The 57,377-nt window shown below is 71.0% G+C and carries 48 protein-coding genes, 1 tRNA gene and 1 rRNA gene (1 of these 50 running past the window's edge); 18 read left to right on the top strand and 32 right to left on the bottom strand.

The window, feature by feature from the left end; all coding sequences use genetic code 11:
- The 5 genes from ACIBL4_RS35675 to miaA all read right to left on the bottom strand — a co-directional run.
- Positions 1 to 1,348, bottom strand: the 5' portion of a protein-coding gene (locus ACIBL4_RS35675) for a M1 family metallopeptidase (protein ID WP_399415952.1). The gene continues 185 nt to the left of window position 1, outside the view; only the first 1,348 of its 1,533 coding nucleotides appear in the window; the start codon lies at positions 1,346 to 1,348; the stop codon falls past the left edge of the window.
- 477 nt (positions 1,349 to 1,825) lie between these two features.
- Positions 1,826 to 4,021, bottom strand: a complete 2,196-nt coding sequence (locus ACIBL4_RS35670; RefSeq protein ID WP_399415951.1) for a RelA/SpoT family protein — start codon at positions 4,019 to 4,021, stop codon at positions 1,826 to 1,828.
- Positions 4,022 to 4,338: 317 nt separating this feature from the next.
- Entirely contained in the window at positions 4,339 to 5,211 is an 873-nt protein-coding gene (dapF, locus tag ACIBL4_RS35665; RefSeq protein WP_399415950.1) for a diaminopimelate epimerase, read from the bottom strand.
- A gap of 131 nt (positions 5,212 to 5,342) precedes the next feature.
- On the bottom strand, positions 5,343 to 5,909 hold the full coding sequence (locus tag ACIBL4_RS35660) for a hypothetical protein (protein WP_399415949.1): 567 nt from the start codon (positions 5,907 to 5,909) through the stop codon (positions 5,343 to 5,345).
- Between the two features lie 108 nt (positions 5,910 to 6,017).
- A complete protein-coding gene (miaA, locus tag ACIBL4_RS35655) occupies positions 6,018 to 6,956 on the bottom strand; it encodes a tRNA (adenosine(37)-N6)-dimethylallyltransferase MiaA (protein ID WP_399415948.1) in 939 nt (312 codons plus the stop codon).
- Between the two features lie 182 nt (positions 6,957 to 7,138).
- On the opposite strand from miaA, the gene ACIBL4_RS35650 reads away from it, so the two are divergent.
- Both ACIBL4_RS35650 and ACIBL4_RS35645 read left to right on the top strand, forming a co-directional pair.
- Complete coding sequence (locus ACIBL4_RS35650) at positions 7,139 to 7,411, top strand: hypothetical protein (protein ID WP_399415947.1); 273 nt, start codon at positions 7,139 to 7,141, stop codon at positions 7,409 to 7,411.
- A 26-nt stretch (positions 7,412 to 7,437) separates the two neighbouring features.
- Positions 7,438 to 7,848 carry an antitoxin gene (locus ACIBL4_RS35645; protein WP_399415946.1) on the top strand — a complete coding sequence of 137 codons (411 nt, stop codon included), beginning with the start codon at positions 7,438 to 7,440 and terminating at the stop codon, positions 7,846 to 7,848.
- Positions 7,849 to 7,985: 137 nt separating this feature from the next.
- Here the strand turns inward: ACIBL4_RS35645 and ACIBL4_RS35640 are convergent, their stop codons facing one another.
- The 4 genes from ACIBL4_RS35640 to ACIBL4_RS35625 form a co-directional block, all read right to left on the bottom strand.
- Entirely contained in the window at positions 7,986 to 8,699 is a 714-nt protein-coding gene (locus ACIBL4_RS35640) for a class III extradiol dioxygenase subunit B-like domain-containing protein (RefSeq protein ID WP_399415945.1), read from the bottom strand.
- 81 nt (positions 8,700 to 8,780) lie between these two features.
- Entirely contained in the window at positions 8,781 to 10,304 is a 1,524-nt protein-coding gene (miaB, locus tag ACIBL4_RS35635) for a tRNA (N6-isopentenyl adenosine(37)-C2)-methylthiotransferase MiaB (RefSeq protein WP_399415944.1), read from the bottom strand.
- Between the two features lie 63 nt (positions 10,305 to 10,367).
- On the bottom strand, positions 10,368 to 11,021 hold the full coding sequence (locus tag ACIBL4_RS35630) for a response regulator (RefSeq protein ID WP_399415943.1): 654 nt from the start codon (positions 11,019 to 11,021) through the stop codon (positions 10,368 to 10,370).
- Positions 11,021 to 11,986, bottom strand: coding sequence for a sensor histidine kinase (locus ACIBL4_RS35625; protein WP_399415941.1), 966 nt, complete (start codon positions 11,984 to 11,986; stop codon positions 11,021 to 11,023). Before ACIBL4_RS35625 ends, ACIBL4_RS35630 begins: the two co-directional genes overlap by 1 nt.
- Before the next feature lie 198 nt (positions 11,987 to 12,184).
- Here ACIBL4_RS35625 and ACIBL4_RS35620 point away from each other — a divergent pair, with 198 nt between their 5' ends.
- Positions 12,185 to 12,670, top strand: coding sequence for a TrkA C-terminal domain-containing protein (locus ACIBL4_RS35620; protein ID WP_355855355.1), 486 nt, complete (start codon positions 12,185 to 12,187; stop codon positions 12,668 to 12,670).
- 4 nt (positions 12,671 to 12,674) lie between these two features.
- Positions 12,675 to 13,895 (top strand): cation:proton antiporter, encoded by a 1,221-nt coding sequence (locus ACIBL4_RS35615; RefSeq protein WP_399415938.1) that lies wholly within the window; start codon positions 12,675 to 12,677, stop codon positions 13,893 to 13,895.
- Between the two features lie 59 nt (positions 13,896 to 13,954).
- Here ACIBL4_RS35615 and ACIBL4_RS35610 read toward each other — a convergent pair whose 3' ends face one another.
- Positions 13,955 to 14,362 (bottom strand): MazG nucleotide pyrophosphohydrolase domain-containing protein, encoded by a 408-nt coding sequence (locus ACIBL4_RS35610; RefSeq protein WP_399415937.1) that lies wholly within the window; start codon positions 14,360 to 14,362, stop codon positions 13,955 to 13,957.
- 98 nt (positions 14,363 to 14,460) lie between these two features.
- Here ACIBL4_RS35610 and ACIBL4_RS35605 point away from each other — a divergent pair, with 98 nt between their 5' ends.
- Positions 14,461 to 15,462, top strand: coding sequence for a TAXI family TRAP transporter solute-binding subunit (locus ACIBL4_RS35605; protein ID WP_399415936.1), 1,002 nt, complete (start codon positions 14,461 to 14,463; stop codon positions 15,460 to 15,462).
- A 27-nt stretch (positions 15,463 to 15,489) separates the two neighbouring features.
- Here ACIBL4_RS35605 and ACIBL4_RS35600 read toward each other — a convergent pair whose 3' ends face one another.
- Together ACIBL4_RS35600 and ACIBL4_RS35595 are read right to left on the bottom strand one after the other, a co-directional pair.
- Positions 15,490 to 16,893, bottom strand: a complete 1,404-nt coding sequence (locus tag ACIBL4_RS35600) for an ATP-binding protein (RefSeq protein ID WP_399415935.1) — start codon at positions 16,891 to 16,893, stop codon at positions 15,490 to 15,492.
- 9 nt (positions 16,894 to 16,902) lie between these two features.
- Complete coding sequence (locus ACIBL4_RS35595) at positions 16,903 to 17,589, bottom strand: response regulator transcription factor (RefSeq protein WP_399415933.1); 687 nt, start codon at positions 17,587 to 17,589, stop codon at positions 16,903 to 16,905.
- A gap of 290 nt (positions 17,590 to 17,879) precedes the next feature.
- On the opposite strand from ACIBL4_RS35595, the gene ACIBL4_RS35590 reads away from it, so the two are divergent.
- The 8 genes from ACIBL4_RS35590 to ACIBL4_RS35555 all read left to right on the top strand — a co-directional run bounded on the left by ACIBL4_RS35590 (position 17,880) and on the right by ACIBL4_RS35555 (position 24,523).
- Complete coding sequence (locus tag ACIBL4_RS35590; protein WP_356923564.1) at positions 17,880 to 18,656, top strand: amino acid ABC transporter ATP-binding protein; 777 nt, start codon at positions 17,880 to 17,882, stop codon at positions 18,654 to 18,656.
- Between the two features lie 75 nt (positions 18,657 to 18,731).
- Positions 18,732 to 19,574: a glutamate ABC transporter substrate-binding protein gene (locus tag ACIBL4_RS35585; protein WP_399415932.1), complete on the top strand. Its 843-nt coding sequence runs from the start codon at positions 18,732 to 18,734 to the stop codon at positions 19,572 to 19,574.
- Positions 19,575 to 19,706: 132 nt separating this feature from the next.
- Complete coding sequence (locus ACIBL4_RS35580; protein WP_399415931.1) at positions 19,707 to 20,381, top strand: amino acid ABC transporter permease; 675 nt, start codon at positions 19,707 to 19,709, stop codon at positions 20,379 to 20,381.
- The gene (locus ACIBL4_RS35575; protein ID WP_399415930.1) at positions 20,378 to 21,286 is read left to right on the top strand and encodes an amino acid ABC transporter permease; all 909 of its coding nucleotides are present in this window, start codon (positions 20,378 to 20,380) and stop codon (positions 21,284 to 21,286) included. Before ACIBL4_RS35580 ends, ACIBL4_RS35575 begins: the two co-directional genes overlap by 4 nt.
- A gap of 280 nt (positions 21,287 to 21,566) precedes the next feature.
- Positions 21,567 to 23,174 (top strand): FAD-dependent monooxygenase, encoded by a 1,608-nt coding sequence (locus ACIBL4_RS35570; RefSeq protein ID WP_399415929.1) that lies wholly within the window; start codon positions 21,567 to 21,569, stop codon positions 23,172 to 23,174.
- Between the two features lie 18 nt (positions 23,175 to 23,192).
- A complete protein-coding gene (locus tag ACIBL4_RS35565; protein ID WP_354748667.1) occupies positions 23,193 to 23,354 on the top strand; it encodes a putative leader peptide in 162 nt (53 codons plus the stop codon).
- Between the two features lie 99 nt (positions 23,355 to 23,453).
- Positions 23,454 to 24,074, top strand: a complete 621-nt coding sequence (locus ACIBL4_RS35560; RefSeq protein WP_399415928.1) for a cysteine dioxygenase — start codon at positions 23,454 to 23,456, stop codon at positions 24,072 to 24,074.
- Positions 24,075 to 24,091: 17 nt separating this feature from the next.
- Entirely contained in the window at positions 24,092 to 24,523 is a 432-nt protein-coding gene (locus ACIBL4_RS35555) for a rhodanese-like domain-containing protein (RefSeq protein WP_399416048.1), read from the top strand.
- Positions 24,524 to 24,572: 49 nt separating this feature from the next.
- Here the strand turns inward: ACIBL4_RS35555 and recX are convergent, their stop codons facing one another.
- From recX to ACIBL4_RS35535, 4 genes are all read right to left on the bottom strand, one after another.
- Positions 24,573 to 25,412, bottom strand: a complete 840-nt coding sequence (gene recX / locus ACIBL4_RS35550) for a recombination regulator RecX (RefSeq protein WP_399415927.1) — start codon at positions 25,410 to 25,412, stop codon at positions 24,573 to 24,575.
- A gap of 3 nt (positions 25,413 to 25,415) precedes the next feature.
- Entirely contained in the window at positions 25,416 to 26,540 is a 1,125-nt protein-coding gene (gene recA / locus ACIBL4_RS35545; protein WP_399415926.1) for a recombinase RecA, read from the bottom strand.
- A gap of 228 nt (positions 26,541 to 26,768) precedes the next feature.
- Complete coding sequence (locus ACIBL4_RS35540) at positions 26,769 to 28,130, bottom strand: AI-2E family transporter (protein ID WP_399415925.1); 1,362 nt, start codon at positions 28,128 to 28,130, stop codon at positions 26,769 to 26,771.
- 84 nt (positions 28,131 to 28,214) lie between these two features.
- Complete coding sequence (locus tag ACIBL4_RS35535) at positions 28,215 to 28,409, bottom strand: DUF3046 domain-containing protein (RefSeq protein ID WP_399415924.1); 195 nt, start codon at positions 28,407 to 28,409, stop codon at positions 28,215 to 28,217.
- An 80-nt stretch (positions 28,410 to 28,489) separates the two neighbouring features.
- On the opposite strand from ACIBL4_RS35535, the gene ACIBL4_RS35530 reads away from it, so the two are divergent.
- The gene (locus tag ACIBL4_RS35530) at positions 28,490 to 29,434 is read left to right on the top strand and encodes a hypothetical protein (protein WP_399415923.1); all 945 of its coding nucleotides are present in this window, start codon (positions 28,490 to 28,492) and stop codon (positions 29,432 to 29,434) included.
- On the opposite strand, the gene ACIBL4_RS35525 is transcribed toward ACIBL4_RS35530, so the two are convergent.
- From ACIBL4_RS35525 to ACIBL4_RS35515, 3 genes are read right to left on the bottom strand one after another with little or no spacing between them, the layout of a single operon-like run.
- Complete coding sequence (locus ACIBL4_RS35525) at positions 29,435 to 29,743, bottom strand: AzlD domain-containing protein (protein WP_399415922.1); 309 nt, start codon at positions 29,741 to 29,743, stop codon at positions 29,435 to 29,437.
- A complete protein-coding gene (locus ACIBL4_RS35520) occupies positions 29,740 to 30,474 on the bottom strand; it encodes an AzlC family ABC transporter permease (protein ID WP_399415921.1) in 735 nt (244 codons plus the stop codon). Before ACIBL4_RS35520 ends, ACIBL4_RS35525 begins: the two co-directional genes overlap by 4 nt.
- Positions 30,475 to 30,497: 23 nt before the next feature.
- Positions 30,498 to 31,328 carry an AraC family transcriptional regulator gene (locus ACIBL4_RS35515; protein ID WP_399415919.1) on the bottom strand — a complete coding sequence of 277 codons (831 nt, stop codon included), beginning with the start codon at positions 31,326 to 31,328 and terminating at the stop codon, positions 30,498 to 30,500.
- 92 nt (positions 31,329 to 31,420) lie between these two features.
- Between ACIBL4_RS35515 and ACIBL4_RS35510 the strand changes: the two genes are divergently transcribed.
- Genes ACIBL4_RS35510 through ACIBL4_RS35500 form a run of 3 tightly spaced genes read left to right on the top strand, consistent with a single transcriptional unit; the run spans position 31,421 to position 38,039 of the window.
- A complete protein-coding gene (locus tag ACIBL4_RS35510; RefSeq protein WP_399415918.1) occupies positions 31,421 to 36,382 on the top strand; it encodes an ATP-dependent helicase in 4,962 nt (1,653 codons plus the stop codon).
- A 29-nt stretch (positions 36,383 to 36,411) separates the two neighbouring features.
- Complete coding sequence (locus tag ACIBL4_RS35505; protein ID WP_399415917.1) at positions 36,412 to 37,242, top strand: Fpg/Nei family DNA glycosylase; 831 nt, start codon at positions 36,412 to 36,414, stop codon at positions 37,240 to 37,242.
- 32 nt (positions 37,243 to 37,274) lie between these two features.
- Entirely contained in the window at positions 37,275 to 38,039 is a 765-nt protein-coding gene (locus tag ACIBL4_RS35500) for an SDR family NAD(P)-dependent oxidoreductase (protein WP_399415916.1), read from the top strand.
- A 76-nt stretch (positions 38,040 to 38,115) separates the two neighbouring features.
- Here the strand turns inward: ACIBL4_RS35500 and ACIBL4_RS35495 are convergent, their stop codons facing one another.
- From ACIBL4_RS35495 to ACIBL4_RS35450, 10 genes are all read right to left on the bottom strand, one after another.
- A complete protein-coding gene (locus tag ACIBL4_RS35495) occupies positions 38,116 to 38,373 on the bottom strand; it encodes a hypothetical protein (protein WP_399415915.1) in 258 nt (85 codons plus the stop codon).
- 175 nt (positions 38,374 to 38,548) lie between these two features.
- The gene (locus ACIBL4_RS35490) at positions 38,549 to 39,019 is read right to left on the bottom strand and encodes a Dps family protein (protein ID WP_399415914.1); all 471 of its coding nucleotides are present in this window, start codon (positions 39,017 to 39,019) and stop codon (positions 38,549 to 38,551) included.
- Between the two features lie 222 nt (positions 39,020 to 39,241).
- Entirely contained in the window at positions 39,242 to 39,622 is a 381-nt protein-coding gene (locus ACIBL4_RS35485; RefSeq protein WP_020276318.1) for a helix-turn-helix domain-containing protein, read from the bottom strand.
- Positions 39,623 to 39,731: 109 nt separating this feature from the next.
- Positions 39,732 to 40,277, bottom strand: a complete 546-nt coding sequence (locus ACIBL4_RS35480) for a CinA family protein (RefSeq protein WP_399415913.1) — start codon at positions 40,275 to 40,277, stop codon at positions 39,732 to 39,734.
- Complete coding sequence (pgsA, locus tag ACIBL4_RS35475) at positions 40,274 to 41,170, bottom strand: CDP-diacylglycerol--glycerol-3-phosphate 3-phosphatidyltransferase (RefSeq protein WP_399415912.1); 897 nt, start codon at positions 41,168 to 41,170, stop codon at positions 40,274 to 40,276. The genes ACIBL4_RS35480 and pgsA overlap by 4 nt, the downstream gene beginning before the upstream one ends.
- A complete protein-coding gene (gene rimO, locus ACIBL4_RS35470) occupies positions 41,167 to 42,648 on the bottom strand; it encodes a 30S ribosomal protein S12 methylthiotransferase RimO (RefSeq protein WP_399415911.1) in 1,482 nt (493 codons plus the stop codon). The genes pgsA and rimO overlap by 4 nt, the downstream gene beginning before the upstream one ends.
- 93 nt (positions 42,649 to 42,741) lie before the next feature.
- A complete protein-coding gene (locus ACIBL4_RS35465; protein WP_399415910.1) occupies positions 42,742 to 43,596 on the bottom strand; it encodes a helix-turn-helix domain-containing protein in 855 nt (284 codons plus the stop codon).
- Between the two features lie 263 nt (positions 43,597 to 43,859).
- Positions 43,860 to 46,604 (bottom strand): DNA translocase FtsK, encoded by a 2,745-nt coding sequence (locus ACIBL4_RS35460; RefSeq protein ID WP_399415909.1) that lies wholly within the window; start codon positions 46,602 to 46,604, stop codon positions 43,860 to 43,862.
- 127 nt (positions 46,605 to 46,731) lie between these two features.
- Positions 46,732 to 47,412, bottom strand: a complete 681-nt coding sequence (locus tag ACIBL4_RS35455; protein WP_059418393.1) for a two-component system response regulator — start codon at positions 47,410 to 47,412, stop codon at positions 46,732 to 46,734.
- Between the two features lie 307 nt (positions 47,413 to 47,719).
- Entirely contained in the window at positions 47,720 to 53,191 is a 5,472-nt protein-coding gene (locus ACIBL4_RS35450) for a HAMP domain-containing protein (RefSeq protein ID WP_399415908.1), read from the bottom strand.
- A 377-nt stretch (positions 53,192 to 53,568) separates the two neighbouring features.
- On the opposite strand from ACIBL4_RS35450, the gene ACIBL4_RS35445 reads away from it, so the two are divergent.
- Positions 53,569 to 56,322, top strand: a complete 2,754-nt coding sequence (locus tag ACIBL4_RS35445; RefSeq protein WP_399415907.1) for a SpoIIE family protein phosphatase — start codon at positions 53,569 to 53,571, stop codon at positions 56,320 to 56,322.
- 42 nt (positions 56,323 to 56,364) lie between these two features.
- On the opposite strand, the gene ACIBL4_RS35440 is transcribed toward ACIBL4_RS35445, so the two are convergent.
- From ACIBL4_RS35440 to rrf, 3 genes are all read right to left on the bottom strand, one after another.
- A tRNA-Thr gene (locus ACIBL4_RS35440) sits at positions 56,365 to 56,440 on the bottom strand.
- A gap of 74 nt (positions 56,441 to 56,514) precedes the next feature.
- Positions 56,515 to 57,177, bottom strand: coding sequence for a DegT/DnrJ/EryC1/StrS family aminotransferase (locus tag ACIBL4_RS35435; protein ID WP_399416047.1), 663 nt, complete (start codon positions 57,175 to 57,177; stop codon positions 56,515 to 56,517).
- A 114-nt stretch (positions 57,178 to 57,291) separates the two neighbouring features.
- A 5S ribosomal RNA gene (rrf, locus tag ACIBL4_RS35430) occupies positions 57,292 to 57,377 on the bottom strand; the annotation flags it as partial.

Raw genomic sequence — 57,377 nt, 5'->3', positions numbered from 1 at the left:
CGGTGTCGTCCCGGTACCGGTCGGCCCAGGCGCGTTCCAGGCGTTCGAAGGCCGGGCGGCCGATCTCCTCGCGCAGGGCGTACAGCACGAGCGCGGCGCCGTCGTAGACGTTGGGCCGGAAGATGCTGGTCTTGCGGCCCGGCTCGGGGGCCTTCGGAGCGGCGGGTGGTCCGCCGGAGGCGCGCCAGCTGTCGGAGGCGCCGTACGCGGCCTTCATACGCTCCCGCATCGGCTTGCCGGCCTGCTCCTCGGCGTACAGCGCCTCGTACCAGGTGGCGTGTCCCTCGTTGAGCCACAGGTCGGACCAGGTGCGGGGGCCGACGCTGTTGCCGAACCACTGGTGGGCCAGCTCGTGGACCATGATCGACTCGAGGTACCACGCGGGGTAGACGGACCCGGTGAACAGCTCCCGCTCGAAGAGGGAGAGCGTCTGGGTCTCCAGTTCGAAGCCGGTGGAGACGTCGGCCATGAGCAGGCCGTACGTCTCGAAGGGGTAGCGGCCGACCTTGCTCTCCATCCAGGCGATCTGCTTCGGGGTCTTCTCCAGCCAGGGTTCGAGCGCCTTGCGGTGCTTGGCGGGGACGACGTCCCGTACGGGCAGCCCGTGCGGGCCGGCGCGGTGCAGCACGGTGGAGCGGCCGATGGAGACCTGGGTGAGCTCGGTGGCCATGGGGTGCTGGGTGCGGTACGTCCAGGTGGTCGACCCGCCGGACCGGTCCACTCCGGCGGGCAGCCCGTTGGCGACGGCCGTGTGACCGTCGGGTGCGGTGACCCGGATGGTGAACATCGCCTTGTCGGAGGGGTGGTCGTTGCACGGGAACACCAGGTGCGCGGCGTCGGCCTGGTTGGCCATGGCGAGGCCGTCCGCGGTACGCAGCCAGCCGCCCTGACGCCCTTCGGCGGGCACGGGGTCGCTGGTGTGCCACACGGTGATCCGCATCCAGTTGCCGTCCGACACGGAGTGCTCGGGTGTGATCACCAGGTCCTCACCGGCGGTGCTGAAGGTGGCGGGCTCGCCGTCGACCTCGACGGAGTGGACCGTGCCGTGGGCGAAGTCCAGGTTGACGCGGTCCAGGTCTGCGGTGGTCCAGGCGTCGATGGTGGTCACGGCCCGCAGCGGTTCGCTGTTGCTGCCGGGATAGGTGAAGGAGAGGTCGTACGACGCGACGTCGTAGCCGGGGTTGCCCAGGTACGGGAAGAGGCGGTCGCCGACGCCGAGCGGGACGACGGGGGCGCTCGCGGCGACGAGGCAGACGGAGACGGCCGAGGCGAGCAGCGCCGCGGACATCCGCCGACGACAGGATCCGGAACGGGGGCGGGTGCGAATGCGGTGGGGGGTGAGGCGCATGCCTCACGGCTACCAGCGCGCGCGTGCGCGGCGCGGACGACGCGCGTCCGTCCCACCCGAACCGGGGACCGGGGCCTGCGCCGGGTGCCGCCCCAGGCCGGACGGCCGCCGCCCGGCGGGCTCAGCCGACCCCGCAACCGGTGGCCGCCGCCCAGTCGGCTCAGCCAGCCCCGCAACCGGTGGCCGCCGCCCAGTCGGCTCAGCCAGCCCCGCAACCGGTGGCCGCCGCCCAGTCGGCTCAGCCGACCCCGCAACCGGTGGCCGCCGCCCAGTCGGCTCAGCCAGCCCCGCAACCGGTGGCCGCCGCCCAGTCGGGCTCAGCCAGCCCCGCAACCGGTGGCCGCCGCCCAGTCGGGCTCAGCCGACCCCGCAACCGGTGGCCGCCGCCCAGTCGGGCTCAACCGGCCCCGCAACCGGTGGCCGCCGCCCAGTCGGGCTGCCGACCCGTATCCGGCCGGTGCCCGGCGCCGTGCGGGCTCAGCCGCCCTGCGTCTGGGGCTGGGCGCGGGTGACGTCGTAGACCCCGGCCACATTGCGCATCGCGCGCATGAGGGCGGGCAGGTGGGCCGCGTCCGGGAGCTGCACCGTGTACGTGTGACGGACCTGCTGCTGGGTCGGGGGTTCGACGGTCGCGGAGACGATCTCGGCGCCTTCGAGGGCCATGGCCTCCGTGAGGTCCGCGAGCAGATGGGGACGGACGAACGATTCGGCGACCAGCGTGACCCGGCACTCGGTGGCCTCACCCCAGCGCACGCCGACCTCCGCGCGCCCCGCGTCCTTCATACGCGCCACCGCGGCGCACTCGACGCGATGGACGGTGACCGCTCCCCCGCGTACGGCGAAGCCGGTGATCTCGTCGGGTCGTACGGGCGTGCAGCAGCCGGCGAGCCGGACGGTCGCGCCGGGCCGGTCGGTGAGGACGTTACCGCCGGCCGGGCGCACGGCCGCCTGCTCGGGCGCCGGCCCGGCCGGATCCGGCGCGTCGGCGGTCGCGGGCCGGACAGCCGCGCCGCGCTCCTCGGCCTGCCGGTCCTCCCGGGCCTCGGTCTGCTGGGCCTCGGCCTGCGCGGGGTGGGCCGCCAGCCAGCGCTGGATGGCGATCCGGGCCGCGGGCGTGTGCGCGTGCTCCAGCCACTCCCGGGAGGGCTCGGACGCCGGGTCCTGCCCCATGAGGAGCTGGACGGTGTCACCGTCCTTCAGGACGGTGCTCAGCGTCGCCAGACGGCCGTTGACGCGTGCGCCGATGCACGCGTGCGCGTCCTCGCCGTACTGCGCGTACGCGGCGTCCACACAGGTCGCCCCCTCGGGCAGGCCGATCGTGCCGCCGTCGGGCCGGAAGACCGTGATCTCGCGGTCCTGGGCGAGGTCCTCGCGCAGGGTCGACCAGAAGTGGTCCGGGTCGGGTGCCGCCTCCTGCCAGTCGAGGAGCCGGGAGAGCCAGCCGGGGCGGGTGGGGTCGACGCGCTCGCCGTCGGCCGGGTCGTCGGGGGCCGGTGCGTACGGGTTGCCGAGCGCGACGACGCCGGCCTCGGCGACCTTGTGCATCTGGTGCGTGCGGATGAGGACTTCGACGACCTGGCCGTCCTCGCGGGCGACGGCCGTGTGCAGCGACTGGTACAGGTTGAACTTCGGTACGGCGATGAAGTCCTTGAACTCCGAGACGACCGGCGTCATGCAGGTGTGGAGTTCACCCAGCACTCCGTAGCAGTCGGCGTCCTCGTTCACCAGCACCAGCAGGCGGCCGAAGTCGGAGCCGCGGAGACGGCCGCGCTTGCGGGAGACCCGGTGCACGGAGACGAAGTGGCGGGGCCGGATGAGGACTTCGGCCGGGATGTCCGCCTCGCGCAGCACCGTGCGCACCTCGTCGGCGACCTCGGCGAGCGGGTCGTCCGCGCGGGCGGCGTTGCGGACGATCAACTCCCTTGTGTGCTCGTACTCCTCGGGGCGCAGGATCGCGAAGACGAGGTCTTCCAGTTCGGTCTTGAGCGCCTGGACGCCGAGCCGTTCGGCGAGCGGGATCAGCACGTCACGTGTCACCTTGGCGATGCGCTCCTGTTTCTCGGGGCGCATGACGCCGAGGGTGCGCATGTTGTGCAGCCGGTCGGCGAGTTTGATCGACATGACGCGGACGTCGTTGCCGGTCGCGACGAGCATCTTGCGGAAGGTCTCGGGCTCGGCGGCGGCGCCGTAGTCGACCTTCTCCAGTTTGGTGACGCCGTCGACGAGGTAGCGGACCTCCTCGCCGAACTGCTCGCCGACCTGGTCGAGCGTGACGTCCGTGTCCTCGACGGTGTCGTGGAGCAGGGACGCGGTCAACGTCGTGGTCTCGGCGCCGAGTTCGGCGAGGATCAGGGTCACGGCGAGCGGGTGCGTGATGTACGGCTCGCCGCTCTTGCGCATCTGGCCGCGGTGCGAGGACTCGGCCAGGACGTAGGCGCGGCGCAGGGGTTCGAGGTCCGCGTCGGGGTGGTGGGCGCGGTGCGCGTCGACGACGTGGCTGATGGCGTCGGGCAGCCGGCCACGGGCGGCGGGGCCGAGCAGCGCGGCGCGGCCGAGACGGCGCAGGTCGATCCGGGGGCGCGACTTTCTGCGCGGGGCTGTCGGCGTCACGGGCCCTGACACCGCGCCCGGCATCGGGCCTGGGGTCACGGAATTCGTGGCCTCCGCACTCATGGGCACCTCCGGCTGCATGGACCGGCGGACGGGGTGCCCCAGGGCGGACACGGCTCAGGGGGTGGCTTCGGTCCCCCGTCCGGGCCGGTGCTTGATGCTACCGAGCCCACCACGCGTGACTGACCGCCTCTCGCCGAGCGTGAAACTGATCACCCATTCGAGGGATGAATGTGAGGTTTGCACCCCGGTACGTCGTGGCCTTACGGTTTCGTTCCCGCCAAGTGGCCGGTTCTTTACGACTGTTTCGGGTCGTGCGGCCGACATCGGGCAGTAATTTCCGGACGGACGGACGGACGGACCGGCCGGCCGCGCCCGCTTCACGCGCGCGTGGCGCGCGCCAGCCACTCCGCGTCGATCTCGCCCTCGGCCACGATCACCGCAGGGCCCGTCATCTCGATCTCGCCGTCGGGCCGCTCGGTGATCACCAGGGTGCCTCCGGGCACGTCCACGGTGTACGTCGCCGGGGTGCCGGTGGCCGTCGGGTCGGCGCCGTCGCGGCGAGCGGCGGCCACGGCGACCGCGCACGCGCCCGTGCCGCAGGAACGGGTCTCGCCGGCACCGCGCTCGTGCACGCGCAGCGCGACGTGCCCGGGGCCGCGGTCGACCACGAACTCGACGTTCACGCCGTCCGGATATGCGGCGGCCGGGCTGAAGGGCGGCGGCGAGAGCAGGTCACCGGCGTGGGACAGGTCGTCCACGAAGGCGACCGCGTGCGGGTTGCCCATGTTGACGTTCCGCGCGGGCCAGCTGCGCTCGCCGACGCTCACCGTGACGTCGCCCTCGGGGAGCAGCGCCTTGCCCATGCCCACGGTGACGTCGCCGTCCTTGGCGATGTGTACGGTCTTCACGCCCCCGCGTGTGGCGACGGCGAGGTCCCCTTCGGCGACATGTCCGGCGCGCTGGAGGTAGCGCGCGAACACCCGCACGCCGTTGCCGCACATCTCCGCGATCGAGCCGTCCCCGTTGCGGTAGTCCATGAACCACTCCGCCTCGGGTGCCATGGCCTTCGCCTCGGGATGCGCCGCGGATCGCACCACGTGCAGCAGTCCGTCACCGCCGATGCCCGCGCGGCGGTCGCAGAGGACGGCGACGGCGGCCGGGGGCAGGTCGATGGCGTTCTCGGGGTCCGGCACGATCACGAAGTCGTTCTCGGTGCCGTGGCCCTTGAGGAAGGGGATCCGCGTGCTCATTCCTCGATCGTACGGGGTGTTCCGCGGTGAGGGCCGGGCGGATTCGTCGTGGGTGTGCGGGTGCTTCGCGGTGTGCGGGTGCGTCGTGGCTTGTCGCGCAGTTCCCCGCGCACCTAGAGGGGCGTTGCGTGCTAGCGGAGTCTTGCTACTCGCCAGACCGCCAGTACGACCACCGCTGCCACCATCACCGCGTACGCGAGGACGACCCGCCAGTCCGGTCTGCGGTCCGAGCCCTTGGCCGGCAGGCCGGGCAGGGTGTAGCCCACGCGGCGGGCGGCCATCATGCCCCAGCCGGCCGCGCACGAGCAGATCAGCAGCCCGAGCATGGCGATCACGGCCCCGCTGTCACCGAAGTCGAAGGCGAGCGGGAACGCGAACATCAGGGAGCCGAGCGCGGCCAGGCTCACGATGGGCGCGAGCTGCCAGATGCGCAGCCTGCGCTGCGGGCGCAGCTCGACCTCGACCTCGCCCGCGAACATCTCCTCGGGCTCGGGGCCGTCGTCCGTCACACCCTGCGTCTCGTCGGGACCGTCGGAGCTGAGACGGTCCGACTCCTGCTCCGGTCCGTTCCCGTGCTCCGGTCCGTTCCCGTGCTCCGGTCCGTCCCGGTGCCCCGGGTCATCCCGGCGCTCGGGTTCATCCCGGTCGGCGGTGATGTGATCGGTGCCTTGTGCGGTGTCGCGAGGGCCGGCCTCCATCGCCACGCGCCCTCCCAACTAGGACTCAACTCGGTCGATCGAAGCTCGATGATGGCACGCCACCGCAGGCCCGGATGACGGCCTGGGCGTCCCGATGCCATGACGTGATCAGGCTGTAACCGGTCGTTCGATCAAAGACAGCGCGAGCTGCGGAAGTTCCGTGCGATCGGCCGCGGCCCCACTCAACCAGTGCACCCGGGGATCGCGCCTGAACCATGAATCCTGACGGCGCGCGAAGCGCTTGGTGGCACGTACGGTCTCGGCCCGCGCGTCCTCCAGGGTGCACTCCCCGGCGAGCGCCGCGAGCACCTGCTGGTAGCCGAGCGCGCGCGAGGCGGTACGCCCCTCGCGCAACCCTTGCGCCTCCAGTGCGCGCACCTCGTCCACGAGGCCGGCCTCCCACATCCGGTCGACCCGGCGCGCGATGCGCTCGTCCAGCTCGGGCCGGGCCACATCGACACCGATCTGGATCGTGTCGTACACGGAGTCGTGCCCGGGGAGGTTGGCGGTGAAGGGCCTGCCGGTGATCTCTATCACCTCCAGGGCCCGGACGACACGGCGGCCGTTGCTCGGCAGGATCGCCCGCGCGGCCTCGGGGTCGGCCGCGGCCAGCCGGGCGTGCAGCGCGCCCGAGCCGCGCAGCGTGAGTTCCTCCTCCAGGCGGGCGCGGACCTCGGGGTCGGTGCCCGGGAACTCCAGGTTGTCGACGGCCCCGCGCACATACAGTCCGGAGCCACCCACCAGGATCGGCCAGCGGCCCTCGGCGAGCAGGGCCTCGATCCGCTCGCGGGCCAGGCGCTGGTACTCGGCGACGGACGCCGTGACGGTCACGTCCCAGATGTCCAGGAGGTGGTGGGGTACGCCACCGCGCTCTTCGGGCGTCAGCTTGGCGGTGCCGATGTCCATCCCTCGGTAGAGCTGCATGGAGTCGGCGTTGACGACCTCACCGCCGAGACGCTGGGCCAGGAAAACGCCCAGATCGGACTTTCCGGCCGCAGTCGGTCCGACGACGGCGATGACGCGGGGGGCGGGGGGTGCACTGCTCACGGCCCCAGTCTCGCAAACCTCGAACCCTGCTCTCGAACGAGTTACGTGACGCCACGGCCGCGGGTTCGTTGCCCGTTGCGAGGTTCCTGCCGCCGGATCGCAGAGGCGGTGGCCCGGGTCGCGCAAACGGACGCACCGGGCGACGCGGGATTTCGCCCGCACGAGTAACGTATGGAGTGGATATGGGCGTTTTTGCACGACTTCTCCGGCGGTCCAAGGCCACGGGGGAGGCGGCGCCTGCCGCCGAGACTCAGGCCGACCAGGCGACGGCCGGGACCGAGGCGGAGGAAACAGCAGGGGAAGAGGCGGCGAAGGGGGCTGGCGGGGCAGCGGAAGCGGCCGAGCCGGTGGCGGAGGCGGCCGAGGTCACCGAGACCGAAGGCGTCGACATCCCCAGGCAGCAGTCCACCGACAAGGCGGCCGACAACGAGGCCGGCGAGGGCGCCCGCACCTGACCGCCCCGCGCGAGGGTAGGTGAACCATGGGTCTCCTGGACAACGTGAAGGCCAAACTGGGCCCGGCCAAGGGCAAGGTCTCAGACCTCGCACAGCGGCACGAGGACAAGATCCAGCACGGCCTCGACAAGGCCGCGCAGGTCGTCGACAAGAGGACCAAGGGCAAGTACAGCGACAAGATCCAGTCGGGCACGGGCAAGGCCAAGGGCGCCATGGAACGACTCGCGCACAAGAGCGACAGCGGGCCGGGCACGGGCGGCACGACACCGCCGCCGGGCCCGGCCGGCACTATGCCTCCGGCCATGGGCCGCACGGCACCGTCGGACACGGCCGGCACGGCGCCGCCGGACACGGGCCGCACGGCACCTCCGCGGGACGCCGGAGGCACCCCGCCGCCGGACGCACCACCGCGGGACGCACCACCGCCCACTTCCTGAGCGCACATCGACGCACCAGGTCCTGAGCACACATCGGCACACCGAAGGGCACATCGGCGCACGGCCGCGGAGCACGAGGGCTCCCGGCCGTCCGCCGTTTCGCGTGTCCCGCTGCGGTGGCTGTCCTGCCGCCGGGGCTACGACCAGGTGGCCACCAGGTATCCCACCCCGTACGGCGCGTCCTCGTACAGCAGTGATCCGCCGAGGTCCGCGCTCTCGGCCGCGCCCGCCAGGACCTGCCAGGGCGCCCGGCCGGAGGCCTTCAGCTCGCGCGCCAGCCCGGTGTCCAGGGCCGTGAGCGCGGCCATGTCCGCCGTGCCGAGTGCGCGCGCGGCCTCCGCGTCGAAGGGCGCCGCCCGTTCGTCCAGATACCCCGGGGCCTTGAGCGTCCGGCACGCGCTGGCGTCCCCCATCACCAGCAGCGCCACCCGCTCGGCCCGTGAGGCGAGGTCCCGTCCGATCCGGCCGCACCGCTCGGGCTCGAGCCGGTTCCCCACGCCGAGTCCCTCGACCGGGGCGTCGGACCACCCGGTCCGCTCCAGCAGCCATGCCGCCACCGCCAGCGAGTACGGCAGCCGTTGGTCCGCGGGCGCGCCCGCGTCCCCTCCCAGCCGTACGTCGAGATCGACGCCGAAGCCCCGGAACGAGCCCGGTGTGCCCTCCGGGTAGGCCACGGGCCCGTCACTCTCCACCGGCCCGACGACCACGAGCCGGCCGGGCCGGGCGGCGGCGAGCACGCCCAGCGCGTCCGTGCAGGCGGCCCGCGCGGCGTCCAGCTCCGGAGCGGCGCCCGCGGCGACGTCCGGCACCAGGAGGGGCGGGCAGGGGCAGACAGCGGCGGCGACAAGCATGATCGGCAGGGTAACCCAGCAGGACACAGGCCCAGTCAAGCCCAGCGCGGTCAGCTCCGCCGCGGCCGGCCGCAGCCCGGCTCAGTCGCAGCCGCAGCCGCTCGCCGCCACCGGGAGCGGCTCGGGTACGCCGATCTTGGGCAGGCCAAGGAGCACGCCGGCCGGCTGGCCCGGCTTGCCCGCCTTCTCGGCGTTGCGCTTCTCCCAGGCGTCGCCCGCGCGCGTGCGGCGCACGTCCAGCACGGGGCCCTCGGCGAGGAGGTGGTGCGGGGCGGCGTAGGTGATCTCGACCGTGACCACGTCGCCGGGGCGGACCTCCTGGTCCGGCTTGGTGAAGTGGACGAGGCGGTTGTCGGGGGCGCGGCCGGACAGGCGGTGGGTGCTGTCGTCCTTGCGGCCCTCGCCCTCGGCGACCATCAGCTCCAGCGTGCGGCCGACCTGCTTCTTGTTCTCCTCCCAGGAGATCTCCTCCTGGAGGGCGACCAGGCGCTCGTAGCGCTCCTGGACGACCTTCTTGGGGATCTGGCCGTCCATCTCGGCGGCCGGGGTGCCCGGGCGCTTGGAGTACTGGAAGGTGAAGGCCTGTGCGAAGCGGGCCTCGCGCACCACGTGCAGCGTCTGCTCGAAGTCCTCGTCGGTCTCGCCGGGGAAGCCCACGATGATGTCGGTACTGATCGCCGCGTGCGGGATGGCGGCGCGGACCTTCTCGATGATCCCCAGGTAGCGCTCCTGGCGGTAGGAGCGGCGCATGGCCTTCAGGACCGTGTCCGAGCCGGACTGGAGCGGCATGTGCAGCTGCGGCATCACGTTCGGCGTCTCGGCCATGGCGGCGATGACGTCGTCGGTGAAGTCGCGCGGGTGCGGGGAGGTGAAGCGGACGCGCTCCAGACCGTCGATCTTCCCGCAGGCGCGCAGCAGCTTGCTGAAGGCCTCGCGGTCACCGATGTCCGAGCCGTACGCGTTGACGTTCTGCCCGAGCAGCGTGATCTCGGAGACGCCCTCGGCGACCAGGGCCTCGATCTCGGCGAGGATGTCGCCGGGGCGGCGGTCCTTCTCCTTGCCGCGCAGGGCCGGGACGATGCAGAAGGTGCAGGTGTTGTTGCAGCCGACGGAGATGGAGACCCAGGCCGCGTACGCGCTCTCGCGCCGCGTCGGCAGCGTCGAGGGGAACGCCTCCAGCGACTCGGCGATCTCGACCTGCGCCTCCTCCTGCACGCGCGCGCGTTCCAGCAGGACGGGCAGCTTGCCGATGTTGTGCGTGCCGAAGACGACGTCCACCCAGGGCGCCTTCTTCACGATGGTGTCCCGGTCCTTCTGCGCGAGGCAGCCGCCGACCGCGATCTGCATGCCCGGGCGGGCGGCCTTCTTCGGCGCGAGGTGACCGAGGTTGCCGTACAGCTTGTTGTCGGCGTTCTCCCGCACGGCGCAGGTGTTGAAGACGACGACGTCGGCCTCGTCGGCGCCCTCGGGGGCGCGGACGTAGCCCGCGTCCTCCAGCAGACCGGCCAATCGCTCGGAGTCGTGGACGTTCATCTGGCACCCGTAGGTGCGTACCTCATATGTGCGCGTGCCGCCCACTGACTGGCTCCGGTCGATGCTGCTCATGGGGACAAGGGTAGGCGGTCGCCGGGAGTGGCCCGGCCGCCTGTGGACAACCCGGGCCCGGGCTCACGCCTCGATGAGACCGGCGCGGATCGCGTACCTGGTCAGCTCCAGACGGTCGCGCATGCCGAGCTTGTGGAGGAGGTTGGCGCGGTGGCGTTCGACCGTCTTGGCGCTGATGAAGAGGAGTTCGCCGATCTCCTTGGAGGTGTGGCCCTCGGCGACCAGCTTGAGGATCTCCTCCTCGCGTTCGGTGATGGCGCGTTCCGGCAGGCCGTCGCCGCGGTGCAGCCGCTCCAGGTAGGAACGGACGAGGGCCCGCTCGGCGCCCGGGTAGATGAACGGCTCGTCGCGCACGGCCGCCCGGCAGGCCTCGACCAGGTCGCGGTCGGCGACGGACTTGAGGACGTAGCCGCTGGCTCCGGCCCTGAGCGCTTCGAAGAAGTACTCCTCGTTGTCGTACATCGTCAGGATCAGGATGTGCAGGTGGGGCAGCCGGCGGGAGAGCTCGCGGGCCGCCTGGAGGCCGGTCATGCGGGGCATGGCGACGTCCAGGACGGCCAGGTCGACGGCGGTGTCCCGGGCCTTCGCTACGGCCTCGGCCCCGTCCCCGGCCTCGGCCACGACCGTCAGGTCGGGCTCGCCGTCCAGGATGAGGCGCACGCCCCGGCGTACGAGGGTGTGATCGTCGGCGAGCAGGACTCGGATCGGTGTGGACATCAGCGGGGTCCTTCGGTCACTGGTTCGCGCAAGGTCACCGGAATGCGCAGCCGTACCTCGGTGCCCCCGCCCGGCGCCGGTTCGAGGGTGAGAGCGGCCCCGATCAGCAGCGCGCGTTCGCGCATGCCCGTGATGCCGGAGCCCTCGGGGCCGTCGCCGAGGCCCGTGCCGTTGTCGCGTACGAGGAGTTCGACGCCGCCGGGGACCGGCCGGAGGCGGAGTTCGGCACGGTCGGCGCCGGCGTGCCGGGCGGTGTTGGTCAGGCCTTCCTGGGCCACTCGGTAGACGACGAGTTCAGATTCCGGGGTCAGGGCGGGGAGGTCGCCGGTGACGTGGTGGCGCACGGTCAGCCCGTGGGTCGTGAACTCGGCGGCGAGCGAGCGCAGGGCGCTGGCGAGGCCGAGTTCCTCCAGGACGCCGGGGCGTAGCCGCCGGGCGATCCGGCGGATCTCGTCCAGGCCGGCCCGGGTCGCCTCCTGCGCCTGGCCGACCTCGTCGCGCAGGTCTTCGGGCGCCCGGTCCGCGACGCGCTTGAGCTGGAGGAGGACGGCGGTCAGGGTCTGCCCGACCTCGTCGTGGAGCTCCCGGGCGATCCGGTGCCGTTCGCTCTCCTGTGCGGACAGTGCCCGGGCGGCGCCCGCGGTCCGCTCGGCCTCCAGCCGGTCGAGCATCGCGTTGTACGTCGTGATCAGCCCGGCCGTCTCCGCGCATCCTGCGACCACCGGGCGGGACCCCGGACGCAGCAGGTCCACGGTGGCCATGGCCTGGTCGAGCCGTTGCAGGGGCCCGAGGCCGAAGCGCAGCACGAGCGCGTTGCCGGCGAGCAGCACCGCCAGGCCGCCGAGCAGGACGATCGCCTCGCCCGCCAGGACGGGGGTCGACACGGTGACCGGGCCGAGCAGCAGCGCGGTGGCCACGACCAGGCCGGCCGCGTTGAGCGAGAAGATCCGCCAGAACAACGACACGTTCCTGGATCCGCTCCTTCCGGACTTCGCGTCTGACACCGCCCCCTCCACCCTCTGCGGCGAGCGGCCGCTGCGCATATCCGTGACGACACCCATGTCGTCACCGTACGGCTGGATGACAGCATGCGGACTTGACCCGTCCGTTGATCGACACCGTTCACCAGACCGACAAAAGCCAGACGAACAAGGGGAAGAAACGTGTCAGCTCCGCGCCTGAGGGCGACGCCGCTGCCGGGCATCGGGGTCCAGTACGACCTGGAGACCCGGGAACACCGCCATCTGTCGGTGGTGGCGCACCGCGACGGCACGCGCACGGTGAACGTGTACCGGGCCGACGACCCGGACTCCTGCGCGCAGTCGCTGCGGCTGACCAGTTCGGAGGCGGGGTCGCTGATCGACGCGCTGAAGCCGTCCCATCACAGCCCGAGTCTGCTGTACACGACGGATCTGGGGCTTGTCGCCGAGCGGATCGAGGTGGCCGCGACCTCGCGCTGGAACGGGCGGGTGCTGGGCGACATGCGGATGCGTACGGAGACGGGCGCGTCGGTCGTGGCGGTGCTGCGCCGGGCCGAGGCCATTCCCTCCCCCGCGCCGGACTTCCGGCTGGCGGGCGGTGACACGCTGATCGTCGTCGGTACCCGTGAGGGCGTCGACGCCGCCGCGACGATACTCGGTCGGGAGTGAGCCGGTGCACTCCGCGGTTCTGCTGATCGAGTTCGGTTCCATCATCCTCGGCCTCGGCCTGCTCGGCCGGTTCGCCGCCCGTTTCCGGCTCTCGCCGATACCGCTGTACCTGCTGGCCGGTCTGGCCTTCGGCGAGGGCGGTCTGCTGCCGCTGGGCGCGAGCGAGGAGTTCATCGCCACCGGCGCCGAGATCGGCGTCATCCTGCTGCTGTTGATGCTGGGCCTGGAGTACACGGCGAGCGATCTGGTCTCCAACCTCAAGACCCACTACCCGTCCGGTCTGGTCGACTGCGCGCTCAACGCGCTGCCGGGGGCGGCGGTGGCGCTGCTGCTCGGCTGGGGGCCGGTGGCGGCCGTCGTCCTGGCCGGTGTCACCTGGATCTCGTCGTCCGGCGTGATCGCGAAGGTGCTCGGCGATCTGGGCCGGGTCGGCAACCGGGAGACGCCGGTGATCCTCAGCGTGCTCGTGCTGGAGGATCTCGCGATGGCGGTGTATCTGCCCATCGTCACGGCGCTGGTGGCGGGAGCCGGGCTGCTGGCCGGAAGCCTGACCCTGGCGATCGCGCTGGGCGCGGCGGGCATCGTCCTGTTCGTGGCCCTGCGCTACGGCAGGGTGATCTCCCGCTTTGTCTCCAGCGACGACCCGGAGAAGCTGCTGCTGGTCGTGCTGGGTCTGACGATCCTGGTCGCGGGTGTGGCACAGCAGCTCCAGGTGTCGGCGGCGGTGGGTGCCTTCCTGGTGGGCATCGCGCTGTCGGGAGAGGTGGCGGAGGGTGCGCACACGCTTCTCAGCCCCCTGCGTGACCTGTTCGCGGCGGTCTTCTTCGTCTTCTTCGGCCTGCACACCGATCCGTCCAGCATCCCGCCCGTGCTGCTGCCCGCCCTGGGCCTGGCCCTCGTCACCGCCCTGACGAAGATCGCCACCGGCTACTGGGCGGCGCGGCGGGCCGGGATCTCCGTCAAGGGCCGCTGGCGTGCGGGCGGTGCGCTGGTGGCCCGTGGCGAGTTCTCGATCGTCATCGCCGGTCTGGCCGTCTCGGCGGGCATCGAACCGTCCCTCGGCCCCCTGGCCACGGCCTACGTCCTCATCCTGGTCGTCCTCGGCCCGCTCACGGCGCGCTACACGGAGCCCGTGGCGACCTGGTGGACCCGGCGCCGCGAGCCACGCCGGGATGCGGCGGAGACGGCGGAGACTGCGCCGCGAACGGCGGAGGCGGACGCGTAGGTGGCCGACTGAGGGGCGGCGCCGAAGGGGACAGTGGAGCCGCCGGCCCGGGCCGCGACTCAGGCCCCCGCTGCCGGTTCCCACCCCTGCCTCCGCAGCACCCCCGGCACATCCGGTGCCTCGCAGTGCTCCCCCTTGAGCACCTTGCCGTCCGCGCGGCGGGCGACGGAGCCGTCGGGACCGATCTTGGTCATGTTGGAACGGTGGATCTCGGCCAGGACCGCGTCGAGGTCGATGCCGTGGACGAGGGCGGTGCCGTACGCCACGTAGACGACGTCGGCGAGTTCGTGGGCGAGCCGGTCGAGCGGGCCCGTCACGGACACCTCGGCGACCTCCGCCGCCTCCTCAGCGAGGAGTTCGCCGCGGTGGGCGGCGAGTTCCGGGGACACCTCCGTCGGGGTACTGCGGGCGTCCAGGCCGAAGGCGAGGTGGAATTCACGGACCAGGTCAGCGGGCGAGGAGCTCATGGGGCCGACTGTAGTGGCCGCCACTGACACTCCCCTCACCCCCACCGTGTGAGCCCGCCCCTGGTCACCGGGGCATCGGGGCTGGCAGGATCTCGCGCATGTCCACGATGTTCCCCCCTGTCGGCAGGCGCCGGGCCCTCCAGGGCGGCGGCGCCGCCCTCGTGGTTCTCGGGCTGCTGCTGTGGTGGCTGCGCCCCTGGGCCGAGGAGCCTCCGGGCGGGACGATCAGGTTCAGCACGGGCACGCGCGCGGGGGTGTACTACGAGTACGGCGACCTCCTGCGCAAAGCGATCGCCAAGGACATGCCCGATCTGAAGGTACGGTTGCTGACCAGCGCCGGTTCGCAGGAGAACGTCGCGGACGTGGCGACGGGCCAGGCGGACTTCGCGATCGCCGCGGCCGACGCGGTCGCCACGTACAAGCTCGACCACGGCACGGGCGCCGACCGGCTGCGCGGGGTCGCGCGCCTGTACGACGACTACGTCCAGCTCGTCGTACCGCCGGACTCCGACATCCGCTCCGTCGCGGATCTGCGGGGCAAGCGCGTGGCCATAGGGCTGCCGAACTCGGGCGTACGGCTGATCGCGAACGGCGTGCTCAGGGCGGCCGGCATCGACCCGGAGAAGGACATCAAGCCGTCGTCGGACGGCATCGACACCGGGCCCAAACGGCTGGGACACGGGCTCGACGCGTTCTTCTGGTCCGGCGGACTGCCCACGGACGGGCTCAGCCGGCTGGCGAAGAAGTCGGCGTCGGCCTTCCGTTTCGTGCCGGTCGACGCCGGCCTCGTGGCCAAGCTGCACGACCAGGGCGGTGCCACGCGCTACTACCGCGCCACCAAGATGCCGGAGTCGGCCTACCCCACGATCCAGCGCGGCGACCCGGTCCCCACCCTGGCGGTGTCCAACCTGCTGGTCACGCGCGACGACTTGGACCCCCGGCTCACCGAGTGGCTGACCCGTACGGTGCTCGACAGCCGGGACGGCATCGGCGCGACCGTCCACTCCGCCCAGCTGGTCGACGTCCGCACGGCGATCTACACCGATCCGCTCAAGCTGCACGACGGGGCCCGGCGCTACTACCAGTCCGTCAAGCCATAGCCCGCCCTCACCTCGGCTTCGGCTTCGCTACGCCGGCCCGACCCTGGGCACCGTCACCGTCACCTTCAGCCCGTGCGGCTCGTGATGGTCGTACGTGATCGAACCGCCGCCCGCCGCGAGCAGCGCCCGTGAGATGGACAGGCCGAGGCCCGAGCCCTTGATGTTCTGGTGGCGGCTGCTGCGCCAGAAGCGGTCGCCGATGCGGGCCAGTTCCTCGTCGGTGAGGCCCGGCCCCTCGTCGGTGACGACGACGGTGGAGGTGTCGCCGTCACGCGCGACGGTCACCTCGACGGTCCGGCCCTCGGGCGTGAACTTCACCGCGTTGTCGATGATCCCGTCCAGCGCGCTGGACAGCGCCACCGGGTCGGCCCACGCGGTCGTCGGCGGGCAGTCGCCCACGAGGCGTACGCCCTTGGCCTCGGCGGTCGGGGACCAGGCCGCGACCCGCTCGGCGGCGAGCTCGCCGATGTCGGTGATCTTCAGATCGGCCTCGGTGTGCTCGGCCAGCGCCAGGTCGAGCAGATCGTCCAGGACCTGCGCGAGGCGCTTGCCCTCGGACTGGACCGAGGCGATCTCCTGGTTGCCCTCGGGCAGCTCGAAGGAGAGCAGCTCGATGCGCAGCAGCAGCGCCGCGAGCGGGTTGCGCAGTTGGTGCGAGGCGTCGGCGACGAAGGCGCGCTGTTGCTCCAGCACGTCCTCGACGTTGTCCGCCATCTCGTTGAACGACCGGGCCAGGCGCCTGAGTTCCGGCGGACCGCCGGCGGCGGCGACCCGGGACTTCAGCCGCCCCGTGGCGATGTCGTGGGTGGTGGCGTCCAGCACCCGTACGGGCTTGAGCACCCAGCCGGTCAGCCGCAGGGCGGCACCGACGGCCAGCAGCATCGCGGCGAACTCGCCCGCGCCGATGACCAGCCAGCCGTGCAGGGTGCGCGAACGCAGCTGCCCGGTGGGCGAGTCGGTGACGACGACCGCGACGACGTCACCGTCCCGGATGACCGGCGAGGCGACCACGAGGTTGCGGCGCTGCCAGGGCCACACCTGCCGCGGGTCGTGGCTGCGGCGGCTCAGCTTCGCCTCTTCGAAGGCGTCGCGCACCTCGCCCTCTTTCGGCAGGGACCACTTGGCCGGTGCGTGAGCCATGGCAGTGCCGGTGCGGTAGAAGACGCCCGAGCGGATGCCGTAGACCTCGTAGTAGCTGCGGAGCTCGCTGCTGAGGGTGGCCAGGCGCTCGTTCTCGAACGCGCTGGCGGTTCCGGTGGGCGAGTCGGTCACGAACTGGGCGAGAGCGGCGAAGCGTGCCGTGTCGTCGATGCGGTCGACGACGACCTTCTGCTGCTGGGCGCCGGCCAGGCTGACGGCGAGCGGGACGCCGAGCGCGAGCAGCACGGCCGCCATCAGGACGATCAGCAGCGGGAGCAGACGAGTGCGCACTCGGCCCCGCTATCCGGCAGGCGCGACGAGCCGGTAGCCGACTCCGCGTACGGTCTCGATGAGGGCCGGCATCCGCAGCTTGGAGCGCAGGGACGCGACGTGCACCTCCAGGGTGCGCCCGGTCCCCTCCCAGCTGGTCCGCCACACCTCACTGATGATCTGCTCCCGGCGGAACACCACCCCGGGCCGCTGCGCGAGCAGGGCCAGGAGGTCGAACTCCTTGCGCGTCAGCTGGATCACGGTCCCGTCCACGCTGACGCGGCGGGTGGGCAGTTCGATGTGCACCGGGCCGAGGCGCAGCTCGGTCTCGATGCCGCTGGAGGTGTCCTCGTGCGAGGTGCGCCGGCTGACCGCGTGGATGCGGGCGAGCAGTTCCCCGGTGTCGTACGGCTTCACCACGTAGTCGTCGGCGCCGAGATTGAGGCCGTGGATCCGGGAGCGCACGTCGGAGCGCGCGGTGACCATGATCACCGGTGTGCTGGTGCGCTTGCGGATCTTGCCACAGACCTCGTATCCGTCCTGGTCGGGCAGGCCGAGGTCGAGCAGGACGACACCGAAGCCGTCGACCTCGGGGACCAGCGCCTGAAGGGCCTCCTCGCCGCTGCGCGCGTGCGTGACGTCGAACCCGTGCCGCGCCAGGACCGCCGACAGGGCGGCGGCGACGTGGTTGTCGTCCTCGACGAGCAGCAGTCTCACCCGGGCCCCCTTCGGTTCGCTGGCCGTACGATCTATCTGTGTACAAAAACGCGTGCACGCGCGCGCGTGCACCTTGTGCAGTCACGCTGATGGATGAGGACGGCGTCAAGAGGGTTCCGGTTGCGCAGAGCTTCCGTTACCCGGCCGATATGAGCGCTGCTCATAAGTGCTACGACACGTGTCCGATTGCTATCGGATCGTGATGCTCAGATTCCCCTCAGATGTAATGACGCAGGTCGTAGAGCGTCACTACTGTCCTCCGAAACCGAGGAGGACGGAGCCTGAGAGCGATGACCGAAGTATCGGTGGCCAAGGAAGATGTGGCCGCGACCGGAGAACTGGTCGTCCTGAAGAGCGTCAACAAGCACTTCGGCGCGTTGCACGTACTCCAGGACATCGACCTGACGATCGCGCGCGGTGAAGTCGTCGTGGTCATCGGACCCTCCGGGTCCGGCAAGTCCACCCTGTGCCGCACCATCAACCGCCTGGAGACGATCGACTCCGGCACGATAGAGATCGACGGCAAGCCGCTGCCCGCCGAGGGCAAGGGGCTCGCCCGGCTGCGGGCCGACGTCGGGATGGTCTTCCAGTCCTTCAACCTCTTCGCGCACAAGACCGTGCTCGAGAACGTGATGCTCGGCCAGATCAAGGTCCGCAAGAAGGACAAGGCCGCGGCCGAGGAGCGGGCCCGTGCCCTGCTCGACCGGGTCGGCGTGGCCGCGCAGGCCGAGAAGTACCCGGCACAGCTCTCCGGCGGCCAGCAGCAGCGCGTCGCGATCGCGCGGGCGCTGGCCATGGAGCCGAAGGTCATGCTCTTCGACGAGCCGACCTCCGCGCTCGACCCCGAGATGATCAACGAGGTGCTGGAGGTCATGCAGCAGCTCGCCCGGGACGGCATGACCATGATCGTCGTCACCCATGAGATGGGTTTCGCACGATCGGCCGCAAACCGCGTGGTGTTCATGGCGGACGGCCGAATCGTCGAGGAGGCTGCGCCCGACCAGTTCTTCAGCAACCCGCGCAGCGACCGTGCCAAGGACTTCTTGTCGAAGATCCTGCATCACTGAGGCGCGCGTCGCTCCTGCGACGACCCGCGTCACCCGAAACGACGGTTTTTCTCTTCACGGCAAAGGATGTTCACCATGAAGCTCCGCAAGGTCTCCGCCGCGGCCGCCACCGCTCTCGTTCTCGCCCTGACCGCCACGGCCTGTGGTGGCGATGACGGCGGTGACTCCAACTCCGGCTCCGGCGGCGGCGACAAGATCAAGATCGGCATCAAGTACGACCAGCCCGGTCTGGGCCTGAAGGAGCCCGACGGTTCCTTCTCCGGCTTCGACGTGGACGTGGCGACGTACGTGGCCAAGGAACTGGGCTACAAGCCCGACCAGATCGAGTGGGTCGAGACCAAGAGCGCCGACCGTGAGAACGCGCTGTCCCGCGGTGACGTGAAGATGATCGCGGCCACGTACTCGATCACCGACGAGCGCAAGCAGAAGGTGGACTTCGCCGGTCCGTACCTGCTGGCCCACCAGGACCTGCTGGTGAAGGCGGACTCGGACATCAAGGAGGGCACCGACCTCAACGGCAAGAAGCTGTGCTCGGTGACCGGTTCCACCTCGGCGCAGAATGTCAAAAACGAGATCGCGCCGAAGGCTCAGCTGCAGGAGCTCGGCGGCTACTCGGAGTGCATCGCGGGCCTGCAGAGCGGCGCCCTCGACGCCGTAACTACGGACGACGCGATCCTCGCTGGCTTCGCGGCGCAGAGCCAGTACAAGGGGCAGTTCAAGCTCACCGGACTGAAGCTGAGCAACGAGAACTACGGCATCGGTGTGAAGAAGGGGGACACCGCGACCCTGAACAAGATCAACGACGCTCTGGAAAAGATGGTCAGCAGCGGCGCTTGGGACAAGGCCGTCACGGACAACTTCGGGCCGGCGAACTACAAGAACGAGAAGGCCCCGAAGATCGGCCAGATCGTCCAGTAACGCGGGACTCCGCCGACGCAGGATCCCCGCGGTCGCAGCGGGGATCCGCAGGCGCGCCGCCGCCACTCGCTTTTCCGGCGGCGGCGCGGCCCGTCCGCCACCTAAGCCACACACCCGGAAGCGCGGGAGATCGTGTTCGACTTTCTTTCTGACTATGACAACCCGACCCTGCTGGGTGCCTTCTGGGTCACGGTGCAGCTCACCGTCTTCTCGGCCGTCGGCTCCCTGATCTGGGGCACCCTACTGGCGGCCATGCGGGTCAGCCCGGTTCCGCTCATGCGCGGCTTCGGCACCGCCTATGTGAACCTGGTCCGTAACATCCCCCTCACCGTCATCATCGTCTTCACCTCGCTGGGCCTCGCCAACATCTTCGGCGTGACGATGGGCACCGAGGATCTGAAGGACAGAGCCTTCCGCCTGGCGGTCCTCGGCCTCGTCGCCTACACCGCGGCCTTCGTCTGCGAGGCGATCCGCTCCGGCATCAACACCGTGCCCGTCGGGCAGGCTGAGGCGGCACGGGCCATCGGGCTCAGCTTCAGCCAGGTCCTGAGGCTCGTCGTACTGCCGCAGGCGTTCCGCTCCGTCATCGGGCCGCTGGCCAACGTGCTCATCGCGCTGACCAAGAACACAACAGTGGCGGCCGCGATCGGTGTCGCGGAGGCCGCCCTCCTGATGAAGTCAATGATCGAGAACGAGGCGCAGACGCTGCTCATCGGCGCGATCTTCGCCTTCGGGTTCGTGGTACTCACTCTGCCCACCGGCCTGATCCTCGGCTGGCTGAGCAAGCGACTGGCGGTGAAGCGATGACGTCCATTCTCTACGACGCCCCCGGCCCGAAGGCCAAGCGGCGCAACGTGCTGTTCTCGGTGGTCTTCTTCGTCCTGCTGGCCCTGCTTCTGTGGTGGATCTGGCAGACCATGGACGAGAAGGGCCAGCTGGAGTGGGCTCTGTGGAAGCCCTTCACCACCTCCGAGGCCTGGACGACGTACCTGCTGCCGGGCCTGGCCGACACCCTGAAGGCCGCGGCCCTCTCCATGGTCATCGCTCTCCCACTGGGCGCCGTCCTCGGCATCGCACGCATGTCCGACCATCGCTGGGTGCGCATCCCGGCCGGCGCGGTGGTCGAGTTCTTCCGGGCCATCCCGGTGCTGCTGCTGATGCTGTTCGCCAACGAGTTCTACGTCCGCTCCACGGGCATCCCCAGCGATGAGCGGCCCCTGTACGCGGTCGTCACCGGACTGGTGCTCTACAACGCGTCGGTCCTCGCCGAGATCGTCCGCGCGGGCATCCTCTCCCTGCCCAAGGGGCAGTCGGAGGCGGCGATGGCGATCGGGCTGCGCAAGAGCCAGACCATGTCGAGCATTCTGCTCCCGCAGGCCGTCACCGCCATGCTGCCCGCCATCGTCAGCCAGCTCGTCGTCATCGTGAAGGACACCGCGCTGGGCGGCGTGATGCTCGGATTCACCGAGCTGCTCAACACGCGCAGCACGCTCGCGGCCAACTACGCGAACGTCATCCCCAGTTTCATCGTCGTGGCGGTCATCTTCATCATCCTGAACTTCATCCTCACCTCTTTCGCCTCCTGGCTGGAGGGCAGACTGCGCCGCAGCAAGCGCAGCACGGGAGCTGTTCTCGGTGCCGACAAGGTCGACGACGTGAACGCGGCCGAAGTGGGCGGCACCTACGGCACCGGCGCCGAGGGCAGGCTCTGACAGCCCGCCAACCGGCATGACTGTGGCCCGCCGGATTTCCGGCGGGCCACAGTCATGCCGAGCCCTGAGCCATCCGGCTCCGGCCAACGCTGACACCCCATCACGTGACGAGCGTGTCGCCCGGCTACCCTTGGTGTGACGCATGATCGCCACCGGCCGCCGGTCACTTGACGCAAGCACCGGCAATGGGTTGCATACGTTCTGTGATCGTGCACCCTGCTCCAATTTCCTGTTCACCTACGTCTCCCAGGACATCACCACGGGCAGGGGGCGCCGCGCCGTGGACCCGGTGATCATCGTCGGAGCGGGGCCCGTCGGGCTCACGCTCGCCCTGGCACTGGCGCGTCAGGACGTGCCGTGCGTCGTCCTCGACGAGGGACCGGGCAAGGACGAACCCCGTGCGGCGCGCACCGTCGTCCTGCGCGAGGACACCGCCGCTCTGGTGGAACGGCTGACCGGCGTGCCCCTGTCCCGGGCCGGTGCCCACTGGGCCGGATGGCGGTCGATGCGGCGCAAGCAGGTGATGCGCGAGATCGTTTTCGACGGAACCGAGCCCGCCCCCCTGCACATCGCCCAGCACGAGATGACCGGCGCCCTGCGCGCGGCCCTTTCCGGCGAACGGCTCGTCAAGGTCGCGGTGGAGAGCCGGCTCGACGGCATCGAACAGGAGTCCTCGGGCGTCACGGCCCACACGCGCGGCCCCAAAGGCACCTGGTGGCGAGGCAGTTACCTGGTCGGCTGCGACGGCCCACGTTCGACCGTCCGCAAACTCCAGGACATCCGCTTTCCGGGCCGTACGGCGGTGGAACGTCACGCCGTTGCCGCGCTGCGTACGGAACTGCCCTGGCACGACGAGGCTTTGCTGCACCGCATGCCGCCGTGGCGCATGTCGGGCCCCTCGGCCGGTGAGATCACCGCGCGCCCGCTGCCCGACGGCGCCTGGCGTCTGGACTGGCTCCTGCCGCCCGGCAAGGACCTGGTCACCCCCGAGCTGCTGCTGACCCGCATCCGGGAGACCCTGGCCGGTTGGGCGGGCGGCACGATCCCGCCGTACGAGCTGCTGGACACCGGCGTCCACACGGTCCACCACCGGCTGGCCCGCCGCTGGCGCGCCGACCGCGTCTTCCTCGCCGGGGACGCGGCCCACCTGCTCGGCGCGCTGGGCACGCACGGTCTTGACGAGGGGCTCAGGGACGCCGACAACCTCGCCTGGAAGCTGGCCTTGGCCTGGCACCACGGGCCGCACGAGGCGCTCCTCGACAGCTACCAGACCGAGCGCCGGGCGGTCGTCGCCGCCCGGTTGCGCGCCGCTGACCAGGCACTGCCCCTGCTGCGCGGCGGCAGAGGTCTGCGCTCCTACGTCCCCGGCTCGTCCCGGGGCCATGACGCGCTCCTCACGGACGGTCACTTGGGGCACGGCCAACTGGGCGCGCCGGGGGCGTACGCCGACTCGCCCCTCGCCCCCCCACGCCTTGAGGGAGAGACCCCCGTCGACACACCGCCCGGAGCGCCGGTCACCGATGTGCGGGTCACCGCGGAGGACGGCACCTTCGTGCGGCTGCGTGACCGGCTCGGCCGCGGCGCGCTGCTCGTGGTGCTCATCGCGCCGGGCACGGGTGTGTGGGAGCGCAAGCACTGGGTCAGCGCCGGCATCATGCCCCGGCTCGCGGCCGCCGTCACGGCACTGCCGCACCCCGCCGAGTTGCTGGTCGCCGAGAGCTATCCGGGCGCTGCCGCGCACACGGTGCTCCTCGTGCGGCCCGACGGGCACCTCATCACCGCGCTGAGCGGAGTGCGCCCGGACGACCTGTACGCGGCGGCGGAGGCCGCGGTGGGCGGACCGGTGAAGGCACAGGCCGAAGCCGGTGCGTCGGCCGGCTCGCGCTGACGCCTGCACCGGGGTGACGTGCTCACTGTCACCGTGCGTCCGCATGGTGACAGTGAGTTGACCGGTCCGGGCGGTCATGGTGTACTCCGGTGCGTGACCGACACCTGTGTGCGCCTGTGGCGGAGGGTCCATATGGACCTCGTCCGCTATGCGGGCTGCGTGTGTCGCCCGTCCTGCTGACTTCGCCTCCCTCTTCCTCTGTGCGCGCGCCGCGCTCTGTCTGCCGCGGCCGACGCGCCTGATCCGCGAACTCTCATCAGGACCTTCAGGACGGCACCCGTGTCTGTATCCCCTTCATCCCCTTCCGCATCCCCCGCTGTCTCCTCTGCCGAGCCCGCTCCGGGAGCCACCCTCGGATCCGCCCCCGAATCCGCTTCCGGCTCCTCATCTGCCTCCTCCGCCGTTGCGGCGCCCACTCAGGCCGACCTCTTCGACTTCGTGCGGCGCACGGCCGCCGACACCGAACTGATCGCCTCCCTGCCGCTCGACCCGGAAGGCCGCACCTGGGTGCGGCTGGACGGGCCCGGCGGCAGCGAGGCCTGGCTGATCGGCTGGCCGCCCGGCACGGGCACCGGCTGGCACGACCACGCCGACTCCGTCGGCGCCTTCCTGACGGCGTCGGGCGAGCTCAAGGAGAACTCACTCGCCGCGCGGCTGCCCACCGACGGCTGGAAGACGCTGGAACTCACCGACGGTGTCGACCGCGAACGCCGGCTGCGGTCCGGCCAGGGCCGCGCCTTCGGCCGCCACCACGTCCACGAGGTGCTCAACGAGTCCCCCGACCGGCACGCGATCTCCGTCCACGCCTACTACCCGCCCCTGCCGCAGATCCGCCGCTTCAGCCGCAGCGGGTCGATCCTGCGGCTCGAGCAGGTGGAACGACCGGAGGACTGGCAGTGAGCGCGACGCACGAGCGGGTGAGCGACGGGAACGGCAGTGGCAGCAGCAGTGCTGGTGGTGATGTCCAACGACCCGTCGGAATCGACGAGTTGCTGGAGCGCGTACGGGCGGGCTACGAGCGAATCGAGCCGCAGGAGGCGTGCGAGGCCGCGCTGGCCGGTGACGCGCTGCTGGTGGACATCCGCTACGCGGCCCTGCGCGAACGGGACGGCCTGATCTCCGGCGCCCTCGTCGTCGAGCGCAACGAGCTGGAGTGGCGCCTCGACCCGCAGGGCAGCCACCGGCTCCCCGAGGCCACGAGCCACGCCCTGCGCGTCGTCGTGATCTGCAACGAGGGGTACGCCTCCAGCCTGGCGGTGCAGTCCCTGCACCAACTGGGACTGCACCGGGCCACCGATCTGGTCGGCGGGTTCCAGGCTTGGCGGGCGGAGGGGCTTCCCCTGGTGTGACTCCGGGACTCGGTATCGGGCGCGCCCCCACGGAGGTCTCGCCCTTGCCTCAGACCCCCTGGTCCCCCAGGAAGTCCGTGTCCTCGCCCTCCTCCTCCAGCGCCTGCCGGACCACGCGCAGGGCCATGCCCTCGGAGTAGCCCTTGCGGGCGAGCATGCCCGCGAGACGACGGAGACGCTTGTCCCGGTCGAGCCCTCGGGTGGAGCGGAGCTTGCGCGCGACGAGTTCCCGCGCGGTCGCCTCCTCCTGCTCGGAGTCGAGCTGGGAGACGGCCTCGTCGATCAGCGTGGAGTCGACGCCCTTGGTCCGCAGCTCGCGGGCGAGCGCACGCCGGGCCAGCCCACGGCCGTGGTGCCGGGACTCCACCCAGGCGTCCGCGAAGGCGCCGTCATTGATGAGGCCGACCTCTTCGAACCGCGACAGCACCTCCTCGGCGGCGTCGTCCGGGATCTGCCGCTTGCGCAGGGCGTCGGCGAGTTGCTTGCGGGTCCGCGGGGTCCCGGTGAGCAGGCGCAGGCAGATCGCCCGAGCCTGCTCGACCGGGTCCCCCGGAGGCTCCCCCTGCTCGGCCCTCGACGAGGAGAGGGAACCTCCGTCTTCGGCATCCGCCGCGTCGAAGCCGCGTCGGCGACGCCCACGTCCACGCCCGCCGGGCGGCCCATCGCCGCGCGAGCCGTCCCTGGAGGAACCGCCTCCGCGTGCGCCTCCAGCCGATGAGCCTCTGCCGGACGAGCCGCCTCCCAGGGAGGCTTCCCCGTACGGCCCGTCAGCCTCATAGCGCCCGCCCTCCCCGTCCACGGCCGAGCCCGGCTCCCCTCCGGTGCCCCTCCCCCGTGGGGCACCGGAGGCGGCGTACTCGTACTCCGCCCAGTCGGTTCGTCGTGTCACGGGTCAGCTCTTGTTTGCGGCGGCCTTGGACTTGGCTGTCTTGGCCGGTGCCGGAGCGGGGACCGCCGCAGCCTCGGCCGGTGCCGGGGAGACCGCCGCGTCCGTACCCGGCTCGGCGGCCGGCTCCTCGGGACGCACGCCGACGCCCAGCTTCTCCTTGATCTTCTTCTCGATCTCGTTGGCCAGGTCGGGGTTGTCCTTCAGGAAGTTGCGCGCGTTCTCCTTGCCCTGGCCGAGCTGGTCGCCCTCGTACGTGTACCAGGCGCCGGCCTTGCGGACGAAGCCGTGCTCCACGCCCATGTCGATCAGGCCGCCCTCGCGGCTGATGCCGTGACCGTAGAGGATGTCGAACTCGGCCTGCTTGAAGGGCGGCGCGACCTTGTTCTTGACGACCTTGCAGCGGGTGCGGTTGCCGACCGCGTCCGTGCCGTCCTTCAGGGTCTCGATGCGGCGGATGTCGATGCGCACCGAGGCGTAGAACTTCAGCGCCCGGCCACCGGTCGTGGTCTCCGGGGAGCCGAACATCACGCCGATCTTCTCGCGGAGCTGGTTGATGAAGATCGCGGTGGTCTTGGACTGGTTGAGCGCGCTGGTGATCTTTCGCAGGGCCTGGCTCATCAGGCGGGCCTGCAGACCCACGTGGCTGTCGCCCATCTCGCCCTCGATCTCCGCGCGCGGGACGAGCGCCGCGACGGAGTCGATGACGATGAGGTCGAGGGCACCGGAGCGGACCAGCATGTCCACGATCTCCAGGGCCTGCTCGCCGTTGTCCGGCTGGGAGAGGATGAGGTTGTCGATGTCGACGCCGAGCTTCTTCGCGTACTCGGGGTCGAGTGCGTGCTCCGCGTCGACGAAGGCGACCTGGCCACCGGCCTTCTGCGCGTTCGCCACCGCGTGCAGGGTCAGGGTGGTCTTACCGGAGGACTCCGGTCCGTAGATCTCCACGACACGGCCGCGGGGCAGGCCGCCCACGCCGAGGGCCACGTCGAGGGCGGTGGATCCGGTCGGGATGACCTCGATGGGCTCCTTCGTCCGGTCGCCCATGCGCATGACCGCGCCCTTGCCGAATTGCCGTTCAATCTGTGCGAGAGCGGCATCCAGGGCCTTCTCGCGGTCGGTTCCTGCCATGGGTTCCACCCGATTTGCTTGAGTCGATCGCTTCACGTCAAAGACGCTAACGCCTACCACTGACAATGCGCCCCGACGCACGTCCGGCCTGTGGATAACTCGGGCACTTCTCCACCCAAAGTACGTCGAACTGCCCGTCGTTGAGCTCCGCCGGAGACTCCATAAGAATGGATGTTCGATTTTCGTGTCAAGCGCACCACGCGCACCTGCGTGACACCCGGCAACGACTCAGGCCGGGCCCTGCCCGGACTCCCCGTCCTCGGACCGCCCGTCCCCGGACCGCCCGTCCCGGGACTCCCCGCCGTCGGACCGCCCACCCCCGGAACCCCTGTCCTCGGCATGCCCGCCCTCGGGCCGCTCTGTCCCGGCCCGCCGTACCCACAGCTGTCTCGCGCGCGTGACGAGGCTCGGCCCCTCCCCGCGTCGGCGATGGCCGTGCACCCGGGGGTCGTCCGTGACCGCGTACCGCTTCACGTACGCCCCCAGGAAGGCCTGGAGCGTGGCGATGGCGGGAATGGCGATCAGCGCGCCGACCGCGCCCAGGAGTGCGGTGCCCGCGATGACGGAGCCGAAGGCGACCGCGGGGTGGATGTCGACGGTCTTGGCCGTCAGCTTCGGCTGGAGCACGTAGTTCTCGAACTGCTGGTAGATCACCACGAAGATCAGCACCCACAGCGCGTACCAGGGGTTGACCGTGAACGCGATCAGCATGGGCAGCGCGCCCGCGAGATATGTGCCGATGGTGGGGATGAACTGCGACACCAGGCCCACCCACACGGCGAGCACGGGCGCGTAGGGCACGTCCAGGGCCTGCAGCAGGACGAAGTGTGCTGCGCCGGAGATCAGTGCCATCAGGCCGCGCGAGTAGATGTAGCCGCCGGTCTTGTTCACGGCGATCTCCCAGGCGCGCAGCACCTCGGCCTGCCGTGCGGGCGGCAGGAGGGAGCAGATCGTGCGGCGCAGTCGCGGGCCGTCCGCGGCGAAGTAGAACGAGAACAGCGCGATCGTCAGCAACTGGAAGAGACCACCGATGACCTGGGCGGACACGTCCAGGACGCCCGTGGCGCTGTTCTGGACGTAGTTGCGCAGCCAGTCGGAGCGGAGCAGGCCCTCCTGGATGTCCACGCGCTTCAGGTCCGTCTTGAAGTGTGTGTTGATCCAGTTGATGACGGAGTCGAGGTAGGCCGGGAAGCCCTCGATCATCTTGATGATCTGGTCCGCGAGGATGGAGCCGAGCAGTGTGACGAACCCCGCCGACACGATGATCACGCCGATGAAGACGATGAACGTGGCCAGTCCCCTGCGCATCCCGCGCGAGGCCATCCAGCTCACCGCCGGTTCGATGGCGAGCGCCAGGAAGAACGCGATGAGGATGTTGATCAGCAGCCCGGTGAGCTGGTGGAAGGCCCAACTGCCCAGCTGGAACAGGGCGACGAGGGCGAGTGCGAGCACCAGGGCGCGCGGCAGCCAGCGCGGCATGCGGCCGTTCGCCCCGGTGTCTCCGGCCGGGGGCGGGGGCGGGGCGGGCGGTGTCGTACCGAACGGGGAGGACTGCGGAGCTGCCTGCCCGGTCTCGTCAGTGGGTGCCACGCACCAAGTCTCGCCCACGCCACCGACAGCCGTCTGCCCGCATGCGATCTTCGTGGGCCGTCAGTCAGCGGTCTCCACGACGGGTCAACGGTTCTCCCTCGGCACGTCCATCACCGCGCACACCACCTGCCAGACCTCCTTGGCGCTCCAGCCGGCGTCGAGCGCCTCGTGGACGGTGCGCCCGCCGAGCTCCGCCATCACATGGTCACGCGCGAAGGTGTCCGCGTACCCCGGACCGAAGTGCTCCGCCATCCGCTGCCAGAAGACCGTCAACCGCATGAGTCCAGTATCCCGCCCCTGAGGGTGGGCCTGGGCCTGGACCGCCTGCCGGCGCCGTGTTCCGCCCTACGGTCTGATCCATGGCCGAAACAGGAGCTCCCTCACTCCCCCAGTCGCCCCCGCCGCACACCCCCGTGGCGCGTGCGGAGCGCTTCGTCTGGCTCACCGCGCGCGTGCTCGAGCAGCGCCTCTTCGCCCACCACTTCCGGGGCGGCACCGCCGACCCGGTGGAGACCGCCCTGGACGCCTACCGCAACGAGGACGGCGGGTACGGCCACGCGCTGGAGCCCGATCTGCGCGGGCCGGTCAGCCAGCCGCTGCACACCGCCCGCGCCCTGCGCGTCCTGGACGCCGTGGGGCGCTGCGCCGGTCAGCGAGTGGAACACGTGTGCCGCTATCTGACGTCCGTCTCCACGGCGGACGGCGCCCTCCCGGCGATCCACCCCAGCCAGCGCGGCTACCCGGCGGCACCCTTCGTGCCGGTCGTGGACGACCCGCCCAGCGACCTCCTGGCCACCGGGCCGGTGGTGGGGCTGCTGCACCGCAACGAGGTCTGGCACGCCTGGCTGTTCCGGGCCACGGACTTCTGCTGGCAGGCGGTGGAATCCCTGGAGAAGTCCCACCCGTACGAGATCGAGGCCGCCGTGGCCTTCCTCGACTCCGCCCCGGACCGCCCGCGCGCGGAGGCGGCCGCCGACCGGCTGGGCCGTCTGGTCCGCGAGCACCGTCTTGCGGCGCTGGACCCCGACAACCTGGACGCGTACCCGGTCTCTCCCGGTTACGCCCCGGGCGAGCACCACTTCCCGTACGACTACGCGACGACACCGAGCTCCCTCGCGCGCGCGTGGTTCACGGACGACGAGATGGCCCGCTCCCTCGACCACCTCGCGGCCCGGCAGCAGGAGGACGGCGGCTGGCCCCTCAGCTGGCGCCGCTGGGCACCGGCTCCCGCCCTGGAGGCCCGCCCGGCAGTGACCATCGAGGCCTTGCGCACCCTCAGGGCGTACGGCCGCGGCATCGGCTGATCAGGCCCCCATGGCCCGCACTCCCGCGGTCACCACCACGGCCGCCGCGACGACGAGCAGGAACGGTGCCCGCAGCATCAGCGCCACAGCGGCGGCTCCGAGCCCGGCGGCCCGCGCGTCCAGGACCAGCGCCTGCCCGTCGGCGAAGGTCTGCTGGGCCGTGAGGGCCGCCAGCAGCGCGACGGGCAGCAGCGCGGCGAGCCGCTTCACGACGGGCCGCTCGAGAGCCCCCGCGGGCACCAGCAACCCGGCCAGCTTGACGGCGTAACACCCGAGGACGGTCACCCCGATCGCGATCCAGACGTTCACTCCTGCTCCCCCTGTCCCCTGTGCTGTCCCTTGCGACGGCCGTCCGCCCAGAGCACGACCGGCGCCGCCAGCGCGGCCAGCAGAACCGGCACTCCGGCGGGCAGTACGGGCAGCAGCCCGAGCCCCAGCAGCACGGCGAGCCCGGCGACGGCCCGCTCGGTGCCGGTCTTCAGCATCGGCGCGAGCAGCGCCAGGAACACCGCGGGTCCCGCCGCGTCCAGCCCCCAGGCGTCGGTGTCCCCGATGGCCTCGGCGCCCAGGGCACCGAGCAGCGTGGTGAGGTTCCACAGGACGTACAGGCTCAGCCCCGTCACCAGGAAGCCGATCCGCGCGCTGCGCCGCGTGGGCTGTGCGAGCGCGACGGCGGCCGTCTCGTCGATCACCCACTGGGCGGCGAACGGCCGCACCGCGCGCGGGAGGGCCAGCACCTGCGACAGACGCAGGCCGTAGAAGGCGTTCCGCACACCCAGGAAGAAGGCCCCGGCCGCCGCCGTGAACGGGCCGCCACCGGCAGCGAGGGCGCCCACCAGGGCGAACTGCGACGCCCCGGTGAACACCAGCAGACTGAGCGCGCACGTCTGCATCAGCGTGAGTCCGGCGCCCGCCGACGTCACCCCGAAGGCGAAGCCGGAGAGCCCGACGGCCACCCCGACCCCCAGGGCGTCCCGCACGACGGCCCGGTCCGTCTTCCCACCGGACTCTGTATCTCCGAGAGCTGTTTGATCTGCCACGCCCCGCACGCTATGAGGAGCCGCTACCGCAGGTCTTGTACGTTCTTGCGCTCCCGCTGATAGGCCCCGGGAGGCACGCCGACCATCCGGCTGAAGTGCCGGTTGAGATGCGGCTGGTCGGTGAATCCCACGGTCACGGCGACTTCCGAGGGCGCCGTCCCGAGGTCCAGCAGCCGCCGCGCCCGCCGTACCCGCGCGTCCGTGAGCCACGCGTGCGGCGGCATCCCGTAGGCCTCCCGGAAGGCCCGGAGCAGGGCGAACGGGCTGGTCCCGAGATCGGCCGCCAACCGCTCCAGGGTCGGCGGCCGCGCCATCCGCTCCTCCAGCGCGGCACGCGCGCGTGCGGCGATCCGGGTCCCGGCCGTCCGCACCTCCCGCCGCGGCATGGGCCCGCCGTTCAGCCGCAGCAACCTGGTCACGGCGACCCGCAGCAGTGTGTCCGCGGCCAGGGCGTTGCCCTCGTCGGCGGCGCGCAGCACCTGATGCACCAGCCCGACGGCATACGGATCATCCACCACCGGGCTGACGAACCCCGGTGTGCCCCGCAGCGTCGTGGTCGCGGCCGCGATCTCCGCCACCACATCGACGGACGGATACACGGCCCCGTACCGCCACCCCTCGGGCACACCGGCCCGTCCCGTGTGCGGAGTGTCCGGATTGACCAGCGCGAGCGCGCCCGCGCCCGCGTACTGATCGCCCCCGCCGTGGTGGAAGACCTCCACCCCGTCGGCGATGGCGGCGATCACGAAATTCTCGTGCGTATGCCGCACGAACGTCTTCCGCACGTACCGGGCCCGCAGCAGATCCACCCCGGGCAGCTCGTCGTACTGCCAGTGCCGCGCACGCTCGCTCATACGGCCATTGTCCGGTCCCCCGGCCCACCACGAAACGGCAGGCGGAGCCGCCTCGGCCTCCCGTTGTCAGTGCCCGGGTGCACGATGGACGCATGCCCAGCAAAGCACCCGGACCCCTGGACGGCTTCTCCCCCGCGACCCGCGCCTGGTTCTCGGGCGCCTTCTCGGCGCCCACCACGGCCCAGTCCGGTGCGTGGCAGGCCATCCATGAGGGTTCGGACGTGCTGGTCGTCGCCCCCACCGGCTCCGGCAAGACCCTGGCCGCCTTCCTCGCCGCCCTGGACCAGCTCGCCTCGGCCCCTCCCCCCGCCGACCCCAGGAAGCGCTGCCGGGTGCTGTACATCTCCCCGCTGAAGGCCCTGGCCGTGGACGTCGAGCGCAACCTCCGCAGCCCCCTGACCGGCATCCGCCAGGAATCCGTACGGATGGGTCTGCCCGAGCCCGAGGTCAAGGTGGGCATCCGCTCGGGCGACACCCCCGCCGCCGAGCGCCGCGCCCTGTCCACCCGCCCGCCGGACATCCTGATCACCACCCCCGAGTCGCTGTTCCTGATGCTGACGTCGGCCACGCGCGACGCGCTGACCGGCGTGGAGACGGTGATCCTCGATGAGGTGCACGCGGTCGCGGGCACCAAGCGCGGCGCCCACCTCGCACTCTCCCTGGAGCGGCTGGACGAGATCCTCCCCAAGCCCGCCCGCCGCATCGGCCTGTCCGCGACGGTCCGCCCGGTCGACGAGGTGGCCCGTTTCCTCTCGCCGCGGCGCAAGGTGGAGATCGTCCAGCCGGAGTCGGGCAAGGAGTTCGACCTCTCCGTTGTCGTCCCGGTCGAGGACCTGGGCGAACTGGGCGGCTCCCCGGTGGCGGACGGCTCGGAGGGCGCCGAGCGCCCGTCGATCTGGCCGCATGTGGAGGAGCGGATCACCGACCTCGTTCAGTCCCACCGCTCCACGATCGTCTTCGCGAACTCCCGCCGCCTCGCGGAGCGCCTGTGCAACCGCCTGAACGAGATCGCGTACGAACGGGCCACGGGCGAGACCCTCGACGAGCACCACTCCCCCGCCGAGCTCATGGGCGGCTCGGGAGCCGCCCAGGGCGCACCCCAGGTCATCGCCCGCGCCCACCACGGCTCGGTGTCCAAGGAACAGCGTGCCCTGGTCGAGGAGGACCTCAAGGCGGGCCGCCTCCCCGCGGTCGTGGCCACGTCCAGTCTCGAACTGGGCATCGACATGGGCGCGGTCGACCTGGTGGTCCAGGTCGAATCACCCCCCTCGGTGGCCTCCGGCCTGCAACGCGTCGGCCGGGCGGGCCACCAGGTGGGCGCCGTCTCCACCGGCGTGGTCTTCCCGAAGTACCGCGGCGACCTGGTCCAGGCGGCGGTGGTCACCGAACGCATGCGGACCGGCGCCATCGAGTCCCTCAGGGTCCCCGCCAACCCGTTGGACGTCCTGGCCCAGCAGATCGTCGCCATGACGGCCATGGACACCTGGCAGTTCGACGACCTCCTCGCCGCCGTCCGACGGGCCGCCCCCTTCGCCTCGCTCCCGGAGTCGGCCTTCACGGCGGTCCTCGACATGCTGGCCGGCCGCTACCCGTCCGACGCCTTCGCCGAGCTGCGCCCGCGCGTGGTGTGGGACCGCGTCACCGGCGAGATCACGGGCCGCCCCGGCGCCCAGCGCCTCGCCGTCACCTCCGGGGGCACGATCCCCGACCGCGGCCTCTTCGGCGTCTTCCTCGCCGGAGCCGACCCGAAGAAGGGCGGCGGCCGGGTCGGCGAGCTCGACGAGGAGATGGTCTACGAGTCCCGCGTGGGCGACGTCTTCACGCTCGGCACGAGTTCCTGGCGCATCGAGGACATCACCCGCGACCGCGTCCTGGTCTCCCCGGCCCCGGGCGTGCCGGGCCGGCTGCCCTTCTGGAAGGGCGACCAGCTGGGCCGCCCGCTCGAACTGGGCCGGGCGGTGGGCGCGTTCCTGCGTGAGGTCGGCTCGCTGTCCAAGGACGACGCCCGGCTGCGGCTCCTCGCCGCCGGCCTGGACGCCTGGGCGGCGGATAACGTGCTGTCGTACCTGGACGAGCAGCGCGAGGCCTGCGGCCACGTCCCGGACGACCGGACGATCGTCGTGGAGCGCTTCCGCGACGAGCTCGGCGACTGGCGCGTGGTCGTGCACTCGCCCTTCGGCGCCCAGGTGCACGCCCCCTGGGCCCTGGCGCTCGGCGCGAAGCTCTCCGAGCGCTACGGGATGGACGCCCAGGTCATGCACGCCGACGACGGCATCGTGCTGCGCCTGCCGGACGCGGACCTGATGGGCCTGGACCTGCTGGACCAGGAGCCGGTGAAGATGGGCCGGGAGTACGACGCCGACCAGGCACCGGTCGGCGCGACGGACGTGGTCTTCGACAAGGGCGAGGTCGACCAGGTCGTCACCGACCAGGTGGGCAGCTCGGCCCTGTTCGCGGCCCGTTTCCGCGAGTGCGCCGCCCGCGCGCTGCTGCTCCCGCGCCGCAACCCGGGCAAGCGCACGCCGCTGTGGCAGCAACGCCAGCGCGCCTCCCAGCTGCTCCAGGTGGCGAGCGAGTTCGGCTCGTTCCCGATCGTCCTGGAGGCGGTCCGCGAGTGCCTCCAGGACGTCTTCGACGTCCCCGGTCTCGTCGAGCTGATGGGCGACCTGGAGTCCCGCAAGGTGCGCCTCGTCGAGGTCACCACCCCCGAGCCGTCCCCCTTCGCCCGCTCCCTCCTCTTCGGCTACGTCGCCCAGTTCCTGTACGAGGGGGACTCCCCGCTCGCCGAGCGCCGGGCCGCCGCCCTGTCGCTGGACTCCCGGCTGCTGGCCGAGCTGCTGGGCCAGGCGGAGCTGCGCGAGCTGCTCGACGCGGAGGTGCTCACGGAGCTGGAGCGGGAGCTCCAGTGGCTCACCGAGGACCGCCGCGTCAAGGACGCCGAAGGCGTGGCGGACCTCCTCCGCCTGCTCGGCCCGCTCACGGACGCGGAACTGGCCGAGCGGGGCGCCGAACCGCAGTGGGCTGAGGACCTGGCCGGCGCCCGCCGGGCCATCCGGGTCCGGATAGCGGGCAGCGACCACTGGGCGGCGATCGAGGACGCGGGCCGGCTGCGCGACGCGCTGGGCACCGCCCTGCCGGTCGGCGTCCCGGAGGCCTTCACCGAGCCCGTCAAGGACCCGCTCGGCGACCTCCTCGCGCGCTACGCCCGCACCCACGGCCCGTTCACCTCGACCACGGCGGCATCCCGCTTCGGCCTGGGCGTGGCCGTCACCGAGGGCGCCCTCCAGAGGCTGGCCGCGGCGGGCCGGGTCGTCCAGGGCGAGTTCCACCCGGCCGGGATCGGCCAGGAGTGGTGCGACGCGGCCGTGCTGCGCCGGCTGCGCCGCCGTTCCCTGGCCGCCCTGCGCCATGAGCTGGAGCCGGTGCCGCCGGCCGCGCTCGCCCAGTTCCTTCCCCAGTGGCAGCACATCGGCAAGGGGCACTCCCTGCGCGGCATCGACGGCCTGGTGCGCGCCATCGAGCAGATGCAGGGCGCGTCCGTGCCCGCCTCCGCCCTGGAGAAGCTGGTCCTGCCCTCCCGGGTCGTGAACTACAACCCGGCCATGCTGGACGAGCTCACCGCCGCCGGAGAGGTCGTCTGGGCCGGGGCGGGTTCCCTCCCCGGCAAGGACGGCTGGGTCTCCCTCTACCTGGCGGACGCGGCACCCCTGCTCCTGCCGCCCCCGCACCCCTTGGAGCTGACCGCTCTGCACCAGTCCGTCCTGGACATCCTCTCCGGTGGCTACGGCCTGTTCTTCCGCCAGATCGCCGACCAGGTCCGGGCCACCACCCACCCCGACGCCACCGACCCCCAGCTGGCCGACGCGCTCTGGGACCTGGCCTGGTCCGGCCGCCTGACCAACGACACGCTCGCCCCCATGCGCTCCCTGCTCGGCTCGGGCCGTACCGCCGGCTCCACGGCCCACCGCGCCAAGCGCGCGGTCCCGCGCGGCCGCTACGGCTCCCTGACGGCCGCGGCCCGCTCCGCCTCCCGCTCCGGCCCTCCGACCGTCGCCGGCCGCTGGTCCCTGCTCCCGGCCCACGAGCCGGACCCGACGGTGCGGGCCCACGCCCTCGCCCGCACTCTCCTCGACCGGCACGGCGTGGTGACCAGGGGCGCGGTCTCGGCGGAGGGTGTCGAGGGCGGCTTCTCGGCGACGTACCGCGTCCTGTCCGCCTTCGAGGACAGCGGCCAGGCCCGCCGCGGTTACGTCGTGGAGGGCCTCGGCGCCGCGCAGTTCGCGATGGACGGTGCCGTGGACCGCCTGCGCGCGGTGGCCAACGCCCGTGACCGCGGCGAGGACCTGCCTGGCCCCCCTCCCGGCCCCGACCTCGATCCGTTCCCCGCCCATGACTTCCCCGCCCGTGACTTCCCCGCTCATGACTTCGCCGGACAGGACGACGGGCTCCCCTCCCACGGCCACCCCCGCGACTCCGGCGACCCCGGCCCCGACGGCTTCCCCGGCCTCGGCCCCCCCTACGTCACCCCGCCCCCCCAGCCGTCCCGGGACGAGTACGTCTCGCCGCGGGACTACGCCCCGCAGGACCCCCCGCCCTGGCAGAACGGCGGACGCGCGCCGTACGCCCCCGGATCCCCGGGCCGCCGAACCCGCCCGGACCCCGCCTCCCGGGCCGTCGTCCTCGCCGCCGCCGATCCGGCGAACGCGTACGGCGCCGCCCTGCCCTGGCCCGAGCCCCCGACCGGCGCCGGGCACAAGCCGGGCCGCAAGGCGGGCTCCCTGGTGGTGCTCGTCGACGGAGAACTGACGCTCTACATGGAGCGCGGCGGCAAGACCCTGCTCGCCTGGGCCACCGACCCGGACGGCGACCCCACCGACGACCCCCGCCTGCGCACCGCGTCGGAGGCCCTGGCCGCGGCCGCCCGCGCGGGCTCCCTCGGCACGGTCACGGTGGAGCGCGTCAACGGCGCCCAGGCCCTGACCTCCCCCATCGGCACCCTCCTGGAAGGAGCGGGCTTCATCGCGACCCCCCGTGGCCTCCGGCTGCGCGCCTGACGGTCCCGGCGACGTGCCACTCTTGACCCATGCCCGAAGGTGACACGGTCTGGCAGACCGCGAGCCGGCTGCACGACGCCCTCGCGGGCAAGGTGCTGACCCGCAGCGACCTCCGGGTGCCGCGGCTCGCCACGGCCGACCTCACCGGCCGTGCGGTCCTCGACGTCACCCCGCGCGGCAAACACCTCCTGACCCGCGTCGAGGGCGGCCTGACCCTCCACTCCCACCTGCGGATGGACGGCTCCTGGAAGGTGTACGAGAACGGCCGGCGCTGGAGCGGCGGCCCCGGCCACCAGATCCGCGCGATCCTCGGCACCACCGACCGCACGGCCGTCGGCTACCGCCTCCCCGTCCTGGAACTCCTGCGCACCACCGACGAGCACCGCGCGATCGGCCACCTCGGTCCCGACCTCCTGGGCCCGGACTGGGACCCCGACCGGGCCCTCGCCAATCTCCTGAAGGACCCCTCCCGTCCCCTCGGCGAGGCCCTGCTCGACCAGCGCAACCTCGCCGGTATCGGCAATGTCTACAAGAGCGAGCTCTGCTTCCTGCTCGGCGTCACCCCCTGGCTCCCCGTCGGCGACCTGCCCGCCGAGCGCGCCGCGCAGCTGCCCGCGCTCGCCAAGAAGCTGCTGGAGACCAACCGCGACCGCCCGATCCGCACGACGACGGGCCGCCACGGCCAGGACCTCTTCGTGTACGGCCGGGCGCCCCGCCCCTGCCTGCGCTGCCACACCTCCGTCCGCGTCGCCGACCAGGGCGACGGCTCCCGCGAACGCCCCACGTACTGGTGCCCTACCTGCCAGCCGGGCCCTGCCCCGGCCACTCCCTCGCCCCGGAGGCGCAGCCGCACCAATTGACGGGCTGTCAGAATCGCTCGTACGTTCCCTGTATGCCCGTCACGGCGTACGACCTCACCGGCCGCACCGCGTTCGTCACCGGAGCCGCGAGCGGCATCGGCCGTGCCTCGGCGCTGCTGCTCGGGGAGGCGGGCGCCACCGTTCACTGCGCGGACCGCGACCCCGAGGGCCTGCACGAGACGGCGACCCTGATCAAGGACGGCGGCGGCACCGCCCACACCCACGAGCTCGACGTCACCGATCGCGCCCGGCTGAGGCAGGCCATCACCTCCTGCGAACGCCTGGACGTCCTGGCCGCGATCGCCGGGATCATGCACAGCAGCCCGGTTCTGGAGACCCGGGACGAGGACCTCGACCGAGTACTCGACGTCAACTTCAAGGGAGTGCTGTACGCCTGCCAGGAGGCGGCCCGTCTGATGATCGCCCGGGGCGCCGGGGGCAGCATCGTCACCATGGCCTCGGGCGCCGTCGACACCGGCGCCCCCGGGCTGCTCTGCTACGGCGCGGCCAAGGCGGCGGTGGTCCAGCTGACGAAGACCCTCGCGACCGAGGTGGGCCGGCACGGCATCCGCGTCAACACGGTCGCGCCGGGCTGGATCCGTACCCCCATGACGGACCGCCACGACAGCGAGGCCCAGGCGAAGACCGAGGCGGTCATGGCCCGTATGTCACCCCTGGGCCGGGTCGGCGCCCCCGAGGACATCGCCCACGCGGTCCTGCACCTCGCCTCCGACGCCTCGTCGTTCACGACGGGCCAGATCATCCGCCCGAACGGCGGCGTGGCGATGCCTTGGTAGGACAGAGACACACCTGACACACCCCGCCCACCCGAAAACGCCGCACCCGGAAGCACCAGAAGCACCCGCCACGGCGTCACCCCCTCCGCGACACCGCACCCCGGCCTCCCACCCCCAGCACCCTCCGCCACCGCCCCGTACGCACGGCCCCCTCCGCCCGCCCCTTCGGCATGCAGTGCACCGGCAGCACGCTCAGCCCCCATCCCCCGGCCGCTACCGTCGCCTCCAGCACCCCGGCCCCGGGCGCGACCGCCAGCCGCAGCACCGCCCACCACCACAGCGCCCCCAGCCCCAGCACGGCTCCGCGGGCCCGCCAGCGCCCTATCCCCGCCATGGCCGCCACCTCCAGCCCGACGCTATTCGGCCGCCCGGGCCGGCGGACAGGGCGCACCAACGGCCCACAGGCGCACCGCGCGCCCCACTGCGCCGAGCTGCGAGACCGCGAGCCGCGAAACCTCGAGCGGCGAGCCCTCCGGCCGGCCCGTTGCCCGCTGCCGTGTCCGCTGCGGTCACCCGTTCTCGGCCTGGAACATCCAGTGATGCTTCTCCAGATCCGCTGTGATCCCGATGAAGATGTCCTGGCTCACCGGATCCGGCTCACCGGTCGCCTCGATCCGCTCCCGCATCCGTGCGATCACCGCGCCCAGCGCCTCGACGAGCGCCCCCACGGCGGTCGTGTCGTCGACCCACCCCTCGGGAGTCACGCCGATCCCGCTGCCGACGGCGACCGTCGCGGCCCGCCCGTCAGGCGAGATTCCGAGCGCCGCGGCGCGCTCGGCCACGGTGTCGGAGTACTTCCGCGCGATGTCGACGACCTCGTCGAGCTGGAGATGCACGGAACGGAAGCGCGGCCCCACCACGTTCCAGTGGATCTGCTTCGCCACGAGGGCGAGGTCCACCAGGTCGACGAGGGCGCCCTGCAACGCCTCGGACACGGTCTTCAGGCTCGCGTCGGACAGCGGGCTCTTCACGACGTACATCCGCACCTCCGTTGGCTTTCCCCGGCCATCCCCTCAACGATGACCGCCCCAAGCCCTACGGGCAAACGCAGACAAATCGGGCACGACCCGGCCCCGCGGTCTGAGGGCAAGCGAAAACCCCGACCGTCACCCCTCCGGATCTCCCGGAGAACCCCGGCCGGGGCCTCACCAGTGTCGACGCCTGGTCAGCGCCGCTCGCTCATGCCACGCACGCGCGAAGCGTCACGCGGCGGTGGCGGCCACCGCCTCGGCGGGCGCCTTGATGGTCACCCGTTCCGGTGGAACACCGGTCACCGAAACGGAACCCAGCATCGGGCGAACCGGCGTGGGCACAGGTTCGCTGGGGGTTGCCGCAGCGGACTGGGCCAGCTCGGCCAGGGCGAGCTCGTCGCTCACTTCCCGCATGAGCTCGGACATCCGTACGTCCAGCGCGTCGCAGATGGCGGAGAGCAGTTCGGAGGAAGCCTCCTTCTGCCCCCGCTCCACCTCGGAGAGATAGCCGAGTGAGACTCGGGCGGACGAGGAGACTTCGCGCAGAGTACGGCCCTGGCGCTGGCGCTGCCGACGCAGCACGTCACCCAGCAGGCGACGGAGCAGAATCATCGGTGGCTCCCTCCTCGGACCGCGTAGCCGCATCCATTACGCCCCACCGTACCGCCTTGCGCCGCGGCCGTGCGGGGAGCGATGTCGTGTTCACTCAGGGCTGCAAACATCAAAACCCCCCGTTCCGTTCCGTATCCTGTGCCCGCTCATTCCCAGTCTGTTCGCCCGCAAGCTCCTCAAGGAGCAGTGCGAGTACGCTCCGTACACTCTCTCTACGAATTTCCTCGCGGTCGCCGTTCAACCGCAGAGCCTCCACTTTTCCGCCGCCGGCAGAACCGGAATCGGTCCTCCGGGGCCCGTCCACGGCGACGAAGACCGTCCCGACGGCCTGTCCGTCCTGCGGCTCGGGACCCGCGACACCGGTGGTCGCGACGCCCCAGTCCGTGCCGAGCACCTTGCGCACTCCGACCGCCATCTGGGCCGCGACCTGCGGATCCACCGCTCCTCGCGCCGCCAGCAGGGTGGCGTCGACACCGAGCAGTTCCTGCTTCAGTTCGGTGGCGTACGCCGTCACCGAGCCCCGGAAGACCTTGGACGCCCCGGGCACGGATGTGATCTCCGCCGCAACGAGACCACCGGTCAGCGACTCCGCGACGGCGAGCGTCTCACCCTTCACCGTGAGTAGTCGCACCACGTCGGTGGCCGTGGAACTCACGCTTCCTTCTCCTCCAACGCGGCCTTGCGCTCGGCGATTCCCCGCCTGCGCAGCACAATGGCCTGTTTCACATAGTCGAGCCCCGTCACCACGGTCAGAACGACCGCCGCGGCCATCACCCAGAACCTCAGGGTGGCCAGCCACCCCGTCAGTGCCAGCACATACATGCCCACGGCCACGCCCTGGGTGAGCGTCTTGAGCTTGCCGCCGCGGCTGGCGGGGATGACGCCGTACCGGATGACCAGAAAACGCAGCAGGGTGATCCCGAGTTCCCGGCCGAGGATGACGCCGGTCACCCACCACGGCAGATCACCGAGCGCGGACAGACAGATCAGCGCCGCCCCCATGATCGTCTTATCGGCGATGGGGTCGGCGATCTTCCCGAAGTCCGTGACGAGGTTGTACCTGCGCGCCAGATGACCGTCGAAGAGGTCGGTGATCATGGCGATGGCAAATGCCGCCCAGGCCAGGGCCCGCCATGCCGGGTCGTACCCGCCGTCCGCGAGCATCAGCGCGACGAAGGCCGGTACGAGAATCAGCCGGAGCATGGTCAGGAGATTGGCGACGTTCCAGACGCTGGCCTGGTTGACGGCCGCGGCCGCCAGCTTCCCGCCCCGGGCGGGCTTCCCGTCGTCCTGCGCGTCGACGACGGCGCTCTCGGAGCCGTCACCGACGGCGGCCCCACCGTCACCGGCACCGCCCGCCGCCCCCGGCCCTGTATCCGGCGCCGCGCCCTGCCCCGCAGCTGGCGCCGCACCGGCCGCCCCGCCCTCGGCCGACCGCGCGGCCGACCGGCCCACAGAAGCCCCGGGAACCTTGCCCGAGGCCGCGCCGGCCGCCGCCCTCCTCGCGCCGGAGGGGCCTCCCGCCGCGGATGCCGGAACACCGGTCATCTGCCCGCCTCCTCACTCCACGCCGGCGACGCGAACGAGCCCTGAAGCGGCTCGGCCACCAGGTCGACGCCCTCGGTACCGACCACCTTCGCCTCGACCATACGGCCGCTGCTCAGGCCCGCGCCGCTCGTGAGCAGCACCTGGCCGTCCGTCTCGGGCGCCTGGTGCGCCGCACGGCCGGTCACGCCCTCCTCGTCGTCGACGGACTCGACGAGCACGTGCACCGTCTGGCCGACGCGCTCCTCGGCACGCTGTGAGACGAGTTCCTCGGCCAGCCGTGAGACACGGGCCAGCCGCTCGGCGACGATGTCCTCGTCGAGCTTGTTCTCGTAGGTCGCCGCCTCGGTTCCCTCCTCGTCGGAGTAGCCGAAGACGCCGATGGCGTCCAGCCGCGCGCCGCTCAGGAACCGCTCCAGCTCGGCGAGGTCGGCCTCGCTCTCGCCCGGGAAGCCGACGATGAAGTTGGAGCGCACGCCGGCCTCGGGCGCCTTGCTGCGGATCGTGTCGAGCAGCTCCAGGAACCGGTCGGTGTCGCCGAAGCGGCGCATCGCGCGCAGCACGCCGGGCGCGGAGTGCTGGAAGGACAGGTCGAAGTACGGCGCGACCTTCGGCGTGGACGTCAGCACGTCGATCAGGCCCGGCCGCATCTCCGCGGGCTGCAGGTAGCTCACCCGGACCCGCTCGATGCCGTCCACCTCGGCGAGCTCGGGCAGCAGCGACTCCAGCAGGCGGATGTCGCCGAGGTCCTTGCCGTAGGAGGTGTTGTTCTCGGAGACCAGCATGATCTCCTTCACGCCCTGCTCGGCCAGCCAGCGCGTCTCGTTCAGCACGTCGCTCGGACGGCGGGAGATGAAGGAGCCGCGGAAGGAAGGGATGGCGCAGAAGGAGCAGCGCCGGTCGCAGCCGGAGGCGAGCTTCACGGAGGCGACCGGGGAGCCGTCCAGACGGCGCCGCAGGGGCGCACGCGGACCGGAGGCCGGAGCGAGACCTTCCGGGAGGTCGGCCGGGGCGTGCCCGGGCAGCGCGACCTCGGTGGCCGACTCCTGCCGCTCGGCCGGGCTGATCGGCAGCAGCTTGCGTCGGTCGCGCGGGGTGTGCGAGGCGTGGATGCCGCCGTTGAGGATGGTCTGGAGCCGGTCCGAGATGTCCGAGTAGTCGTCGAACCCGAGCACACCGTCGGCCTCCGGGAGGGCCTCGGCGAGTTCCTTGCCGTACCGCTCGGCCATGCAGCCCACAGCCACGACGGCCTGGGTTCTGCCGTGCCCCTTGAGGTCGTTGGCCTCCAGGAGGGCGTCGACGGAGTCCTTCTTGGCGGCCTCGACGAAGCCACAGGTGTTCACGACGGCGACGTCCGCGTCCTCGGCGTCCTCCACGAGCTGCCAGCCGTCCGCCTCCAAACGGCCTGCGAGCTCCTCCGAGTCCACCTCGTTACGGGCGCAGCCAAGGGTGACGAGTGCGACGGTACGGCGTTCAGGCATGGGCTCAAGAGTACTTCGTCCCGCTGACACCCCACGTCGACGGGGTTGGCCGTTTCCGGACCAACCCCGTGGCGACTGGACGCTCCGGACCGGTTATCCGGCCTCGGGGTCACCCTTCGTGTACGTCAGGCGCTCCACGGCGCCCGGCTGGAAGTCGTCCTTGATCTTCTTGCCGTTGACGAAGAGGTCGATCGCGCCGGCGTCCCCGAGGACGAGGTGCACCTTCGAGCTGTCCTGGAAGGTCTTGGTCTCGCCCTGCTTGAGGACGCCGTCGAAGATCAACCGGCCGTTGTGGTCCTTGGCGGCGATCCAGCTGCGGCCGTCGGCGGCGGCCACCTGGACCGTCACCTTGTCCTGGGGCGCGGCCGCGATGGCGCTGTCGGACGCCTCGGGCTTGGGGTCGGCGGGCTTCTTGGTCTTGGTGGGCGGGGAGGCGGAGCCGCCGGTGGTGGGCGTGGAACCCTCGGCCACGTTCGCCTCGCCGCCGCTGTCACCACTGCCCTGGAACATGGTGAACCCGACGAATCCGATCACGGCGACGATCGCCGCGACCATGGCGGCGGTCCAGTTGGGCCCCCGCCGCTCCGGACGGATGCGTTCCGCCTCGAAGAGGGGAGCTGCCGGGGTCGGAGCCGGGCGCCCGCCGTGCTCGTCGCCGTACTGGGCGAGCAGCGGCGCCGGGTCGAGGTGGACGGCCTTGGCGAGGGTCCTGATGTGCCCCCGGGCGTAGACGTCCCCACCGCAGGCGGAGAAGTCGTCCGCCTCGATGGCGTGCACGATGTTCATGCGGACCCGGGTGGCGCTACTGACGTCGTCGACGGTCAGCCCGGCGGCGATACGAGCCTGCTGCAGGACACGACCGATGGAGGGGCGGGCTTCCTCGCGGTCTTCTTCGACGCGCTCGTCTTCGAACGGACGCTCGTCTTCAGGGGAGTTGCCGATGGACACGGGGGCGCCTTTCGAGCGTGTAGCCGCCTGTGCTGGAAGTTCAGTCTAGGGGGGGTACAAAAGGGTGGGGCAACCGGGCGGTGGCACTTTGTACGCCATCGGAATGGCCCGACATTCCGATGGTGGGCTCGCTGCTTGTCGCTTCCCTCAACTTGACGTACGCCGAAGGGAAACGGTTGCTCAATGATCCCTTACGGGTGAGTCACGATCAGGACACCCGATTGCCGTAACGCCCCGCGAGGCGACCACCGTGTCCCGTTTCCCTACCCTTCAGACTCCCCCCGGATCAGGGCGAGCACGCCATCCAGCTCGTCAGGCTTCACAAGAACGTCACGAGCCTTCGAACCCTCGCTCGGTCCGACGATGTTCCGGGACTCCATCAGGTCCATCAGCCGCCCGGCCTTGGCGAAGCCGACGCGCAGCTTGCGCTGAAGCATGGACGTCGACCCGAACTGCGTGGAGACGACCAGTTCGGCCGCCTGGCACAGCAGGTCGAGGTCGTCGCCGATGTCTTCGTCGATCTCTTTCTTCTGCTTGGTCCCGACGGTGACGTCGTCCCGGAAGACGGGCGCCATCTGGTCCTTGCAGTGCTGGACGACGCCCGCGATCTCCTCCTCGGTGACGAAGGCGCCCTGCATACGCGTCGGCTTGTTGGCACCCATCGGCAGGAACAGCCCGTCACCCTTGCCGATGAGCTTCTCGGCGCCCGGCTGGTCGAGGATGACCCGCGAGTCGGCGAGCGACGACGTGGCGAAGGCCAGCCGCGACGGCACGTTCGCCTTGATCAGGCCGGTGACGACGTCGACCGACGGCCGCTGTGTGGCCAGCACCAGATGGATGCCGGCCGCGCGCGCGAGCTGCGTGATGCGCACGATCGCGTCCTCCACGTCCCGCGGCGCGACCATCATCAGGTCGGCGAGCTCGTCGACGATGACCAGCAGGTACGGATAGGGCTGGAGTTCGCGCTCGCTGCCCTCGGGCGGCTTGACCTTGCCCTCGCGCACGGCCTTGTTGAAGTCGTCGATGTGCCGGTAGCCGTAGGCGGCCAGGTCGTCGTAGCGCAGGTCCATCTCGCGTACGACCCACTGGAGCGCCTCGGCGGCCCGCTTGGGGTTGGTGATGATCGGGGTGATCAGGTGCGGGATGCCCTCGTAGGCGGTCAGCTCGACCCGCTTGGGGTCGACGAGGATCATCCGGACGTCCTCGGGGGTCGCCCGCATCATGATCGAGGTGATCAGGCAGTTGATGCAGGACGACTTGCCGGAGCCGGTGGCGCCGGCGACCAGCATGTGCGGCATCTTGGCCAGCGAGTGCATGACGTAGCCGCCCTCGACGTCCTTGCCGAAGGCGACCAGCATCGGGTCGTCGTCCTCAGCGGACTCCGCGAGCCGCAGGACGTCACCGAGGTTGACCATCTCCCGGTCGGTGTTCGGGATCTCGATGCCGACCGCGGACTTGCCGGGGATCGGGCTGATGATCCGCACGTCCGGACTGGCGACGGCGTAGGCGATGTTCTTGGCCAGTGCGGTGATCCGCTCGACCTTCACGGCGGGGCCGAGCTCGATCTCGTAGCGCGTGACCGTCGGCCCGCGCGTGAAGCCGGTGACGCTGGCGTCCACCTTGAACTCGGTGAAGACGTTGGTGAGCGCTGCGACTATGGCGTCGTTGGCGGCGCTGCGCGCCTTGCCGGGGCCCCCGCGCGTGAGGAGGTCGAGGGACGGCAGGGCATACGTGATGTCCCCGGACAGCTGGAGCTGTTCCGCGCGCGGGGGCAGGTCGCGGGGCTTGGCGGGCGGGGACTTGGTGAGGTCGCGGACGCCCGCCTTCGGCCTCTCCTGCTCGGGCTCGTCCTGCTTGAGCTTCTCCTGCTGCGGCCGGGCGGCCGGGACGGGCGTCGGCGTGGTGGGCTCGCGGTCCCCGACGGTCACGCCCTGGGTGAGGTCCGCGACGATCGGCGAGGGCGGCATCCCGTGCAGCACGGCGCCGTCCAGCGCGGCGGCCGCCGCCGCGGCGACGTCCACGGCGTCCATGGGCCGGTCCATGTCGGGCTGCGGCACGGCGGACCGCCGGGGGGGACGGCCACGGCGCCGGGAGAGCGCCTCCTGCTCGACGCTGTCGGGGTCGTACGCCGCGGGCGCCGGCGTACGCCTGCCGCGCGGGCGCGCGGGCAGCGCCTCCCGCCACTGTTCGTCGTAGCGCTCGTCGTCCTCGGCGAAGCCGAACTCGTCCTCGGCCGGGTCGCGGACGATCCCGAGCCGCACCCCTGCTTGCCGCAGCCGCTGCGGGATGGCGTTGACCGGGGTGGCCGTGACGACCAGCAGCCCGAAGACCGTCAGCAGCACGAGCAGCGGCACGGCGAGCATGTCGCCCATGGCGTACGACAGCGGGGTCGCCATGGCCCAGCCGATCAGGCCGCCGGCGTCCCTTATGGCCTGCATGCCGTCACCGCGGGCGGGTGCGCCGCAGGCGATGTGGACCTGGCCGAGCACCCCGATGACGAGCGCGGACAGGCCGATGACGATGCGTCCGTTGGCCTCGGGCTTCTCCGGGTGGCGGATGAACCGCACGGCGATGACGGCGAGCAGGATCGGCACGAGCAGGTCGAGCCGGCCGAAGGCACCGGTCACCAGGATCTCGACCAGGTCACCCACGGGGCCCTTCAGGTCGGCCCAGGTGCCCGCGGCGACGATCAGCGCGATGCCGAGCAGCAGCAGGGCGACGCCGTCCTTGCGGTGTGCCGGGTCGAGGTTCTTGGCGCCCTGCCCTATGCCGCGGAACACGGCGCCGACGGCATGTGCGACCCCGAGCCACAGGGCGCGCACGAGCCGGTAGATGCCCCCGGTGGGGCTCGGAGCCGGTTTGGGCGCGGCTTTCTTAGCCGCGGCCTTCTTGGCGGGCGCCTTCTTCGCTGGAGCCTTTTTGGCAGCGGCCTTCTTCGCCGGAGCCTTCGCCGAACCGGCCGCCTTCTTCGCGGGCGGCTTCTTGGCTGCGGAGGGACGTGAGGCCATGGGTGTGAGGTTACCGGGGGAGACGACAAGGGACACGTGTGCCTACGGCTTCACCCGTTCGTGTCGCTCCGGGAGAGGCACAGAACTGACGCGGGCTCATCGGCGCGCAACCACGCCTGCCCGGGCGTCAGTTCTGCGAGGAGACTGACGACGTGCTTCCGGTGCCCGGCTCCAGCGCGTCCAGCGCCCGCCGCAACCCCGTCAGCTTGCGCTCCAGATGAGCCGCCGTGGCCACCGCCGCCGCGTCCGTGGAGTCGTCGTTGAGTTGCTTGGTCAGCGCCTCGGCCTGCTCCTCGACGGCCGCGAGCCGCGCGGAGAGCTCGGCGAGCAGCCCGGCCGACTCCTTGGCCTCTCCGTCCGCGTCCTTGCCGTTGCCCTCCAACTGGAGCCGCAGCAGGGACGCCTGCTCACGCAGCTGGCAGTTCTTCATGTACAGCTCGACGAAGACGGAGACCTTCGCACGCAGCACCCACGGGTCGAACGGCTTGGAGATGTAGTCGACCGCGCCCGCCGCATAACCCCGGAACGTGTGGTGCGGCCCGTGGTTGATCGCGGTGAGGAAGATGATCGGGATGTCCCGGGTCCGCTCCCGCCGCTTGATGTGCGCGGCTGTTTCGAAGCCGTCCATGCCCGGCATCTGGACATCCAGCAGAATGACCGCGAAGTCGTCCGTGAGCAGCGCTTTGAGCGCTTCCTCCCCGGACGATGCCCGCACCAGCGTCTGATCGAGCGCAGAGAGGATCGCCTCCAGCGCAAGCAGATTCTCCGGCCGGTCATCGACCAGGAGGATCTTGGCCTTCTGCACCATGGCCCGCCCTCCTCGCCCCGGCGTGGGGCCTCCCCTGTCCGCAGGACCTGGGGTCGCACCGGTGGGTGCCGCCCCAGGGGACGACTCCCTTGCGCCGCCCGTCCTTGTGCCGGTCATCGTAGCCGCACCCCGCCTGTCGCCACACCCTGTCACCGGGATGTCACTGTGCACGTAGCAGAAACGCAGCAGGAGACCAGAAGGTTCCCCAGATCTCGTACTTCTACACGACTATGCGCACACTGAGTTCGCAACTCCGTGTGAACACCGAACCTTCCCGCCAACGTTGCGTAAGGGTCCAACGTTCCCCTCATTCCCCTCGCATCCACTGATCCATCACCGTCAGCAGGTGATCGGGGTCGACCGGCTTCGTGACGTAGTCGGATGCGCCCGACTCGATCGCCTTCTCCCGGTCGCCCTTCATCGCCTTCGCGGTCAGCGCGATGATCGGCAGCCCGGCGAACTGCGGCATCCTGCGGATCGCCGTGGTCGTCGCGTACCCGTCCATCTCCGGCATCATGATGTCCATCAGGACGACCGCCACGTCCTCGTGCTGCTCCAGGACCTCGATGCCCTCACGGCCGTTCTCCGCGTACAGCACGGACAGGCCGTGCTGCTCCAGGACGCTGGTCAGCGCGAAGACGTTGCGGATGTCGTCGTCGACGATCAGGACCTTCTGGCCGCCGAACCGGATGCCGCGCCGCGGCTTCGGCGCCGCCTCCTGCTCCGCCGGCGTCCACTGCTCGGGCTGCGCCGGGCGCGGAGCCAGCTCCGGCATCCTGCGCCGCCGCCGGAACAGGGCGGCCGGTCCGTTCTGCGTCTCGCGGTACGACTTGACCTCGGCCGGGGTCTCGGCCTCGACCTCGGACAGCTCGGACAGGTCCGACGTCGAGGCCATCAGGTCACCGGGCTCAAGGGACGGCAGTTGCTGCTGGTAGCCCTGCGGCGGCAGCTCGCTGGGGTGCAGCGGCAGGTACAGCGTGAACGTCGAGCCGCGGCCCGGCTCGCTCTGCGCGTGGATCTCACCGCCGAGCAGCTGGGCGATCTCCCGCGAGATGGACAGCCCGAGACCCGTACCGCCGTACTTGCGGCTGGTCGTGCCGTCGGCCTGCTTGAACGCCTCGAAGATCACCCGCATCTTGCTCGACGCGATGCCGATCCCGGTGTCGGTCACGGAGAACGCGATCAGCTCGGCGTCCGGATCGGTCAGCGACCCGGTCTCCAGCAACTGCTCCCGGATCTTCTGCGGCACGTCGTCCCGAGCCGGCCTGATGACCAGCTCCACCGACCCGGAGTCGGTGAACTTCACCGCGTTGGACAGCAGGTTGCGCAGCACCTGCAGCAGCCGCTGCTCGTCGGTGTGCAGCGTCGCCGGCAGCTCCGGCGACACCCGTACGGACAGGTCCAGGCCCTTCTCTGCGGTCAGCGGCCGGAAGGTGGCCTCCACGTAGTCCACGAGCTGGACGAGCGCGATCCGCGTCGGGGAGACGTCCATCTTGCCCGCCTCGACCTTCGACAGGTCGAGGATGTCGTTGATGAGCTGGAGCAGGTCGGAACCGGCCCCGTGGATCGTCTCGGCGAACTCGACCTGCTTCGGGGAGAGGTTCCCCTCGGCGTTGTCGGCGAGCAGCTTGGCCAGGATCAGCAGCGAGTTGAGCGGCGTCCGCAGCTCGTGCGACATGTTCGCCAGGAACTCGCTCTTGTAGCGCATCGACACCGCGAGCTGCTCGGCGCGCTCCTCCAGGACCTGCCGCGCCTCCTCGATCTCGGTGTTCTTCACCTCGATGTCGCGGTTCTGCTGGGCCAGCAGCTCGGCCTTCTCCTCCAGTTCGGCGTTGGACGCCTGGAGGGCCTTCTGCCGCTGTTCCAACTCGGCGGAGCGCTCACGCAGTTGCTCGGTCAGCTCCTGCGACTGCGCCAGCAGCAACTCGGTCTTGGTGTTGACGGAGATGGTGTTGACGCTGGTGGCGATCATCTCCGCGATCTGGTTGAGGAAGTCCTTCTGGATCTGCGTGAACGGCGTGAAGGACGCCAGCTCGATGACGCCGAGCACCTTCCCCTCGAACAGCACCGGCAGCACGATCACCTGCGCGGGCGGCGCCTCTCCGAGCCCCGAGGAGATCCTCAGGTAGCCGCTGGGCGCGTTCTCCACCAGGATCGTGCGCTTCTCCGTCGCGGCCGTGCCGATCAGCGCCTCACCGGGCTGGAACGACGTCGGCATGGAGCCCATCGAGTAGCCGTACGAGCCGAGCATGCGCAGCTCGTACTGGTCGTCGTCGGTGGCGTTCATGTCCTCGCCGTCGACCAGCGGCATCGCCAGGAAGAACGCGCCGTGCTGTGCCGAGACCACCGGCGTCAGCTCGCTCATGATCAGCGAGGCCACGTCCTCCAGGTCGCGGCGGCCCTGCATCAGCGCGGAGATCCGGGCCAGGTTGCCCTTGAGCCAGTCCTGCTCCTTGTTGGCGATCGTGGTGTCGCGCAGATTGGCGATCATCTTGTTGATGTAGTCCTGGAGCTCCTGGATCTCCCCGGACGCGTCCACGTCGATCTTCAGGTTCAGATCGCCACGGGTCACCGCGGTCGCCACGCGCGCGATGGCACGCACCTGCCGGGTCAGGTTCCCGGCCATCTCGTTCACGGACTCGGTCAGGTCCCGCCACGTGCCGTCGACGTCACGCACGCGTGCCTGACCGCCGAGCTGTCCCTCCGTGCCCACCTCGCGGGCGACGCGGGTGACCTCCTCGGCGAAGGACGACAGCTGGTCCACCATCGTGTTGATGGTCGTCTTCAGCTCCAGGATCTCCCCGCGCGCGTCGATGTCGATCTTCTTCGTCAGGTCACCCTTGGCGATGGCCGTGGTCACCATGGCGATGTTGCGCACCTGGCCGGTCAGGTTGGACGCCATCTGGTTCACGGACTCGGTGAGGTCCTTCCACGTACCGGCCACACCCGGCACGTGCGCCTGACCGCCGAGGATGCCGTCCGTGCCCACCTCGCGGGCCACCTTGGTGACCTGCTCGGCGAACGAACTCAGCGTCTTCACCATCGTGTTGATGGTGTCGGCGAGCTGCGCGACCTCACCGCGCGCCTCGATCGTGACCTGCCGCGTCAGGTCACCGTTGGCGACCGCCGCCGAGACCTGGGAGATGTTCCGCACCTGAGTGGTGAGGTTCTTGGCCATCAGGTTGACGTTGTCGCTCAGGTCCTTCCAGATGCCCGTGACACCCGGCACGTGCGCCTGACCGCCCAGGATGCCCTCGGTGCCCACCTCACGGGCCACCCGGGTCACCTGCTCGGCGAAGGAGGACAGCTGGTCGACCATCGTGTTGACGGTCGTGACGAGCTCGAGGATCTCGCCCTTGGCGTCGACGGTGATCTTCTTCGACAGATCACCCCGGGCGACCGCGGTCGTGACCTCGGCGATGTTGCGCACCTGGATGGTGAGGTTGTTAGCCATGCCGTTCACGGACTGGGTGAGGTCCTTCCAGGTGCCGGAGACGCCCTGCACCTCGGCCTGGCCGCCCAGGATGCCCTCCGTACCCACCTCACGGGCCACACGCGTGACCTCCTGGGCGAACGACGACAGCTGGTCCACCATCGTGTTCAGGGTGTTCTTCAGCTCCAGGATCTCCCCGCGCGCGTCCACGGTGATCTTCTGGGACAGGTCACCCCGGGCCACCGCCGTCGCCACCTGCGCGATGTTGCGCACCTGCGCGGTGAGGTTCCCGGCCATGCCGTTCACGGAGTCCGTCAGGTCGCGCCACACACCGGCGACCCCGGGCACCTGCGCCTGACCGCCCAGCCGCCCGTCCGTACCCACCTCACGCGCGACCCGGGTCACCTGATCGGCGAACGCCGAGAGCTGGTCCACCATCGTGTTGATGGTGTTCTTCAGCTCCAGGATCTCCCCGCGCGCGTCGACGTCGATCTTCTGCGACAGGTCGCCCCGGGCCACGGCCGTCGTCACCTGCGCGATGTTGCGCACCTGGGAGGTGAGGTTGCCGGCCATGGAGTTGACGGAGTCGGTGAGCTCCTTCCACGTGCCGGACACGCCGTCCACCCGGGCCTGACCGCCGAGCCGGCCCTCCGTGCCCACGTCCCGGGCCATCCGGGTCACCTGGTCGGCGAAGCTCGACAGCTGGTCCACCATGGTGTTCACGGTGTTCTTCATCTTGAGCATCTCGCCGGAGACGTCGACCGTCACCTTCTGCGAGAGGTCACCGTTGGCCACCGCCGTCGTCACCTGGGCGATGTTGCGCACCTGACCGGTGAGGTTCCGGAACGCCGTGTTGACGGAGTCCGTCAGGTCCTTCCAGGTCCCGGCCACGCCCGGTACCTGCGCCTGGCCGCCCAGCTCACCTTCGACACCGATCTCACGTGCCACACGAGTCACTTCGGCACCGAAGGCGGACAGCTGGTCGACCATCGTGTTGACGGTGTTCTTCAGCTCCAGCATCTCGCCGGCCACGTCGACCGTGACCTTCTGCGAGAGGTCACCATTGGCCACCGCCGTCGTCACGGCGGCGATGTCCCGCACCTGAGTGGTCAGATTCCGGAAGACCGTGTTCACCGAATCGGTGAGGTCCTTCCACGTCCCCGCAGCACCCGGCACGTTCGCCTGACCACCGAGCCGCCCCTCGGCCCCGACCTCGTTGGCCACACGTGTGACCTCGTCCGCGAAGATCCGCAGCGTCTCGGTCATCTGGTTGATCGTCTCGGCGAGCTGCGCGACCTCGCCCCGCGCCGGCACGGTCACCTTCCGCGACAGGTCACCGTTGGCGACGGCCGTCGTCACCTCCGCGATCCCGCGCACCTGCGCGGTGAGGTTCCCGGCCATGGTGTTGACGGAGTCGGTGAGCTCCTTCCATACCCCGTCCACCCCGGGCACCTGCGCCTGCCCGCCCAGCGCGCCCTCGGTGCCCACCTCACGGGCCACCCGGGTCACCTCGGAGGAGAACGCCGACAGCTGGTCCACCATCGTGTTGACGGTGTTCTTCAGCTCCAGCATCTCGCCGGCCACCTGAACCGTGACCTTCCGGGACAGATCACCCTTGGCGACCGCCGTCGTCACCAGCGCGATATCCCGCACCTGAGCGGTGAGCCGGTACGCCATCGTGTTGACGGAGTCCGTGAGGTCCCGCCACGAACCCGACATACCACGCACACGGGCCTGCCCGCCCAGCTTGCCCTCGGTGCCCACCTCACTGGCCACACGCGTGACCTCGTCGGTGAACGTCGACAACTGATCGACCAGGTTGTTGACGGTCCGCCCGACCTTCAGGAACTCGCCGCGCAGCGGCTGCCCGTTCCCGTCCGGCACCTGCGTCCGCAGCTCCATGCGCGGCGACAGATCACCCTCGGCCACCGCGGACAGCACCCGGCTGACCTCGGAAACAGGCCGCACCAGGTCGTCCACCAGGGCGTTCGAGTTGTCGATCGCGGTCGCCCAGGAGCCCTCGCAGGCCCCCGTCTCCAGCCGCTCGGTGAGCTTGCCCTCCCGGCCCACCATCCGCCGCACCCGCGAGAGCTCACCCGTCAGATGCAGATTGCGGTCGGCCACCTCGTTGAAAACGGCCGCGATCTCGGCCATCACGCCGTCCCCGGACACCGTGAGCCGCTTGCGGAAGTTGCCGTCCCGCATCGCCACCAGGGCGACCATCAGCCGGTTGAGGGCTGCCGTGTCCACCTCAGTCGTGCCGCTGCGCACTTTTCCCTGGTTGCTCGGGGACTGTCCGCCTTTCGCGCGCGTCCTCTTGCCACGCGTCGCTGCGCCAGACTCCACTGTGTCCCTCCCGCAGGGGTCGACCATCACTGTTGCGCTGGGTACCACGCTCGGCGTACCGGTTACTACTGCGTATTCTCCGCCCTGCATACCAGGCCGTGCCCAGGGGGCTGCTGCCCCCCGTACGCAGAAGACATTCAGCCTGCCCGGACTTTCACAAGAAGCTTGCCCAGTGTTTCACCCTGCCCGAACCAGGCCATAACAGTTCGGCAGCTTCGCACATCGTCCGCACACCCTCCGGACGGAAACACTGCAGACCGGCATCCGCATGGACCGCGAAGGTAAGTAACCTTGCATCCGGCTGTCCAGCCGCGCCGGTTCGTCCGGCCTGGGCGGTGGCACGAAGACGAGCGGGCATCGGAGGGGCGGCCGCACACATGACCACCGGACTGATCCCTGGGGGACAGCCCCCGGACCCCCGGCCGACGGGTGGCCTGCCGCAACAGCGGCGCGAGCCGGTCGGCCACGCAGCCCAGCACGTCGAGAACCGGTCGAGGAGTTCTGTGATCACCGCGCGCGCGGCCGCCAGTTTCGAGCCCGTCGGGCGATCTGTCGCGAGCGCCCGCTCCTTCGTCCGCGACACCCTCCAGGGCTGGGGCTTCGCGGACATCGTCGACGACGCCGTCGTTCTCACCAGCGAACTGGTGACCAACGCCGTGGTCCACGCCGGCACCTCCGCCGACCTGCTCTGCCTGCGGACCGACGAGGGAGTGCGCATCGAGGTGGCCGACCGGTACCCCGAGCGTGAGATCCCCCTCCAGGCCTCGGCGATCAACATGGGCAGCCCCGACCGCGAGGGCGGACGCGGCCTCCAGCTGTGCGCGGCCCTCGCCGGCTGCTGGGGCGTCGAGTACACCCCCACCCACAAGACCGTCTGGTTCCAACTCGACCTCCCGGCCCGGGCGGTGGGCACCCGCGCGGCCGGCCCGGCCCTCCCCGCCGACCTCCTCCCCCTCGCCGACGGCCGGGTCCGCGTGGCCGTCGTCCAGATCGACCGCACCGGCCACATCACCGCCTGGAACGAGGACGCCGAGGACCTCTTCGGCTACCCGGCAGAGCAGGTCACCGGCAAGCCCCTGACCGACCTCGCGGCCTGGCCGCACACCCCGGGCACCAGCACCGGCATCGCGGAGGCTCTGCGGCTCTCCCGCTGGGAAGGCAGCTACGGCATCCGCGCCGCCGACGGCCGAGTGACCCCCGTCTACGCCTCCCACCTGCGCGTCCGCGACACCGGCGGCGAACCGTCAACCGTGTGCCTCCTGGTACGGGACCACGAACGGGCCGTTCTCCAGACACCCCTGCGCGTCCCCGCCTCCGACACCGGCACCACCTCCGAGGGCCAGAGCACCGACCCCTTCGAGGTGTTCATCGGCTACCCCGCCCCGGACGACCTCGACGGCCTCCTCCAGCGCACGGTCGAACGCGCCCGCGACATGCTCGACGGCGACTCCGCGTTCCTCCTGCTGGCCACCGACGACGAGACGGAACTGGAGGTCCGCGCCTCCACGGGCCTGCCCTCCGCCCGCCAGCGCTTCGCCCGCGTCCCCGTCGAGGCAGGCTCCGGACGCTACGGCTCCGCCCGCATGCCGGCCGTCCACGACGACCTGACCGCGGTCCCCGGCGCGGTGCCGCTGCTGAACGGCACGGGCATGCGCTCGGTCGTCACGGTCCCGCTGAAGGTCGAGGGCCGCCTCACCGGCTCCCTCGGCGTCGCCGCCGAGGCCCCCGGCAGATACTCCAACGAGGAGGCCTTGCGCCTCCAGTTCGCCGCCGACCGTATCGCACTCGCCGTCGAATCGGCCCGCCTCGGCGAACTGGAGCGCCTGCGCCGCGGCTCCCTGAATTTCCTGGTCGAGGCCTCCGACCTGCTGGCCGGCACCCTGGACCGCGACCAGACCCTGGCCCTGATGGCCCAGATGACGGTCCCCACGCTCGCCACCTGGTGTGCCGTCTACACGATCGCCCACCAGGCCTCCGAGCCCTACCTCTCGTACGTTTTGCACGAGGACGAGGAACTCATCGACGGCATCAAGTCCCTGCTGTCGAAGGTGCCCCCGCCCGACCCCGTCCCCACCCCGGGCGCCCGCGTCTGGACGGCCCCCGCAGAGGTGGCCCACCAGGCGGCTCTGCGCAGCTCCATGCGCAGCCTCGGCCTCAGCGGCGGCCCGACCCACCAGGTCACCCCAGGCATCGGCCCGACGCTCGCCACGGCCTCCGCGGTGGGCGGCGAGACGGTCGTCCTCCCCCTGGTCGCCCGCAACCGCGTCATCGGCATGCTGACCCTCGGCAAGCCGACCGACGAGCACTTCCGCCAGGAGATCCTGGAACTCGCCGAGGACCTGTCCCGCCGAGCCGCACTGGCGCTGGACAACGCCCGCCTCTACTCCGAGCGCACGGCCATCAGCCAGTCCCTCCAGCGCAGCCTCCTCCCGCCGGAACTCCCCACGATCGAGGGAGTCGAGGTCGAGGTCATCTACCGCGCCGCCGGCGAGGGCAACGAGGTCGGCGGCGACTTCTACGACGTCTTCCCCATCAGCGACGGCGCCTACGGCTTCGCCATCGGCGACGTCTGCGGTACGGGCCCGAACGCGGCGGCGGTCACGGGCCTGGCCCGCCATGCCCTGCGCCTCCTGGCCCGCGAGGGCCTCAGCGGCCCGGCGGTCCTGGAGCGCCTCAACTCCGCCATCCTCGACGAAGGCGCCCGCAGCCGCTTCCTCACCCTCCTGTACGGCGAGATGCGCCCCCAGGAGGACGGCAGCGCCGAACTGAAGGTCGTCTGCGCCGGCCACCCGCTCCCGCTGCGCCTGCGCCAGGACGGCTCGGTGGAACCGGCGGCCGAACCCCAGCCGCTCCTCGGTGTCATCGACGACCTGGAGCTCTACGAGCAGACGGTCACCCTCGACCCGGGCGATGTCCTGCTGTGCGTCACGGACGGCGTCACCGAACGCCGCGAAGGCGCCCGCATGCTGGGCGACGACGGCCTCGCCGACGTCCTGACGACCTGCACGGGCCTCACGGCCGGCGCGGTCGCGGCCCGCATCATGCGCGCGGTGGAACGCTTCGCTTCGGACGCCCCGTCCGACGACATGGCGATCCTGGCGATGCGCGTCCCGGGCCTCCACAAGGACTAGGACATGAAAAGGCCCCACCCGTGAGGGTGAGGCCTTTTCTGCTGGAGCCCCCAAACGGAATCGAACCGTTGACCTTCTCCTTACCATGGAGACGCTCTACCGACTGAGCTATAGGGGCCTGTCGCTTTGCGGGGTTTCCCGCGCGGCAACGGAACAGATCATACCCCGAACAGACCCGTGCTCCCAACCACGTCAGAAAGCGGGCTGGAGAAGCCCTCCCAGGGCATTACAGGCGGACACGATCCGCTGCATGTCCCGCTTGGTCAGGGTCGCGTCCACCGGCAGTGCGAGCGTCTCGTCGGAAGCCCGCTCCGTCTCCGGAAGAGAAACACACCGCCGGAATTCGGGCAGTCGATGCACCGGAGTCTTCACCGGCACCCGGCACTCGACTCCCCTGCCCCGCACGGCCCGCGCGAAAGCGTCCCGGTCCGGCCGCCCATTGCCAGGAACGCGCACGACGTATTGCTGATACGTGTGCCCGTCACCGTCGTCCGGCGTCCGCACACCCCTCAACTTCGCATGGAGATAAGCCGCCCGCTCCCTGCGCTGGGCTATCTCGTCGTACGGCGCCTCGGACTCCCCCTGCTCCAGCACGAGCAGCCCGTGCCGCGCTCCCAGCGCGTGCAGCCGCGCGATATCGGCCAGCCGCCCGAAGCGGTGGACCACCACGACGGCCGCGGTCCGCAGGGTCACCGCCGCTTCCACAGCGGAGGCATCGAGGCAGTAGCTGACCGGATCTATGTCGGCGAACACCGGCAGCGCCCCGGCCTTGGCCACGGCCTCGGCGACCTCGACGTTCCCGAAGGCCGGCACGACGACTTCGTCACCGAGTCCGACACCTGCGGCCCTGAGCATTGCAGCAGTACCCATGCTCTGGATGCTGATCGCGCAACGTGAACTTCAAGTGACGGAGAACAAAAAAGGGCTGGACCCATAACCGAAGTTACGGGTCCAGCCCTGTCAATAATTGTTCGGCGGCGTCCTACTCTCCCACAGGGTCCCCCCTGCAGTACCATCGGCGCTGTAAGGCTTAGCTTCCGGGTTCGGAATGTAAC

It is taken from the genome of Streptomyces sp. NPDC050416 (assembly GCF_044458845.1).
GTDB lineage: Bacteria > Actinomycetota > Actinomycetes > Streptomycetales > Streptomycetaceae > Streptomyces.
Note: the sequence above shows the minus strand (reverse complement) of the source record. Positions and strands in the feature narration are given on the sequence as shown.

What these genes read in the sequence shown, in the direction of transcription:
- ACIBL4_RS35605 (WP_399415936.1), top strand. Translation starts at nt 14,461, where the DNA reads ATGTCCACGATGTTCCCCCCTGTCGGCAGGCGCCGGGCCCTCCAGGGC.
- ACIBL4_RS35630 (WP_399415943.1), bottom strand. Translation starts at nt 11,021, where the DNA reads ATGTCCACACCGATCCGAGTCCTGCTCGCCGACGATCACACCCTCGTA.
- ACIBL4_RS35435 (WP_399416047.1), bottom strand. Translation starts at nt 57,177, where the DNA reads ATGCTCAGGGCCGCAGGTGTCGGACTCGGTGACGAAGTCGTCGTGCCG.
- recA (WP_399415926.1), bottom strand. Translation starts at nt 26,540, where the DNA reads ATGGCAGGAACCGACCGCGAGAAGGCCCTGGATGCCGCTCTCGCACAG.
- ACIBL4_RS35530 (WP_399415923.1), top strand. Translation starts at nt 28,490, where the DNA reads ATGGCCGAAACAGGAGCTCCCTCACTCCCCCAGTCGCCCCCGCCGCAC.
- ACIBL4_RS35445 (WP_399415907.1), top strand. Translation starts at nt 53,569, where the DNA reads ATGACCACCGGACTGATCCCTGGGGGACAGCCCCCGGACCCCCGGCCG.
- ACIBL4_RS35650 (WP_399415947.1), top strand. Translation starts at nt 7,139, where the DNA reads ATGGGCGTTTTTGCACGACTTCTCCGGCGGTCCAAGGCCACGGGGGAG.
- ACIBL4_RS35610 (WP_399415937.1), bottom strand. Translation starts at nt 14,362, where the DNA reads ATGAGCTCCTCGCCCGCTGACCTGGTCCGTGAATTCCACCTCGCCTTC.
- rimO (WP_399415911.1), bottom strand. Translation starts at nt 42,648, where the DNA reads ATGCCTGAACGCCGTACCGTCGCACTCGTCACCCTTGGCTGCGCCCGT.
- ACIBL4_RS35575 (WP_399415930.1), top strand. Translation starts at nt 20,378, where the DNA reads ATGACGTCCATTCTCTACGACGCCCCCGGCCCGAAGGCCAAGCGGCGC.
- ACIBL4_RS35640 (WP_399415945.1), bottom strand. Translation starts at nt 8,699, where the DNA reads ATGCTTGTCGCCGCCGCTGTCTGCCCCTGCCCGCCCCTCCTGGTGCCG.
- ACIBL4_RS35590 (WP_356923564.1), top strand. Translation starts at nt 17,880, where the DNA reads ATGACCGAAGTATCGGTGGCCAAGGAAGATGTGGCCGCGACCGGAGAA.
- pgsA (WP_399415912.1), bottom strand. Translation starts at nt 41,170, where the DNA reads ATGACCGGTGTTCCGGCATCCGCGGCGGGAGGCCCCTCCGGCGCGAGG.
- ACIBL4_RS35515 (WP_399415919.1), bottom strand. Translation starts at nt 31,328, where the DNA reads ATGAGCGAGCGTGCGCGGCACTGGCAGTACGACGAGCTGCCCGGGGTG.
- dapF (WP_399415950.1), bottom strand. Translation starts at nt 5,211, where the DNA reads ATGAGCACGCGGATCCCCTTCCTCAAGGGCCACGGCACCGAGAACGAC.
- ACIBL4_RS35500 (WP_399415916.1), top strand. Translation starts at nt 37,275, where the DNA reads ATGCCCGTCACGGCGTACGACCTCACCGGCCGCACCGCGTTCGTCACC.
- ACIBL4_RS35535 (WP_399415924.1), bottom strand. Translation starts at nt 28,409, where the DNA reads ATGCGGTTGACGGTCTTCTGGCAGCGGATGGCGGAGCACTTCGGTCCG.
- ACIBL4_RS35490 (WP_399415914.1), bottom strand. Translation starts at nt 39,019, where the DNA reads ATGTACGTCGTGAAGAGCCCGCTGTCCGACGCGAGCCTGAAGACCGTG.
- ACIBL4_RS35505 (WP_399415917.1), top strand. Translation starts at nt 36,412, where the DNA reads ATGCCCGAAGGTGACACGGTCTGGCAGACCGCGAGCCGGCTGCACGAC.
- miaB (WP_399415944.1), bottom strand. Translation starts at nt 10,304, where the DNA reads ATGAGCAGCATCGACCGGAGCCAGTCAGTGGGCGGCACGCGCACATAT.
- ACIBL4_RS35585 (WP_399415932.1), top strand. Translation starts at nt 18,732, where the DNA reads ATGAAGCTCCGCAAGGTCTCCGCCGCGGCCGCCACCGCTCTCGTTCTC.
- ACIBL4_RS35455 (WP_059418393.1), bottom strand. Translation starts at nt 47,412, where the DNA reads ATGGTGCAGAAGGCCAAGATCCTCCTGGTCGATGACCGGCCGGAGAAT.
- ACIBL4_RS35660 (WP_399415949.1), bottom strand. Translation starts at nt 5,909, where the DNA reads ATGGAGGCCGGCCCTCGCGACACCGCACAAGGCACCGATCACATCACC.
- ACIBL4_RS35460 (WP_399415909.1), bottom strand. Translation starts at nt 46,604, where the DNA reads ATGGCCTCACGTCCCTCCGCAGCCAAGAAGCCGCCCGCGAAGAAGGCG.
- ACIBL4_RS35485 (WP_020276318.1), bottom strand. Translation starts at nt 39,622, where the DNA reads ATGATTCTGCTCCGTCGCCTGCTGGGTGACGTGCTGCGTCGGCAGCGC.
- ACIBL4_RS35645 (WP_399415946.1), top strand. Translation starts at nt 7,438, where the DNA reads ATGGGTCTCCTGGACAACGTGAAGGCCAAACTGGGCCCGGCCAAGGGC.
- ACIBL4_RS35510 (WP_399415918.1), top strand. Translation starts at nt 31,421, where the DNA reads ATGCCCAGCAAAGCACCCGGACCCCTGGACGGCTTCTCCCCCGCGACC.
- ACIBL4_RS35495 (WP_399415915.1), bottom strand. Translation starts at nt 38,373, where the DNA reads ATGGCGGGGATAGGGCGCTGGCGGGCCCGCGGAGCCGTGCTGGGGCTG.
- ACIBL4_RS35670 (WP_399415951.1), bottom strand. Translation starts at nt 4,021, where the DNA reads ATGAGTGCGGAGGCCACGAATTCCGTGACCCCAGGCCCGATGCCGGGC.